This is a genomic window from Streptomyces sp. NPDC057424, assembly GCF_042803315.1.
Taxonomy (GTDB): domain Bacteria; phylum Actinomycetota; class Actinomycetes; order Streptomycetales; family Streptomycetaceae; genus Streptomyces.
In genome coordinates this window covers 1-54,663 of sequence record NZ_JBHVCP010000028.1, presented here as the reverse complement: position 1 = coordinate 54,663, position 54,663 = coordinate 1, and the positions used below count along the sequence as shown (strand labels likewise).

The following is a 54,663-nucleotide window of genomic DNA, read 5'->3' as shown; positions in this document are numbered from 1 at the left end:
CGCGACCGTGCCGTGCCCGCACGGCCGGCGGAGGCTGAGCGTGGGCTCGACGGCCCTCCGGCCCCCTGTTCGCCGGGCTGAGGCGCAGCCGTCGTGCCGCGCGCCGCTGACGGAGGAGAAACCGACATGACCACCGCCCTCTCACGGAACTGGGAGCACGCCGTCGTCACCGGCGGTGCCGGGTTCGTCGGCTCCCATCTGTGTGCCGCGCTGCTGGACGCGGGCGCGGCCGTCACCTGCGTGGACGACTTCAGCACCGGCCGGCCCGAGAACATAGCGCCGCTGCTCGAACAGCCCGGCTTCACGCTCGTCCAGGCCAACGTCGCCGAGGGCCTGCGGATCAAGCGGCCACCGGACCTCGTCCTGCACTTCGCCTCCCCGGCGTCCCCGGCGGACTACCTGCGCCTCCCGCTGCACACCATGGAGACCGGCAGCGTCGGCACCCGCAACGCCCTGGAGCTCGCGCACTCCTCCCGCGCCCGCTTCGTCCTCGCCTCGGCCTCCGGGGTCTACGGCGACCCGCAGCAGAACCCCCAGGACGAGCGCTACCGGGGCATCGTCAACCCCGTCGGCCCGCGCAGCGTCTACGAAGAGGCCAAACGTTTCGGCGAGGCACTGACCACCGCCCACGCCGACGCCCTGGGCACCGACACCTGCATCGTGCGGCTGTTCAACGCGTACGGCCCCCGGATGCGCGGCCACGACGGACGCGCGGTGCCGACCTTCGTACGGCAGGCTCTCGACGGCGAGCCCCTCACCGTGACCGGCGACGGCCGCCAGACCCGGTCGCTGTGCTACGTCGACGACACCGTGCGCGGCGTCCTCGCCGCCGCCGCCCACGGCATGCGCGGCCCCGTCAACATCGGCAGTCCGACCGAGATCACCATGCTCGACCTGGCGCGCCTGGTCGTCGAACTCGCCGAGTCCTCCTCTGAGATCCGCTACATCGAGCGCCCGGTGGACGACCCGGCCGTGCGCTGCCCGGACATCACGCTGGCCCGCGACAAGCTCGGCTGGGATCCGCAGGTGCGCGCCGAGGAGGGGCTGCGGCGCACGATCGCCTGGTTCCGCGGGGCCGGCGGCGAGGAGTGACCCGGTCCGGACACCCCGCACCGCCGCGTCCGGGGGCCCGGCCGCCGAAGGCACGCCTTCCCCTGCGCATCCTCGGAATCCACCGCCCTGTTCCACGATCCGGCCGCCACCCTGGTGATCGACGAACCGCCCGTCGCCGCCGCGGCTGCCTCCGGACATCGCCGCGACGGTCGCCCGCGCCCTGGCGGACAACGGGTTCGTCGTCTGGTTCCAGGGCCGCTCCGAGTACGGCCCCCGGCCACCGCTTGCTGGCCCCTCCCGGGCACGCGGGCACCCTGGAACGGCTCGTGAAGGGCAGGCCGTGAACAGTTCCGGCCCGTCGCCCCGACGCCCGCCGCGACCTGGCACCGGCTGCGCGGGCGCCTCCCGCACCGCAAGACCCGGCCGCACCACTCCGTTCGGAAGCGGTGCACCGGCTCCCGCGCCCCGCCCCGCCCCGCCCTGCGGTCCGGGAACGGCTGCGGTCGTGACACCGGCCCCTGGCGCCCGGCTGTTCCCCCGGCCGTCCTCGTCGGCCGCGACGGCACGCTCGTCGCCGACGTCCCCCGGGGGAACCGGCTCCCCCACACCTCGACCCGCTGTCCCGCCCCTCCCTGACGGTGTGCCGCGCAGGGGCATTGACGCCACAGGGGGGTGAACACGCGCACACGGGAGCGGGGCCCGTCGCCTCGGCGACGAGCCCCGCTCAGCGCGGTGACGGCCCTACTCGAACTTGCCGCGGCCGCTCAGCGTGTCACGCAGCCGGTCCACCATGCCGGTGCCCGGAGCCAGGAGCTTGTTCGCCGGAGGCGTGTCGGGGGCCGCCGGGTGGGGCCGGGTCGGGGCGGTCTTCTTCGCCTTCCGCACCTTGTCGCCCAGCTCGTTGAGCGTGTCCATCGGGCAGGCCTGCCGCAGCCGGGGGAAGAGATTGCCCTCCTCGTCGGCGATGTGCGAGCGGATCTCGCTCATCAGCATGCCCATCAGCCGGTCGAAGTCGGCGTCGCCCGCGTCACAGCCCTCCAGGTCCTTCATGATCTGCTCGGCCGTGGCGTGGTCCTTGAGCTCCTGGTCGGCGAGGGCGTCCCCGCCCGCCACGTGCTCGCGCACGGCCGGGTAGAGGTAGGCCTCCTCGGCCACCGAGTGCCGTACGAGCTCCATCGTGACCCGGTCGGCGTACACCTTGCGGTCCTGGTGACCGGACGGCAGTGCCTCGATCCTGCCGAACATCTCCTCGACCTCACGGTGATCGGTCACCAGCTCGTCGATGACGTTTCCTCCGTGTCCCATGTCCTTCACCTCCAGCGCTCGGGTCCCCCCGGCTTCAGGGCGTCAACGTGCGGTCACCGGTGCCGTGGCGGCGGCTCAGGCGGGGAGCTTGGCCCGGGCCCGGCCGGCCGCCGCGGCCGGCCGGGCGGTGGCGCGTACGGAGCGGCGCACCAGACCGGCGTCGCGCCGCAGACCGCGGGCGGCGTGGGTGCCCCGCCAGACCACCGAGGGGCGGGCGCCGGTGTCGTCGGCGGCGATCAGCAGCCCGCCTAGCATGGACATGTTCTTGAAGAAGTGGATGCGCTGCTGTGCCCGCTCCTCGGGGTCCTCCGCCTCCCAGAAGCGGTGTCCGGCCAGCGTGGTGGGCACCAGGGTGGCCGCGATGGCCAGTGCGGCCGGGCGCGGCATGCGCCCCGTGGCCAGCATCAGCCCCGCCGCGACCTGTACGGCACCGCTGAGCCGTACGACCTGCTCGGTGCGGTCCGGCAGGGCCGAGACGCGCTCGGTGACCGGTTGGACGACAGGCTCGGCGGCGTCGGCGACCTGCTCGGGGGCACGGACGGAGTTCATGCCGCCCGCGAGGAACATCGAGGCCAGCATGGGGCGGCCGAGCACACGCAACAGACTCATGGCCCTCTCCAGAGAGTCGGTGGGTACGGCGCTCGACGGGTTCCCCAGCCGGAGCCGAACCACTCACAAGGGGGGCCTGTGCCGTGGAAGACGGCCCGGAACTGCGTCTGCGCGCTCGAACGCTCAAGAGTGAGATGTTGACGAAGTTATTTAAGTGAATTCTGAGAAAGTTGGCATGCTTTGTCCGATTCCGGTGATCCGGAAGGTGAAGGTACTCGCTTCAGCTCAGGGAGATGGTGCTATGCCTTCCAAGGAAAAGGTCATCGAGGAACTGACCGGCGTTCCGAGCGTCGACATCGAGGCGGCACTCGACCCGGCCGAACTCGACGGGGTCTACCGCGACAGCCGTGAGTGCGCAGCACTGGCACTGGCCCAGTCCACCAGCAAGCTGCTGCTGTCGCCGCCCACCCCGCGCCCGAAGAAGGGTTAGCGATCGAACGGGAGTAGTCAATGGAGCAGTCTGGCACTTCGACCCTCTTGCAGGGCGCGGTGCAGGACCTCGCCTCCAGTGTGGTCTCCGCCCTCCGGGGCGGAGACCACACGCGAGCGGCCGCCCCCGGGCCGGTCGACATGGAGGAGGGAGGCCTCGCACTCGCGGCCGTCCGTGTGCTGGGAGCCGACGCGCTGCTGCCGGCCGTCCTGCTGCGCACACCGCCCGACCCCGACGAACTCGCGATGTTCCGCAAGTCCGTGGAGTCGTTCCCGCCCCGCGCCGACGCGGCACCCACCGTGCTGTGGAGCCACTGGGCGATGGCGTGCACGCTGCGCCGGCTCGACCCGCCGTCCGCCGCCGGTATCGCCGACGGCCCGGAACCCGGTGCCGAGTGGCTCGACGACGCGAGTTGGCAGGTCCTGACCCATCAACTGGCGGTGCTGGCCCCGCTCGCCCTGCCCGGCGAGGACTGCGCCGTGGCCCGCGTCGCGGAAGGCCGTCCCGTGGACGTCGCCCGTGGCTTCGTACGGGCGGTGCGTCGCAGGGACTGGCGCCAGGCCGCCGGAGCCGGCCGCTGGCTCACCCTCCTGCACGGGGTCCCGGACACCCTGGGACTCGAAACAGGGCTGGATTTCGTGGAACTGATGGGCGGCCAGGACCCGCTCGTCGAACTCCAGGTGCGGGCGGCCCGCCACCTGCGCGCCGGAGCGCCGGTGTGACGACGGCACCCGCCCCGCAGATCCGGCAGGTGGCGCGGACCGCGCTGGCCTGGGCGTCCGCGCACCGCGCGGACTTCGCCCTCGGCGAGGACGCGCTGGCCGCCGACGTGCAGGTCAACAGCAGCTGGAAGCCGCTCGGCGAACTGGCCCAGGTGTGCGCCAGCGTCACCCGGCACACGCCCCCCACTGACCCCCTGCACACCTGCGCGGCCGACCTGCTGGCCTTTGCCTGGCAGCAGACCGGCGACGGAGAACTGTTCCTGCGGCTGCAACGGCTGGAACCCTTCGCCACCTATCCGCTGGAGGTCTACGCCGCCCTGGCAGCGGCCGGATTCCGGCACCCCGCCTACGAAACGGCCGTCGCCACGCTGGCCCGCACCCGCGGCTGGCGGCTCACCGAGCAGGAACCGACCCGCCGCCTCGGCGTCCTCAAGGCCGAGGAACGCGGCGGCATCCACCGCGACGAGCCCGGACACCAGGTGCTGGGCCACACCTGGCTGGGCGGTCTGCCGGAGCCCTGGACGTTCGAGCGTTCCGCCGGATACGCCCTCACCCACGTGGTCTTCCACCTCACCGACTGGGGACGCTCTCCCCAGGAACTCCCCACCGACCTGACCGCCTACCTGGCCGACTGGCTGCCACCCTGGCTCGACACCTGCCTGGACGCACGGATGTGGGACCTCGGCTGCGAACTGCTCGCCGTGGCCGCGAGTGTGCCCGGCCTGCCGGACGGCGCCGTACCCGGCGATGCCTGGCAGCGGATCGCGGCGGCACAGGACCCGTCCGGCGCGCTCCCCGAGGAGGGCGACTCGGGCGACCCGGACGTCCACTTCGCGCAGCACTACCACTCCACCCTCATGGCGGCCTTCGCGGCGGCACTGACCGCCGGACAAGGAGCACCGGTATGACCGACACCCGCCTGATCCACACCGTCGGGGTGCGCGCCGTCGAATGGCTCTGGGCCCACCGGGACGGCTTCCGCCTGGAACCCGACGTGGACCCCGAAACAGGCTTCCTGGAACGCTTCAAGCCCGTCGGCGAACTGGCCCTGATCTGCAAGGTGCTGTTCCGTGAGGGAGTGGCCGGCTCACGCCAGGCCCAGCTGGCACGCCAACTGCTCGACCACGCCTGGCGCGAGACCCTCGACGGCGGAGCCATGCTGGTCCGCGGGCAGCGGACGGAGCCGATCTCACCCATCCCGTTCGAGGTCTATCTCCCCTTCAAGGAACTGGGTTACAGCCGGCCCGACGTGGAGCGGGCCGCCGTACTGAACCACCGGCTGGACAGCTGGGTGGCCTTCGAGTCCACCCCGACCCGCAGCCTCGGTCTCTCCGCGTTCCAGCGCCGGTTCGGCCTCACCCCCCGCCCGCCCGAGGCCGACCTCGTGGGCGCGACCTGGCTGGCCCGCACCCCGGAACCCTGGACCGTGGAGGGCCACATCGCCTACGACGTCACCCACACGGTGTTCCACCTCACCGACTGGGGCGAGGACCCCGGCGGCCTGCCGCCGGGCATCGCCGACTACCTCGCCATCTGGCTGCCGGTCTGGATCGACGACTGGCTGGACCTGGAGCGCTGGGACCTGCTGGGTGAACTCCTCGTGGTCGACGCCTGCCTGCCCCGCCCCACCCTGGACGAACGCGCCTGGCAGGCCTTCGCCGCCGCACAGCAGCCCGACGGAGCGATGCCCGCGATCCGCACGATGCCCGAGGGCACACCCGACGAGGTGTTCGACGTCGTCTACCACCCGACGCTGGTCGCCGCCTTCGCCTCGGTCCTGGCCACGTCCCGGGCGATGTCCGGTCTGGCGCACGCGTCGTGACGAGCCGTCGGCTGCCCCCGTGGCCGGGCGAACCCGAACCGTCCGGCGCCGAGAACCCGGGGCCGCGTGCGACGGCACCGGCGGTCGGGGCCCGGGCCCCGGGCGCCGTGACCGCGATCCGGGCCCCGCGCGTGCCGGCGCCCGAAGTTACGCCGGACGACCGGCTGCTCGCGGACGCCGTCACCGCGTCCGACGCCCCCGACGTGGTCTTCGCCCTCTCGCGCAACGGCCACCGGACCATCCTGAGCGGCGGTACCGCCCCGCCCCCACCGCTGCCCCGCGAGGACCTGCGCTATGAGACGGGCTCCGCCACCAAGACGTTCACCGGTCTGCTCCTGGCCCGGCTGATCCACTCCGGTGCGCTGTCCGGCGGCGAATCGGCCACCGCCCTCCTGGACGGCGGACCGCCCGGCGGCGCGACCCCGGTGACGCTCGCCCACCTGATCACCCACACCTCAGGACTGCCCGCCCTCCCGGCCGGCTTCTTCCTCCAGGGCCTGCCCGCCTGGCACACCAACCCCTACGCCCGCTTCCCGGCCTCCCGGGTCGTCGACGCCTACCTGCGCCACCGGCAGCGGCATCGCCCCGGCACCCGCTGGCGCTACTCCAACTACGGCGTCGCCGTCCTCGGCCACGCCCTGGCCGCCGCGACCGGCACCCCGTGGGAGGTTCTCCTCACCGACCGGGTGCTGCGCCCGCTCGGCCTCGACGGCACGACCCTGCGCGCGGACGACTCCGGGCTCGATGCCGTCGGGCGCGGCAGGGACGGCGGCACTCCCGTGCCGCCCTTCGACGCGGGCGGGTTCCAGGCGGCCGGCGCCGTACGGGCCACGCCGAACGACCTGCTCGCCTTCCTCGAGGCCCATCTGTACCCGGGCGACGCGCCACCGGACCTCGCCCCCGCCCTGCGCGCGGTGCGCCGCCCGGTGCTCCGCCGGGGCCTGACGCACCGGCACGTGCACACCATCGCCTGGTTCCGTCACCCCACCGACGGGGGGCCGATGTACTTCCACAGCGGCGCGACCCTGGGCCAGCAGGCGTTCCTGGGTTTCCGCCCCGACACCGGCACTGCGCTGGCGGCCGTCTGCACCCGCCGCTTCCGCGCCCGGGACCGGTTCGTCGCCACCGCGTACGCGCTGCTCGCGGAGGACCGGCCGGGCACGTCCGGCGCCGACGGCACGCGCCGCGCGGGCGCCGGACACCCCTGACCCTTCGTCACACCCGCTGCCACAGGGCAGGAGTCCGGGTGGGCGCCCAGGGGCCCTGGGCCTGGTGGGTCTGCAGGCACTGGTAGCGCACACCCGCGTGCGTCACCGTGACCCCGGCCTCGTAGACGCGGCCGGCGGCCCAGGTCTGGGCGACGCTGCCCTGCGGCGCCGGGGACTCGGCGTCGGCGGTCTTCAGGGTGAGGCCGAACTCGCTGAGCAGCGGGTTGACCGGCTGGTAGAACGTGGTGCCGCCGGTCTTGCAGTCGCCGGAGCCGCCGGACGTCACACCCTGCGCCTGGACGCCCGAGACGTACGGCCCGCCGGAGTCGCCCGGCTCGGCGCACACCGTCGTCCGGGTCAGCCCGTCCACCTTGCCCTCGGCGTAGCTGACACTCGTGTCGTGCTGCTCGACCTTGCCGCAGTGCCACCCCGTGGTGGAGCCCGAGCGGCAGACCGCCGCCCCGACCAGCGCCTGGACCGACCCGGTGATCTGCACCTTCTGCCCGCCCTCGCCCTGCACGTTCGGCGTGGCCGTCCACGGGGCGTCGACGGCCACCCACGACATGTCCTTGCCGGGGAACGTGGAGGCCTGGAAGGTGCCCTGGTCCGCTTTGTTGTGCCCGGTCGTCCTGGCGCCCTGCTTGCCGCAGTGGCCCGCCGAGGCGAAGCCCTCCTGCTCACCCTTGGTGACGGAGAAGCCGACGGAACAGCGGGCGGTGCCGTCGATGTAGTAGGCGTCGCCTCCGGTGACGTCCTCCATGAGCCGCGGCCGGTTCGCCGTGACCTTCACGCCCACGCTCCCGCCGTCGAGGCCGGCGGCCTTGACGAACGCGGCCGCCGCGGCCTTGCTCCCGGCCTCCACCACGACCCGGTTCGCCGGGATGTCGACGTACCACAGGGGCGTCTCGAGGGTGCTGCCCCGGGCGGCCGCCGCGTCCAGCTTCTGCTTGGTGGCCCGCAGGTCGCGCAGCGTCTTCTGCACGACGGTCGCCGTGGCGCCCTGCGCCTTGATGGCCGGCACGTCCGCGGCGTCCGTGGTCGCCACCATGAGCTCCTGCGACGTCGTGCCGCGCAGCCAGGCGCCCGCGAAGCGGTCGCCCAGGGCGTTGCGCAGCCGTCCCGCCCGGGTGCCCGCCTCCGCTTCGTTGACCAGCCGCCGGGACACCTGGGCCGGGGTCAGCCCGAGGTCGCGCTCCAGGGCGCGCAGCACCGGCGCCGACGGCCGGTCGGCGCCGAGGGTCTGGGCGGCCGAGGGCAGGGGGCCCGCCGCGGGCGTCGGCTCGGCCGCCACGGAGTCGGGGATCCCGGTGGCGACGAGCGCGCCCAGCGCGGTCAGCGCCACCCGGCGGCCGGTCACGGCATGTCTGTGGACCATGCGATGCGTCTCCTTCGATCACAGCGTTCGGTACGGGTGTCGATGCGGGTGCCGGTACAGGTGTCGATCATGGTGACCTCCCGCACAGGCCTTGCCGGAACGGCCCGGTGTGATGTCCCGGGCCGCCCCGCTTCGCGCTGTGGTGCGGGGAACGGCGCCATGTGCAGTACGGGCGGACGTTCAGGCGGACTTCAGGCCGGGCGAGCCCACCTCCGTCACGAAGGACGCGGTCGTCGAGATGCCGCCCCCGGGCGTCGTGATGGCCGAGACGGTCCGGAAGTCGACCTGGGCGTTCTCGCGGCCCATGTCGACGCGGACGTAACCGCGCCGGCCGTCGAAGTACTTCATGTGGGGATTGGCCTTCATGTACGTCTCCCAGTCACCCGGCTTCGCCGCCCCGTTGCCGCCGCTGGCGACGGAGGTGCAGGTCAACTCAGTCCCCACCGTCCTGGAGGCCGGATCGTCGAAGTCCTCCTTGATGTCGAAGGCGTAGCCGACGTGGACGTCACCGGTGAGGACCATCCAGTTGTCGATGCCGGCGGCCTTCGCGCCCGCCATGACGCGGCTGCGGGAGGCCCGGTAGCCGTCCCAGGCGTCCATGGAGACCCGGGCCTGCGCGGTCAGGTCGAACTTGCGCTGGGAGAAGCACACCTGCTGGGGCATCACGTGCCACAGCGCGCGGGAGTCCCGCCAGCCGTCCAGCAGCCAGCGCTCCTGAGCGGCGCCGGTGAGCGTGCGGGCCGGATCGTCCGACTCGGCGCCCGGCGCGTGCGGCCGGTCGTTGTAGGCCTGGTCGGAGCGGTACTGGCGGGTGTCGAGGATGTCGAACTGGGCGAGCGAACCCCAGGCCAGCCGGCGGTACAGCCGGGCGTCGGGCCCGTTCGGCAACTGCTCGGCGCGCAGCGGCTGGTTCTCCCAGTACGCCCGGTAGGCGGCGGCGCGCCGCACCAGGAACTGCTCCGGCGGGCCGCCCTTCTCGTCGTGGGCACCCGCGTAGTTGTTCTCCGTCTCGTGGTCGTCCCAGGTGACGACGAACGGGTGCTGGGCGTGCGCGGCCTGCAGGTCCGGGTCGCTCTTGTAGAGCGAGTAGCGCAGCCGGTAGTCCGCGAGCGTGGTCGTCTCACGGTTGAACACGTCGGGCAGCTTGCGGTCGGTGTAGCGGCGGGCCCCGCCGGCCGAGTCCACGGCGTACTCGTACAGGTAGTCGCCGAGGAAGAACACCACGTCGACATCCTCCTGCGCCAGATGCCGGTGGGCGGTGTAGTAGCCGTCCTGGTAGGCCTGGCAGGCGACGGCGGCCAGCCGCATGCTGTCGGTGTCACCGCCCTTGGCCGGTGCCGTACGGGTGCGGCCGACGGGGCTGATCCAGGCGCCCACCCGGAACCGGTAGTAGTAGTGGCTGTCCGGCATCAGGCCCTTGACGTCGACGTGCACACTGTGGCCGTACTCGGGGTGGGCGGTGGCGGCACCGCGCTGCTCGACGAAGGCGAACCACTCGTCCATGGCCACTTCCCAGGAGACGGGGACCCGCTGCCGGCCGAGGCCGCCGTCCTCCGAGAACGGCTCGGGCGCGAGCCGGGTCCAGATCAGCACCGAGTCGGGCAGCGGGTCCCCGGAAGCCACGCCGAGAGTGAACGGGTTGTCGGTGATCCGGGCCGTGTCGAGTTCGGGAGCGGCTGTGGCGCCGCGGGCCGGCCGGTTGGTGGTGAACGCGAGCATCGCGGCGGCCGCGGTGACGGTCAGGAAGCGACGGCGGGCGACGTGCGGCGCCGCGCTGCGCAGTACGGCGTCGTGCGGGGAGAAGGCATGCTCGGAGGGTGGCTTTTGACGGCCCGTCAGCGCCATCTGATGTCCTCTCGTACGGGGCACGTGCGCCCCGGGCGGACGCGTGGGGACATCGCCGACGTGCGGAGCGCGGAGCTCGCATGCTAAGCAGACAAAATGCCTGAAACGGGCACGACGTGCGGGGGGTTCACACCACAGGCGGTACCCGGGCGGTGCGGGGCTCCGGGTGGCAGGCACGGAAAACGCCGCCGGCGAACGCCGGCGGCGAAGGGGGAAAGGGCCCGCTCAGCGGGTCTGTTGTGTGGCTGCACCGGTCACGGCGGGCTCCCGGACCGGCAGGTGGTAGACGTGGAAGGCCCGCCCGATGACCGGCTGGGCCACGTTGCGCACCCGCACACCGCCGCTCGTCATTCCGTGCTCCGTGCCGGCGTGCGCGTGCCCGTGCACCGCGAGGTCGGCGCCGGCCGTGTCGATCGCCTCGGCCAGCAGATAACTTCCCAGGAAGGGGTAGATCTCCAGCGGCTCGCCCGCGAGGGTGTCCGCCACGGGGGAGTAGTGGGTCAGGGCGATCCGTGCGTCACAGCCCTCCCCGCCCAGATGCTCCAGGGCGGCCCGCAGTCCGTCGGCGCTCCGGCGCGAGTGCCGGACGAACTCCTTCATCACCGGCTCGCCGAACTCCCCGGCGCAACGGCCGACGAAGCCGCCGCCGAACCCCTTGGTCCCGGCGACGCCGATCCGCGCCCCGCCGCTCTCGACGACCGTGCCCTGCCCTTCCAGGACATGGGCGCCGACATCCCTGAGGATGGCCGTGACCTCGTCCGGGTGGTCGTCGTGGTGGTCGTGGTTGCCCAGTACGGCGACGACCGGAACGGCGAGGCCCTGGATCTCCCGGGCCACCACCCGCATCTCCTCGGGCGTGCCGTGCCGGGTGAGGTCCCCGGCCAGCAGCAGGAGATCGGCGCACTCGGGCAGGGTCTCGAACGCGGGGCGGAGCACGCCCTGGCTGTCGGGCCCCATGTGGATGTCCCCTACGGCTGCGATGCGGATCATGAGAGTTCCTCCGCGTGGTCGGGGGATGACGCCTCGGCGACCACGAGGTCGCTGTGCACGGGGAATCCGGCGAGTTCCTCGTGGACGGTGCGCAGGATCTCGTCGCGGCAGGGCGCCGAGGGCACGGTGCCGGTGAGCAGCACCGCGCTTCCGCGGGCCTCGACCCGTACGCCGAGTTCACCGAGTTCGCCGGAGGCGAGGCGGTCCTGGAGGTGGGCGATGCGGTAGTCCAGGTTCTCGGCCGGCGGCCCGCCGTCCGCGTCCTGTGAACCGTGGGTGCTCATGGGTGCTCCTTCAGATGACGTTCAGGCGCTCCAGGAGGAAGAAGAACGCCGCGGGCATGGGCTCGTCCCCGCACTCGCGCCGCACCCGCTGCCAGTCGACCTTCTCCCGCAGGGCACGCGCGATGGGCAGGGCGGCGCCGAAGTCGCAGTGGTGCTCGGAGAACGCGGCGGTCAGGCTCCACAGCAGATCGGTCGGGGCCAGCACGGGCATGCGCACCGAGTCGACCGACAACTCCTCGGCCCGCTCCAGCAGGTCCGCGCCGACCGGCCGGTGCGCCAGCTCGAAGATGATGTCGACCGGCTGCCCGAAGCACGTGGCCTTGATCAGCCAGTCCTCCGGCGGGGAGTAGACCGTCAGCCCGGCTTCCTGGAGCGTGGCCGCCACCGCATCCGCGTCCTCGGGGCGGATCGCGAAGTCGACGTCGTGCTGCATGTTCTTCTCGCCGCCGTGGGCGTACGCGGCCACGCTGCCGGCCAGCGCGAACAGGTGCCCCTTGCGCTTCAGCAGGGCACCCACCTGCTTGGCCGCCTCCAGGATGGCCTGGTTGCGGTCCAGGGGCAGTTCCTGCGGCGGCTGGTCCGCCTGCGGGTCCTGCGGCGGCACGGGCCCGGCTCCGTCCGGTGCCGTCCGGAGGTCGGGGATCCCCGGTCGCCGGACGAGCGTCGCGTCATCGCCGTTCTGCGTCATGACCACTCCTTCGCCGAACCGGACACTCCGCTCCCGTACGGTGTCCGGACCCGAGACGGCCTGCGTGCCTGCACTGGGTACCCGGCGCTCCCGACCCGACACGGACGGCTTCCGAAGGGCGTCACGCCCTGCTTCTCCCCGGCCAGGACCGGTGCGCCACCACGGCGGGTCCCCGGAGGTGTCCCGCAGGGCGTCCGGGGCGCGGCACACCACGCCGCCCGCCGGACGCGGCCGGACGCAGTGCCCCACCCGGTGCGCCCGCACCCCGCCGGCGGCCAGGGCCTCCGCGGCCTCCGGTCTGACCGGGTCCCGGCCACGCACCCCCGGCCCGCGCGGATCGGGGCGGCGTAGTCCGTACCGTCCGGGACATGCCGTTGGCCACGCCGGTGACCTCGCTGTTCCCGGCACCGGGGGCACGCACGATGTCGCCTCCCTCCAGGGCCAGTTCGGCACCGGCCCGCAGCTCCCGTCCCGTCAGCGCACCGCGCAGGGCCCGCAGCTCCTCGTCGCGCCGGACGAACAGGCGGATGTACGGCTCTGCGTCGCGCCCGCCGCCGCCCGCCCCGACGCGCTCCCCGCCGACCGCCGTCGGCGGCAGGTGCGGCGGCGCGAGATCCCCCCTGGCCCGCGCGCCCCGTCGGCCTCCTCGTCCGCGGCGTCGTGGCAGGCGGCCGGCCGCTCGTCGCCGCCGCGGCACGAGCGCCAGGGGTGTCGGGCATGACGGGTCTCGTCGGGGCGGATGACGGGGCCGGTGCGGGGGACGTCCGGGGTGGCGGCAGGCTCGCGGCCCGGCGACCAGGCGTCGCCGGTGGCGGCGTGATCGTCATCTCCGCCGCGGGTGACGGCTCGCAGTCGTACACCAAGCGCTGCGTGGGCGGAGTCCACGACGGCGAGACGCTCCTCCCGCACACCGGCCGAACAAGACAAGCGCATACCAGTCCAAAGACGGAATATGGGGCGAAGAGCTGGGAAACCCGGATGACGCCGGTGGACAACGCGCTTGTGGAGGTCGACATGAACCAGGAGACATCACGTTCGTCCGATCTTCCGCAGCCGTTGCGGGCCGTGGCCGCGGGCCTCAGGCACCTGCCGGGTGCGGAGCAGGTGGGCAAGGTGGCCACGGACGCACTGGACAGGATCGGCGCGGTCTCGCCGCGCGGCCGCCGGATGGCCGTCTACGCCGGCGCCGGAGTGCTCGGCGTGGCCGGACTGGTGGAGTGGCCGGTGGCGGTGACCGGCGCGGCCGTCGCCTGGCTGACCCAGCCCCGGCCCGAACGGCGGGACGACGGCGCGTCACCGAACGGCGGAACGCAGACCGGCGGGACCGGGGACCACCGCTCCGCCCAGGCCGCCCACGCCGGCCGGGACGACGAGGACACCTCCGCTCACGGCCCCGGAGGCAGACTCACCTCCTCCCACTACCGGCACGACCGGCCTGAACATCACGTCCACGAACAGCCCGCCAAGGTCGGAGACACCGCCACCGCCTCCGCGCTCAAGCAGGTCGCCGAGGCCACCGCGCACCACGGCGAGGAGCAGCCCGGGGGGCACGCACACGACAGCCGCCCCACCGGCTGAGTCGGGACAGCAGCAGATGCTCACACGCTTCGACGTCAGCCCGCTCGTCGGGGCCGTGGCCGGGGCCGCCGCAGGCGCCGCCCGCAGCACCGCCCAGTCGGTGACGTCCGTCTACGACACCACGCGCCGCGTCCGCAACGTCGCGCGCAACGCCCTGACCGGCGGACAGCACTGGAAAGCAGGGCAGCGCCTCCACCTCGCACTGCGGCACCCCGAAGGCGACGCCGAAGCGCTCGCTGACAAGGTCGCCGAGGAACTGGCCGGGCACCCCGACGTGCTCACGGCGTACTGGGACGGGGGACTGGCCCGCCTGGTGGTCACCGTGGCCGAGGACGCCGCCACCGACCGCGTCGCCGAGCGGGCCACCGCGCTCGCCACCCGCCTCGGCCTGGACGAAGGCGCAGACCCGAACATCCGGGACACCAGCCACCCCGGCGACCCTGCCGAGGTGCGGGTCACCGCGGCGGCGATGCTGCTGGACGCGGCCGGCGCGGCCGGCGCCCTGGCCGGCCGGTCCCTGCGCCTGCCGCCCACCTCGCGCGTCGTCACCGCCACCGTCACTCTGCTGCGCGAGAACCCCCGCTTCCGCGCCCTGCTCCGCCGGCGGTTCGGCACGTCCGGCATGGAACTCGTCCTCGCCGCCGCCAACGCCGCAGCCCACGGCATCGGTCAGACCCCGCTGGCGCTCGTACTCGACGGCATCCTGCGCAGCAACCAGCTCACGGAGGCGGTGGCCCGGGCCGCGGCCTTCGAGGCGCTGCACGACGACATCTGCCACCACAGGCGCATCAGCCTGCCCTGCCCCGTGGACACCCGGCCGCCCCTCAAGGTGACCCCCGCCGCCGAGTACGCCTCCCACGCCAGCACCGGCAGCCTCGCCGGCGCCGCCGCCACCCTCCTCGTCACCCACAGCGTGAGGGACGCGGCCGAAGCGGTCCTCGCCGGCTCCCCCAAGGCGGCCCGGTACGGCCCGGCCGCCTTCGGCGCGACCCTCGGCGCCTTCCTGGCCCACGACGGAATCCTCCTGCGCAACGGGGAGCGCCTGCGGCAACTGGAGATCGCCGACGCCCTCGTCCTGCACGCCGACGCCCTGCGCAGCCTGCGGCAGGACGACGCCGACGACGGGCTGCCCGACGACCCGGTCCACCCCTTCGCGGAGGCCGTCCTGGACGCCGCCCGCCGGGCAGGACTGCACGTCGTGATCGCGGGCGGCTCCGACCTGAAGGACATCACCCGGCTCGCCGACGAGGTCGCCCCCGGCATCAAGCCGTTCGGAGACGTCGTACGGGCCCTGCAGGACGAGGGGCGCGTGGTCGTGACCGTCGCCCGCCCGGACGAGTCCGGCGACGGGCACGTCACCGCCGGGCTGCCCGCCGGTGACGTGGCCATCGCCCTCGCCGACGGACGGGCGGCCGTCTCCTGGGGCGTCGACGTGCTGGCCCCGGGCGGTCTCGCCGACGTGTGGCGGCTGCTCACGGCGATCCCCGCGGCCCGGCGCGTCGGCCGCCGGTCGCAGACCCTGGCCCGCGCCGGCGCGGCCCTCTCCGGACTCCTGGTCGCCCGCGGCGGGCAGCCCCCGGGCCGGCAGTTCCTGTGGCCCCTCACCCGGCACGCGCCCGTCAACATCGCAGCCGCCAACGCCCTGGTCACCGGCTGGCTCGAAGCCGTCCGGATCGCCCGGGCCACCCCGCCCCAGCCCCGCCTGCACATCCCCTGGCACGCCCTGGAACCCCACGAGGCGCGCGACCGGCTGAGGCGCGCCGACCACGACGGCGAGCCCCGCGGGTTCGCCCTGCTCGCCGACCGCTCGCGGCAGCAGGCCGCTCGGCTGACCCGGCACCCGGCCGTCGCGCCCGCCCGCTGGACGTGGCAGGCGGCCGGTGCCGTACGACGCGAACTCGACGACCCGCTGACCCCCGTCCTGGCCACCGGCGCCGTCGCCTCGGCGCTGCTCGGCTCGGTCGTCGACGCGCTGCTCGTCGTCGGCGCCATGGACCTCAACGCCGTGACCGGGGGACTCCAGCGGCTGCGCGCCGAACAGGCCCTGGCCCGGCTCGCCGCCCGGCAGCAGCCCAAGGCCCGCAAGCAGGACAGCCGCAGACGCACGGTCACCGTCGACGCGGCCCGGCTGCGGCCCGGCGACGAGATCAGCCTCGGCGCCGGCGACGTCGTGCCCGCCGACGCACGGCTGCTGGACGTCGACGGCCTGGAGGTCGACGAGTCGGCGCTCACCGGCGAGTCCCTGCCGGTGACCAAGGGCATCGACGCCACACCGGGTCTGCCGGTGGCGCAGCGCACCTGCATGGTCTTCGAGGGCACCACCGTCGTGGCCGGACGGGCCACCGCCCTCGTCGTGGACACCGGCGACCGGACCGAGGCGGGCCGCGCCGTCACCCTCGCCGCCCGCACCCCGCCGCCCGCCGGTGTCCAGGCCCGGCTCCAGGAACTGACCCGCAAGGCCCTGCCGGTGACCTTCACCGGCGGCGCGGCCGTGACCGGGCTGTCCCTGCTGCGCGGCAGCCCCGTCCGCCGCGCCGTCAGCGGGGGTGTCGCGGTCGCCGTCGCCGCCGTCCCCGAAGGGCTTCCGCTCGTCGCCACCGTCGCGCAGATGGCGGCGGCCCGCCGGCTGTCCCGGCGCGGCGTCCTGGTCCGCACCCCGCGCACCCTGGAGGCGCTCGGCCGGGTCGACACCGTCTGCTTCGACAAGACCGGCACCCTCACCGAGAACAAGCTGCGCCTGGTCCGCGTCGCCACCTCCGACGGCACCGTCCTCGCCACGGACGACGAACAGGCCGCCCCGATCGTGCGCCTGGCCGCGCGCGCCTGCCCGCAGGAGGAAACGGGGCAGGGCCGCCGTATCGCGCACGCCACCGACGAGGCCGTCCTCGACGTCGCTCCGCCCGACGCGGGCTGGGCACCCACCGGCGAACTGTCCTTCGAGACCCGCCGGGGCTACGCCGCCGCGATCGGCCGGGACGGGGACCCGGACATGGGTGGACTCCTCGTCGTCAAGGGCGCCCCCGAGACGATCCTGCCGGCCTGCCGGGACCTCCCCGACCACGCCTGGGACACCGCCCACGAACTGGCCGGGCAAGGACTGCGCGTCCTCGCCGTCGCCCGCCGCGACTGCCGCGCCGACGATGCTGAGGCCGAACTCGACGCGCCGCTGGCGGACCTGGAGTTCAGCGGCTTCGTCGCCCTCGCCGACGTCCCGCGCGACACCTCGCACGCCCTGCTCGCGGAACTGCGCCGCTCCGGCATCCTCCCCGTCATGCTCACCGGCGACCACCCGGAGACCGCCCGCGCCATCGCCCTGCAACTGGGCTGGCCCGAGGAGACCGAGGCGGTGACCGGCGACGAACTCGTCGCCATGGGACGCCGCGAACGCGTCCGGGTCCTGCGCGGCGCGGGTGTCATCGCCCGGGTCGCACCCGAGCAGAAGCTGCACGTCGTGGAGGCCCTGCAACAGGCCGGGCGGGTCGTGGCGATGGCCGGCGACGGCGCCAACGACGCCGCCGCCATCCGTGCCGCCGACGTCGGGGTCGGCGTCGAGTCCCGCGGCTCCGCGGCCGCCCGCAACGCCGCCGACCTCGTGCTCACCACCGGCGACCTGTCCGTCCTCGTGGACGCGGTCGCCGAAGGCCGTGCCCTGTGGCGCAGCGTCGCGGACGCGGTGAGCATCCTCATCGGAGGCAACGCCGGCGAGGTCGGCTTCAGCGTCCTCGGCACCCTGCTCGCCGGCGCCTCCCCCTTGTCGACCCGTCAACTGCTGCTGGTCAACCTGCTCACCGACATGTTCCCGGCCATGGCCGTCGCGGTCACCCCCAGCAACGACCCCTCGACCGCGGAACACGCCGCGACCGGTCCGATGGGCCTCGACGTCCTCGGCGCGCCCCTGCTGCGCTCCATCCGCCGCCGCGGCATCACCACCTGCTTCGGCGCGGTGGCGGCGTACCTCATCGGCCGTCTCACCCCCGGCACCGAACGCCGGTCCACCACGATGGCCCTGTGCGGCGTGGTCGGCGCCCAGCTCGTGCAGACCCTCTCCGGGCGCCGCCACAGCACACTGGTGTGGGTCACGGCCCTCGGCTCGGCCGCCGTCCTCGCCGCTCTCGTCCAGACCCCCGGCGTCAGCCACTTCTTCGGCTGCACCCCGCTCGGGCCCGTGGCCTGGGCCGGCGTGGCCCTGGCCATCGCCCTGTCGGCTCTGGCCCCCCGGCTGGAGCGCCTCCGGGCGGTCCACTCCCTCTACGACGCCGCGACACAACTCGCCCTGCGCCTCAACGACCTGAGCCGGCAGGTCCGGCAGCTGTTCCAGAGCGGGATCGCCGCCCCGGTGTCGTAGCGGGCGAGCACAGCAGGAGGCCGCCACCACGTGCAGTGGTGGCGGCCTCCTCGCACCCGGTCAGACCTCGCCGCGCCAGGCGCCCGTCTCCGCCCCACGGGTCTCCATGAACTCCTTGAACCGCTTCAGGTCACCGGAGACCTGCCGCTTCACGAAGCCGAGCTTGTCGCCCACGGTCTCGGCCACGCCACTGGGCTCGAAGTCCATCTGCAGCATGACCTTGGTCGTGTCGTCCTGGACGCGGTGGAAGGTCACCACACCGGCCTGTCGCGCCTCGCCGTCCACGGTGGTCCAGGCGACGCGCTCGTCCGGGACCTGCTCGGTGATCTCCGCGTCGAACTCCCGTGCCTGTCCGCCGACCTTCGTCACCCAGTGCGTGAGGGTGTCGGTGCGCTGCTCGATGCGCTCGACGCCGTCCATGAACTGGGGGAAGGACTCGAACTGCGTCCACTGGTTGTACGCGGTGTGCACCGGCACGCGGACCTCGATGGATTCCTCTACCTGCGACAAGGCGATGCCTCCCTTTCTGGTACGTGAGCGACGGACGGGTACCAGATCTCGCGCCGCTCACTCATCGTCGTCGGAAGTCGTCCGACCAGGTGTCTTTTCCGTCTTCGCTGGTACCCGGCCGATAACTACGGACCCGGAGGTGATCGCCATGGCGGACACGCACCGCACGGCCCCCGCCGCTCCCCGCGCGGGGAGCGCGCCGGCGGCCGGGGAAGAGCCGGTGGGCGAGCTGGTGCAACGGGCCACCGAGCAACTGACCGACCTGGTGCGCGGCGAGATGCGCCTCGCCCAGGCGGAGATGGCCGAGAAGGGCAAACGCTTCGGGAAAGGCGGCGGACTGTTCGGCGGAGCCGGCGTACTCGGTTTCGTCACCCTGCAGGCCTTGGTCGCCACGGCGATCGCCGCCCTGGCCGTACCGCTGCCGGTATGGGCGGCGGCGCTGATCGTCACAGGCGTACTGGCCGTCGCCACGGGCCTGACGGCGCTGGCCGGCCGCAAGCAGGTACGCAGCGCCACCCCGCCCGCCCCGCAGCAGACCATCGACAGCGTGAAGGCCGACGTGGCCGAGATCAAGGAGAGTGCACAGCGATGACCCAGCCCCCGCACGACGAGCCGACCGCCCGCAGCCAGGAGGAACTGCGCGCGCAGGTCGAGCAGACCCGCCACGAACTCGGCGACACCGTCCAGGCACTGGCGGACCGGACCGACGTCAAGACCCGCGCCCGTGAGAAGGCCGTCGCGGTCAGGGAGCAGGCCGGAGCCAAGGCCCAGGCGTGGAACGGGCAGGCCAGGGCCAAGGCCGCGCACGTCGCCCACACCGTGGAGGAGAAGCTGCCCGAGCCGGTGAAGCAGAAGGGCGCCGCCGCCGCTCAGGGCGCGAAGGAGAAGGCCGCACAGGCCGAGCAGGTCTGGCAGGACAAGGCTCCGCAGCAGGTGCGCGACCACCGGGCCGCCCTGCTGGCGGGCGCCGGTGCCGTCCTCGTGGCCTGCCTGCTGATCCGCCGTCGCGGCAAGCGCTGAGCGACAGGCGACACCCGGCCCCCGTCGCCGCTTGCGGTGGCGGGGGCTCAGGCGGCAAGGTCAGGGCTGTGGCCACCTTGCTGATCGTCCATCACACGCCCTCGCCCCACTGCCAGGCGATGTTCGAAGCCGTCGTCTCCGGGGCGACGGACCCCGAGATCGAGGACGTCCGGGTCGTCCGCGTGCCCGCGCTGTCCGCCACCGCCTCCGACGTCCTCGCCGCCGACGGCTTCCTCCTCGGCACCCCCGCGAACCTCGGCTACATGTCCGGGGCCCTCAAGCACTTCTTCGACCAGGTCTACTACCCGTGCCTGGACGCCACCCGCGGTCGCCCCTTCGGCTACTGGGTGCACGGGGGCAACGACGTCACCGGCGCGGTGCGCGGGATCGAGTCGGTGACGACGGGCCTCGGCTGGCGCCGTACCGCCGAGGCCGTGACCGTGACCGGCGAGCCGGACAAGGGCGACCTCGAGCGGTGCTGGGAACTGGGTGCGACGGTCGCCGCCGGTCTGGTGGGCTGAACCGCCCGGGCGGTCAGGTCCCTTCCATCCGCCGCCGGTCCTGCTCGTCCCACGCCCGGGTGTCACGCGGCTGGGTGTACGGCTCGGCCTCGGGCGGATGCCCACCGGCGATGGCCCGCTGCCGCACCGTTTCCGCGTCGAACTCCAGACCCAGCAGGATCGCCAGGTTGGTGATCCACAGCCACACCAGGAAGACGATGACACCGGCCATCGTGCCGTAGGTCTTGTTGTACGAGGCGAAGTTGGCCACGTAGAAGGCGAAACCGGCGGACGCCACCAGCCAGATCAGCAGGGCCAGCAGACTGCCCGGGGTGAGCCAGCGGAACCCCTTGACCTTGGCGTTCGGAGTCGCCCAGTACAGGATCGCGATCATGATCGTGACCAGCAGCACCAGAACGGGCCACTTCGCGATCGACCACACGGTCAGCGCGGTGTCGCCGATCCCCAGGGCCGTCCCGACCTGCTGGGCCAGCGGGCCCGTGAAGACCACGATCAGCGCGCTGATCACGGCCAGCACCATCAGCACGACCGTCACGGCCACCCGCACCGGCAGCAGCTTCCACACCGGCCGGCCCTCGGGCATGTCGTAGACGGCGTTGGCCGAGCGGATGAACGCTCCCACGTAGCCGGACGCCGACCACACGGCCAGGACCAGGCCGACGATCGCCATCAGCGAGCCGATGCCGGCGTTCCCCTGCAACTGCTCGACGGCCCGGGTGATGATGTCGCGGGCCGAGCCGGGGGCCAGCTGCTGGACGTTCTCGAGCACCTTGTCCGTGGTCGACTTGCCGGTGAGACCCAGCATCGAGACCAGCACCAGCAGCGCGGGGAACAGCGCCAGCACGCCGTAGTAGGTCAGCGCGGCCGCCCGGTCGGTCAGCTCGTCGTCCTTGAACTCCCGCAGGCTGCCCTTCAGCACCGCGCCCCACGACTTCCGGGGCAGCTGGGACGGCGTGTCCGGCGCCGCACGCTCCACCTCGGGGCCCGGACCCGGCTCCTCGGAAGCGGGGCCGGGAGCCTCACGGCGCTCCGGCTCGGACCCTGGACGTGGGTCCTCGGGAGCAGGAGCCTCGGTCTCGCGGTGTTCTTTTCGTCCGGGAATATGCAGCTTCACCATGTGAGCCGGGTAACCCCTGGCCGTGGCCTTAAGCCACGCTCGCCGGGGGAGCCGCGGAACGGCTCACTCCCGCAGGCCGGGCCCCGCTCCCGGAGAGCCTCCGGCAGCACCCGCGCGGCCTTCCGCCCGGCCCCGTGCAGCGCCAGGAGCTCCGCCGCGGAGCGCTCGGCCATCTGCTCCAGCGTCCTCAGGCCGGTGCCGTGCAGAGCCCGGACGGCGGGCTTGCCGAGCCCGGCGGGCAGCTCCCCGCCGGGCTCGCCGACCGCTGCCTCCGCCGTGCCGAGCGACGCGGCGGGGCGCTTCGGTGCGCGCCTGAACCAGGACGCCCGCACCAAGGCGTTCAGCTTCTCCGCGAGCGGGACACGGCACCCGGCCGGGGCCCCTCCGCGCACCAGACGCTCGCCGGGGGGATGTGCGGACAGGGCCGCCGCCGTCTCCTTCGACGGCAGGAACAACTGCGTCAGGCCGTCCTTCGTCACCTCGGCGAAGGCTTGCCCCGCACGGAGAAGGCGACCGTCGCGGAGCGGCTGCCCTCCTCGGTGTCCGGCAGGGCGAGTGCGCCCGTGCGCAGCCGTTTCACGGTGGTCATGGGCGGAGCGTCGCACAACGTCGCAGGGGGGTTGAGGGAGCGCTTCCACTGTGTGCACGATGCCGACATGACCACGTCGCCGGCCATCCGCCCGTACCGCCCCGAGGACCGTCCCGCCCTCGACGACATCTGTATCCGCACCGCGTACCACGGCGAGGACAGCCGCCCGCACTTCGCGGACCCGGGCATCTTCCCGGCGACCTTCGCGGCGCCGTACGTCCATCTGGAACCGGAACTGGCCTTCGTGCTGGACGACGGGCGGGGGCAGGCGGCCGGCTACATCCTCGGCGTGGCCGACACCCCGCGCTTCGCCGAGGCCTTCCGCACCACGTGGCTCCCCCTGGTCGCCGGCCGCCACCCGGAACCGCCCCGGCCGCCGCGCACCCCGGACGAGGCGATAGCGGCCCTGCTGCACCACCCCGAGCGGATGGTGCTGCCCGAACTGGCCGCCCACCCCGCGCATCTGCACATCGACCTGCTGCCCGCATGGCAGGGCCGCGGCCACGGACGCCGCCTGATGCGGACGCTCCTGCAGGCCCTCCAGGGCAGGGGAGTACCGGCCGTCCACCTGGCCATGGCGACCGCCAACACCCGAGCCAGGGTCTTCTACGACCGCATGGGCTTCGAGGAGATCGAGGTGTCCGAGCCGGGTGCGACCACCTACCTCGGACGCACCACGGAGGAACTCGACCGGCTCTGACGGCCCGGCCGTCGAACGCATCGAACGCGCCAGGAGGCGAGGAAGTGGCGCAATCACGCGTTGCCGACGCGTGTCATCGGGCGCAGCCTGTGCGGTGCGGGAGCGCTCCCACACGCACCCGAACTCCCCACCGGCAAACACCGAAACCTGATCGAAAGCAGAGCCGCAGGCACGACAACCCCCACACCGAAAGAAGGAGATCATGAATTGTCATGGTCATGATCGAGCAGTCCGCGGCCTCAGGTACCGCCTGACGCTCGCCCTGAGCATGCTGGTCGCCGCGCTGCTCAGCCTGATCCCGTGGAGCGGCACCGCCGTCGCCCACGGCTCGGTCGTCGACCCGGCCTCCCGCAACTACGGCTGCTGGCTGCGCTGGGGGAGCGACTTCCAGAACCCGGAGATGGCCCGTCTCGACCCCATGTGCTGGCAGTCGTGGCAGGACAACCCCAACGCCATGTGGAACTGGAACGGCCTGTACCGCAACGGCTCCGGAGGTAACTTCCAGGCCGTCGTCCCCGACGGCCAGCTGTGCAGCGGCGGCCGGACCGAGGGCGGCCGGTACAACTCCCTCGACACGGTCGGCGCCTGGAGGACGACGGACATCACCGGCACCTTCACGGTGAAACTCCACGACCAGGCCAGTCACGGCGCCGACTACTTCCTCGTGTACGTCACGCGGCAGGGCTTCGACCCCACCACCCAACCGCTGACCTGGAACGACCTCCAGCTCGTCACGCGCACCGGCAGGTACGCGCCCAGCCAGAACTACGAGATTCCCGTGAGCACTTCGGGACTGAGCGGCCGGCACGTCGTGTACACGATCTGGCAGGCCTCGCACATGGACCAGACCTACTTCCTGTGCAGTGACGTGAACTTCCGCTGACCTGCGCCTCCCCGCCGGACGCCGTGTCCGGCGGGGCCCGGGCCGGCCCGGGCTTCATGAGAGTTCTCCGAAAGTTTTCGAGGTGAGTGAACACGCCGGTGCTCCCGTACGTATGGGGCGAGGGGATTTTCATGCCCGGCACGCCACAAGCGCAGGAGAGCACCCTTGGGACGCAACACGCGAAGACGCCCTACAGGCCCACGACGCGCGACCTTCGCCGCATTCGCACTGATCCTGGGCGGAGGCGGCCTGATGGCCGCGAACGTCTACGCCTCCGCCACGGACGGCGGTTCGGGCGGTGACTCCGCCCAGACGCGGTCCGGCACGGGGGTCCGGACCGCGGGCGCAACGATCGACTGCCCGGACGCCGGCAGCGAACTGACCTCGGTCCCCGAGCAGGCGCGAGGGGAGGTCGACAAGGAACTCGCCCTCCTGGACCAGCAGATCGCCAAGGCCTATCAGCAGCTGAGCGAATCGGCACAGCAGATGCAGCAGGACCCCGGCTTCGCCGGCAACGCGATCGTGAACCCCCTGAAGGAGAAGCGGGCCGCGACCCTCGAACGCATCGCGATCGCCATCGACCGCGTGGGAGAACGCCCCGAAGGGCTGGAGGCCCTCGCCGCCTGCACCGTGGAGGACGGCAACCAGGCCCCGGCGCAGGGCGACGGCCAGGACGGCGGCGCCGAGCAGCCCGGTCAGGAGCAGGGCCAGGACGGCCAGGAGCAGGGGAACGGCCAGGGGCAGGGCGCCAATGGCGGACAGGCGGGCAACGGCCCCGTCGCCGCCGACTTCGCGGACATCAAGAGCGTCCAGCCGAACGTGAACAGCCCCCGCCAGGAGGGCAACGCCTCCCGCGGCTCCTTCGCCACCAGTTGCGGCGTGAACGAGAACGGCCTGTTCAACTCCGACAACATCATCGTCGCCCCTGGCGTCACCAACGGGGCCCACCACTTCCACGACTACGTCGGCAACCAGGCCAACGACGCCTTCGCCAGCGACCAGGACCTCGCCAAGGCCGGGACCAGCTGCGACGACCAGGGCGACAAGTCCTCCTACTACTGGCCCGTGCTGCGCCTGCAGAACGGCACCGAGGAGCAGGACGCCAAGTCGCCCGGCGGCGGCATCGAGGGCAACGCCGGCGAGATCGTGACGCCGAAGCAGGTCACGCTGAACTTCGTGGGCAACCCGCGCGAGAAGGTCACGGCCATGCCGCGGCTGCTGCGCATCATCACCGGCGACGCCAAGTCGTTCGTCAACGGTCCCGCCAACGCCAACGCCTCCTGGAGTTGCACGGGCTTCGAGGACCGGCAGCTGAAGGACAAGTACCCCCTGTGCCCGCAGGGCAGCGACGTCGTACGGACCTTCAAGTTCCAGAGCTGCTGGGACGGCCGCAACATCGACAGCGCCAACCACCGCACCCATGTGTCGTTCGCGGACGCCGCCGGCACCTGCCCGTCCGGTTTCCGCCCCATCCCGCAGCTGGTCCAGCGCATCGTCTACGACATCGACGCGCCCAGCCTTGAGGACGGCGGCCGGACGACACCGCTGTTCGCGGTCGACTCCTTCCCGGAGCAGCTGCACAAGCCGGTCACGGACCACGGCGACTTCATCAACATCTTCGACGAGGATCTGATGGGCGAGATGGTCGACTGCATCAACGACGGCCGCACGTGCGGCGCCGGAGCGGACGGCGGGCAGGACCCGGCACCGGGCGAGGAGCCCCAGGAGGAGCCGACCAGGACGCCGGAGGCCCCGCAGGAGGAGCCGACGCAAACCCCGGAGGCCCCGCAGGAGGAGCCGACCAAGACGCCCGGCACCCCGCAGAGTGGGAACACCGGGGGCAAGCCCGGTGACAAGGGCGACGGCGGTGACGACGGCAAGGGCGAGGCTTCGAAGCCCCCGGCGGACAAGCCGGCACCCGAACAGGAGCCCGGAGCCGCGTCCACGGCTCCCGGCAACGCCCGGCCCGAGGTGAAGGCGACGGCCTCAGCCGACGGCGGCAACGCCGCTGAGCAGGGCGGCGGTTCGCAGAACGGCAACGACGAGGACACGGACGGCCTCGGCGGGTCCCAGGCCGTCGGCACGTCGACCAGTGCCGCGCCGACCCCGTCGGTCCCGTCCCGGACCGAGCCGCAGGCGGTCGGTGAGGGCGGCCTGGCCGACACCGGCGCCCAGCTCTGGCCGGCCGCGGCCGGCGCAGTCCTGGTCATCGCGGGCTTTGTCGTCCTGCGCCGGGTGAGGCGCGGCTAGAAGTCAGGCCCGGATGTGAGCTGCGAACGGCGGCGGGATCCCACCGGATCCGGCCGCCGTTCCGCATGTCCGGCCGAGGACGTACCCCGCCACCCTTCGACGACGGCCGAAGTACCCACCCTCTAGCGTGACCCCATGAACCTCACCTGGAACGGCACACACGGCGGAGCGGCAGCGTGACCCCGTGGGACATGGCCGCCGTGCTCGCCGCCGGCACAGGTGCCGGGGCCGTCAACGCCGTCGTCGGCTCGGGGACACTGATCACCTTTCCGGTACTGCTGGCGACCGGGCTGCCCCCGGTCACCGCCACGGTGTCGAACGGGCTGGGCCTGGTCCCCGGTTCCATCACCGCGGCCGTCGGCTACCGCGAGGAACTGCGCGGCCAGAGCCGGCGCGTCCTGCTGCTCGGCATCGGTGCCGTGCTGGGCGGCCTCGCGGGGGCCGTGCTGCTGCTGACCCTGCCCGCGTCGGCGTTCGAACGGATCGTGCCGGTCCTGGTGGGTCTCGCCCTCGTCCTGGTCGCCTGCCAGCCCTGGATCGCGAAGAGAGTGCGCCGCCGTCGCGAGGCGGGCAGCAGCCCCGTCCGCCGTGACGGCGGCCCGCTGCTGTTCGCCGGGCTGACGCTGGCCAGCGTCTACGGCGGCTACTTCTCCGCCGCGCAGGGGATCATCTACGTCTCCCTGATGGGCATGTTGCTCGACGAGACGCTCCAGCGGCTCAACGCCGTGAAGAACGTGCTGGCGGCCGTCGTCAACACCGTCGCCGCCCTGCTGTTCCTGTTCTTCGCCCACTTCGACTGGACGGCCGTCGTGCTCATCGCCGCCGGATCAGCGCTCGGCGGCCTGATCGGAGCCAGAACGGGCCGCCGCTTCAGCCCCGCCGTCCTGCGGGCCCTGATCGTGTCGGTCGGCGCCGTCGCCCTCGTCCACCTGGTGCTCAACTGATCCGGCCACCCTTCGGCGACGGAGGGCTGGTTCGTCCCGGCGGGTACGCGGGGCGCCCGGGAGGAGGGCCGCCGGTCCTCCCGTCCCGGGCTGCCGGTGGAGATCAACGGCGGCGCCGCTGGTCCCCCTGCTCGTCGGTTCCCTCGGTTTCGATGCGTTCCTTGCGGACCTCGCCGCTGACGGTCTCCTCCTCCGTGACCTCTTCCGTGGTCAGGCGGACCCGCTCCTTGGGGACTGCCCTGGTCTCCACCACGGCCTCTTCCTCGTAGAGGGTGACGTCGTGCTCCGCCTCGCTGATGTCCGGGCCGGCCATCGCCTTGTCCCGGTTGGTGTCGCTGATCGGCTCGCGCTCGACGCGGACCTCTTCATGGCGTACGGGGACGGTGTGCTGCTCCTCTTCGGTCACGACGTACTTGCGCAACCGCGCCCGGCCGGCCTCGCGGCGTGCGACACCGACGTGCATCTCCTCCTCGGACCGCGTCATCGCGTCGTCGGTGGTGCCTGTGGTGCCTGTGGTGCCTGTGGTGCCTGTGGCCTGGCCGGTGCCGGCGGAAGCGCCCTGCCAGGCGGCGTCCCAGTTGATGCCGTAGTACTGGTACAGGCGCTCCTCCTCCTGCTCGGACAGGTGGCCGCCGGCGTCTATGTCGACGTTGGGCGCGTCCTTGACCTGGTCCTTGGCGTACGGCACCTCGAGGTGGTCCTCGACGAGGGCCGCGTCATGGATGGGCACGAAGGACTCGCTGGTGCCGAACAGGCCGGTCCGTACACTGACCCACTCGGGCTCGCCGGTGACGTCGTCGAAGAAGATGTGCCTGGCATCGCCGATCTTGTCGCCCCTGGCGTCATGGACCGGGTGGTCCAGCACGGTGGGAATCTGCTCTCGAGTGATCATTGTGTAACTCCCAGAATTCTTGATGAGGAACCGGACCGCCCGCGGCGACGGCATACGCCGTCCACCACCGTGCTCGGCGCGGCCGACCGGGTGCCGGGGGCTCGCCGCCGGTACCTCGTGCTCCGGCGTCCGCCCCTGCGCACTCTCCTCGATTAACCACACTTACCAGGTCAAAACAGTACGAATAGGAATTTTCGGACTGGGGATTCGGGGTGAGGTGCGGAGCCGTCGCAAACAGCCGAGGCCGCGCGGGAGTTGGGGGCAGACCTCAGGAAGACGCCGAACGCGCCCCCGCCTGTGCTCCCTCCGCGTCGATGTGTGGCAGCACCCGGTCCAGCCACCGCGGCATCCACCAGGCGTGCCGCCCGAGCAGCGTCATGACGGCCGGCACCATGAGCAGCCGTACGACGGTCGCGTCGATGAGCACGCTGACGGCCAGCCCCAGTCCGAGCATCTTGACCACGATGTTGTCGCTGACGATGAATGCCGCGAAGACGCTCACCATGATCAGCGCGGCACAGGTGATGACCCGGGCGGTGATCTCCAGGGCGTGGGCCACGGAGGCCTTTGCGTCCCCGGTGCGCAGCCACGCCTCGTGGACGCGGGAGAGAAGGAAGATCTCGTAGTCCATGCTGAGGCCGAAGATGATGGCGAACATCATCATCGGCACATAGCTCTCGATCGGCACCGTGCCGTTGACGCCGAGCGCGGGACCGCCCCAGCCCCACTGGAACACCGCGACGACCACCCCGTACGAGGCGGCGATCGACAGGACGTTCAGGACGGCCGCCTTGACGGCGACGAGCAGCCCCCGGAACACGGCCAGGATGATCAGGAACGCCAGGCCGACCACGACGAGGATGATCACGGCCAGCCGGGAGGCGACGATGTCGCGGAAGTCGACCTGGGCCGCCGTCGTACCGGTGACATAGCCCTTGGCGTCCGTGCCCTCGACCGCGTCCGGCAGCGTGTCGTCGACCAGACGGTTGCTCAGGTCCGTGGTCGTGGCGCTCTGCGGCGACTGGGTCGAGTACACGGTGCCGATCAGGACGTCGCCGTCCTGCGTGGGCGTCAGGGGGGTGACGACGGCCGCCCCCTGGACCGAGCCGAGCGTCTGCTGGGCCTTCGAGGCCAGATCGGCACGCTGCGAGCCGGGCACGTTCGTCTGGTCGATGACGACGGTGAGCGGTCCGTTGGACCCGGGCCCGAACGCGTCGGTCATCAGGTCGTAGGCCCGTCGGTCGGTGAAGGACGTCGGATCGGCCCCGTCGCCGATGTGCCCGAGCTGGAGGGAGAACACGGGGATCGCGAGCACCGCGACCACGGCGACACCCGCCGACAGGAACCACAGCGGTTTGCGCTCCACCCGCTGCGCGTACCGGTGCCAGGTGCCCTGCGGCGTCCCGCCCGCCTCGATGTCGGTCTCCGCGACGGGGTGGCGCACCCGGTAGCGGTCGATGTGCCGGCCGACGAGCCCGAGCAGTGCCGGGACCAGGGTGAGCGCGCCGACGACGGCCGAGACGACGGTGACCGCGGCGGCGACCCCGAGCAGGCTGATGAAGCCGACCCCGGAGGCCGACAGGCCCGCCAGCGCGATGATCACCGTGCAGCCGGAGACGAGGACGGCGTGACCGCTGGTGGCCGCGGCCTGCCCGGCGGCCCGCACGGGGTCCGCCCCGTCGATGAGGTTCTGCCGGTGCCGGGTGATCATGAACAGGGCGTAGTCGATCCCGACACCGAGCCCGATCATGGTGGCCAGGGTCGGGGAGACCGTCGCGAAGGTGAACGCGACGGCCAGCAGCCCGAGAATCGCGAGGCCGCCGACGACGCTGATCAGCGCGGTGAGCAGCGGGACGACGGCGGCGATGACACTCCCGAACCCGATCAGCAGCACGATGACGGCCACGCCGAACCCGATCAGCTCGCTCACCCGGTCGTCGGCGCCCGGCCGGGCGAGCTCGCCGAGCGGCCCGCCGTACTCGACCTCCGCGCCGGCCGACCGCAGCGACTGCACGGCGCTGTCGACCCCGTTGAGATAGTCGTCGCCCAGCGTCGAGGGCTGCTGGTCGAAACGGACGGTGATGTACGCCGTCTTCTGGTCGTCGGACAGCGGCCCGACGTTCTGCTGCTGCGACTGCCCCGAGGACGACCCCTGCGCGGACAGCGGGTTCTGGGCCGACAGGACGTGCGGCAGCTTCTCCAGGTCGGCGACCGCGGTCGAGATCTGGGAACTCAGCCCGGTCAGGGGCTGCCGGCCGTCGTGCAGCACGATCTGGCTGCTGTAGCCGCCGGCCTGCGGATCGTGCGCCTTCAGCACGTCCAGGCCCTTCTGGGACTGTGCCTGGGGCAGGGAGAAGTTGTCGGAGTACTCCCCGCCGAACGCCCGGCTGACGACCTGCAGCGCCACCAGCGCCACCAGCCAGGCGACGATGACGATCACGAAATGGCGTGCGCACCACTCGCCCAGCCGCCGCAGCACACTCCCGCGCGCGGCCTTCTGATCCCCTTCACCGGTGCGGCTGTGCGGCATGGACGTCGTCTCCTGGGTCGCCGGCAGGTTCGGTGGCGTCCATTAGATGTGCGCGGGATCACTCCGGCATTTCAGGCACGCGGACTCCGCGGGACTCCGGGCGCCCGTTCCCTCGAAAGGCCCGCCCGTGAGCGCCGCTAGCGCCGCACGCGCCTCAGTGCTCCCGATCCAAGGGCCACACCGAGTCCCACCAGCGCGCTGCCCGCCGCCTGCGAGAGTCCGTAGGAGCCCGTGCCGACGAGCGGCGCGGTGCAGGCGCCGCTACCGGGATGAGGCCGGAGAAGAGGGTGGCGCGTTCCGCGCCGATCCGCTGCATGCCCATGTACCAGCACACGAAGCCGACCACCGTGACCACCACCGCCTGCCACAGCAGCGCGGCCGTCTCGACGGTGTCCGGTCGCCGCAGCCACGCGCCCCCGTCGACCAGCAGCCCGACCGCGGCCGACTCCAGCACGGCGATCGCGCACACCGTGGCGGACAGCAGCCGGGGACCGAGCGGCCGCGGCACGGGGACGGCGAGTACGGCGAATCCGACCTCGCCGGCCAGGGCGCAGACGGAGTAGGCGACGCCCGTACTGTCCGCGCGCCCCCAGCCCTGGACCGTGAAGGCGCCGACGGCCACGAGCAACGCCCCGTACAGCACTGCCCGTTGGGGCCTGCGCCCGTCCAGGAGGGGCACGAGGCGACGGCCACCGGCGCGCAGCCCACGAACACGCCGGGCACCGCCGGTTCCGCCGTGCGCTCGGTGGCGATGACGGCCAGGTCGAAACCGACCATGCCGATCGCCGCGAGCAGGGCGAGGTGGCCCCACTGGCGGGGTGCCAGGTCCGCACCCGGCCGGCAGCGCCGTTCCCCGCCGCCGGGGCCAGCAGCAGGCAGGCCAGCCCGTAGCGCAGGAACTGGCCGCCCGCGTACGGGTAGTCGCCCAGGACGCTGTTTGCGGTGAAGGACCCTTTGGCGAGGATGCAGGCGAGCGCGGCGAGCAGGGCCCCGCGCGTGGTGGTGGCGTTCATGCCGGCGACGCCAGGCAGCCGGACGGCCCGGGAGGAGGTCCACTTTCACGCGCGCTTCACGGACCAATCCCTCCCGGGCCGGTGGCGGTCAGCCGAGGTGACAGCTGTCGCCGTCCAGGAAGGCGTCGAGATGCGTCACCTCGTCACCGCCCTGCGCCGGCTGCCTCGCCCTCCGCAGGGCCCTCCTGCGGATGTTGCGGAAGCTCGTGGCGCCGCCGCCGTCGCCGTGCATGACGATGGCGTCGTGGGCGGCGAACCGGCCCAGCACGCGCAGCCCGTCGTCACGCGCGGCCAGTCGCCGGGAAAGCCGGGGTCGAGCCCGTCGTGCGAGTCGGAGCCACCCCGGGACGCAAGGGGCCGCGACGTCGAGCGCGACATCGCCCTGAGCGATGTCCGGACGCTCGCGGACGACCGGCTGGCTCCCTCGCCGATACCGGTGGCGGCGCGAACTCCACGGTTGATCGACGCGATGGGAACCATGAGCCCCTCTCACACGTCCACTCTTTGCCCACCAAGGGCCGAACGGTCGGGCCGACCAGCCGGAGAGGGGAATCGCCGTGGACGAGGCGACGTCGCAGCAGGGGAGCGAGGCGGAGGGCGCCGCCCGCCGGGCCCGCTTCGGGGCACTGCCGGAGCCGGTACGCGTGGAGGACATGGTCGAGGAGCGGGCGGCCAGCGTGCCCGACCCGGCGCGCACCGCCTACAACCAGGACGAATGGCTGGTGCGCTACTGCCTGTGAGGCGTCCCGCCGGGCAGGGACGCCAGGAGGCGCTCGTCGCGCCCTGGTCGCGCAGCCACCGCACGATGTCGTCGGCGTCCTGGGCGCGGGCGATGTCGAGCGGGGCCGAGCCGTCGTGGCCGCACCGGTCGGGGTCGGCGCTGCGCGGTGGAGGTACTGCACGGTGGGCAGGTCCCGCCGTGGCAGGCGCCCCAGAACGCGCTGGTGATCTCGTCCGGTGACGGCGTCTCGTCCGCTTCGACGAAGCCCCGGAACCCGTCGGGCAGGCCCGGCGCGGCGTCGTCCTGGAACGTGACGCGGGCGCCGTCCCCGACGAGCCGGTGCGCGGCGCGCCACTGCCCGACTACCCGGGGGTCGGTGAGCGGGGTACCACCGCCGATCACCGCCCCGGGCGCCTCGATGTCCGCCCCGGCCGCGAGGAGGGCGTCCAGGACGCGCGCATCGTCGCCGCCGGCGGCCCGGTGCAGTGGCGTCGCCGGGTGCGCACCGTCGAAGCGGGCCCGGGGATCGGTCCCGGCGGCGACGAGGGCGGCGACCACCGGCGTCCCCGACCGTCCGCACGACACGGCCGGACCGCCGTCCGGGGCAGCCCTGCGGCCACGCCCGCGGGGCCGCACGTTCAGTGTCAGAACGGGCACCCGTCCGAACGACATGCCCGCACGCTCCACCAGGCGTAGCGTCCGGGTAGGAGCGGGAGGACACCATGCCCGTGAGCGACGAGCACTCCGGCGGCGCCGGATCGCCGGACAACGCCCTGGGGACGGCCCTGGCCGACACCGTGCGCGGTACCGGCGCATCGATCGGCGGCCTCTACCTCATCGAGGAGGCGGAGCCGGTGCTGCGCCTGGTGGCCCTGTGCGGTCTGCCGGTGGCCTTCGCCGCCCCCTGGCAGCGGCTGCCCCTGACCGCACCGGTCCCGGTCGCCGACGCGATCCACGACGACGCGCTGGTCAGCGTCGCCTGCCAGGACGAGATGGCCCGGCGCTACCCCCGCGCAGCCGCCGTCCTGCCGTACCCGTTCGCCCTGGCCGCCGTCCCGCTGACCGGCGTACGGCGCGCCTGGGGCGGCCTCGTGCTGATGTGGCCCGCGAGCCGGCCGCGCCGGCTCACGCCCCGCGAACGCGGCCACCTCATCTCCAGCGCCCGCCGGATGGCCCGCCTCCTCGACGACGCCGCCCGGCCGCCGTCCCTGCCCGACCTGCCGCGCGTCGTCCCCGTCGACGCCACACGTCACCCCGCGCAGACCGGCCTGGCCGCCGCCGACTACCTCGAACGCCTCCCCGACGGCGCCCTGGCCCTCGACCTGGAGGGCCGCGTCACCTTCGTCACCGCCACCGCGGCCCGCCTGCTCGGCCGCGGCGCCGACCGGCTGCTGGGCACCCGGCCCTGGCAGTCCCTGCCCTGGCTCGACGACCCCGCCTACGAGGACCACTACCGCACGGCGCTCGTCAGCCGCGCCCCCGTCTCCTTCACCGCGCGCCGCCCACCGGACCAGCCGCTGACCTTCCAGCTCTACCCCGACACCAGCGGCATCAGCGTCCGCGTCCTGCCGAGCGGGGAGCAGGCCGAGGACCCGCCGCCCGCCGGCGCGCGGCCACCCGTCGCGGAACCGACGGGACGCCTCTACCAGCTCGTGCACCTGGCCGCCGCGCTCACCGAGGCGGTGACCGTGCGCGACCTCGTCACGCTGATCGCCCACCAGATCCTGCCCGCCTTCGGCGCCCAGGGCCTGGTGCTGTCCGGCGTCGATGCCGGACGGCTGAAGATCACCGGCTACCACGGTTACCCGGCCGACGTCATGGAGCAGCTCGACGCCCTGTCGCTGGACACCGACCTCACCCCCGCCGGCCAGGTCCTCGCCAGCGGTACCCCCGCCTTCTTCGCCGACCCCGCCGAACTGGCCGCCAGCTACCCCAGAGCACCCCGGATCAGCGGCAAACAGGCCTGGGCGTTCCTCCCCCTGATCATCTCCGGACGGCCCGTCGGCTGCTGCATCCTGTCCTACACCCAGCCGCACACCTTCACGGCCGACGAACGCGCCGTCCTCACCTCACTGTCCGGCCTGATCGCCCAGGCCCTCGACCGCGCCCGGCTCTACGACACCAAGCACCGGCTCGTGCACGAACTGCAGCGCGCCCTGCTGCCCCGGGCCCTGCCGCGACTGCCCGGCCTCGACGTCGCCGCCCGCTACCTGCCCGCCGGCCACGGCACCGAGGTCGGCGGAGACTTCTTCGACGTCCTGCGCCTGAACGACACGACGGCGGCCGCCGTCATCGGCGACGTGGAAGGCCACAGCGTCGCCGCCGCCGCACTGATGGGCCAGGTCCGCACCGCCATCCACGCCCACGCCACCGCCGGCGCCGCACCCGGCGAGGTCCTCGCGCGCACCAACCGGCTCCTGGCCGACCTCGACTCCGAACTGCTCGTCTCCTGCCTCTACGTCCACCTCGACCTGAGCCGCCGCCAGGCGTCCCTCGCCAGCGCGGGACATGTTCCGCCGCTCCTGCGCCACGCCCGGCACCCCGCCGGGGTCCTCGACGTCGAGCCGGGCCCGCTGCTGGGCATCGACACCGGCGCCCACTACCCGGTCACCACCGTGCCCCTGCTTCCCGGCACGACCCTCGCCCTCTACACCGACGGCCTGGTCGAACTCCCCGGCACCGACGTCACCCGCACCACGAGCGACCTCGCCGGGCAGCTGGACACCGCCGACGGGCACGACCTGGAACGGCTCATCGACCGGCTCGTCCGCCACACCACACCCACCGGACAGCACACCGACGACATCGCGGTGCTCCTCCTGCGCGCCACGCGCCCTCCGGACGGTCAGACCTGACCGGACGGCTCGGCCCGGACCCGCCGGGCCACGTCGCTCAGCTTGAGGTTGTGGTCCTGGGAGATGCGCCGCAGCACACCGAAGGCCTCGTCCTCGCCCAGCTGATGGCGCTCCATCAGGATCCCCATGGCCTCACCGATGGCGTGCCGCGTCTCCAGGGCGTGCTCGAGCTGGTCGACGGTACGGGCCGTGGACAGGGCGACGGCGGCGTGCGAGGCGAGCAGCCAGCCCGCCGACTCGACGTCCTTGCCGAACGCCCCGGCACGGCGCGAGTAGAGATTCAGCGCGCCGAAGTCCTCCTCGTCGGTGTAGAGCAGTACGCCGGTCATGCTGCCGATGCCGAGGTCGCGAGCCGCCTGGCTGTACCGCGGCCAGGACGGCTGCGGCCGGGTCATGTCGGCGATCCGGAACAGCCGCTCACCGTCCACCCGGCGCGCGGCGTCGAAGCACGGCCCCTCGCCGAGCTCGCCCTGCAGCCGGTCCGACTCCGCGACGATGTCGCCGCACACGGCCAGCGTCACGGCCCGGCCCTTCGAGACCGTCAGGATCCCCGCCGCGTCACACCCCTCGACCAGCTTCACCGCGGACTCCGCGATCGCGTCCAGCGTCGCCTGGACCGAGTCCTGCGCGACCAGATCCCGGGCCAGCAGCGCCATCTGCTCGGCGTACCGCTGCCACTCCACCGCCACCACCGCCTCGCTCGCCGGTCCCGCCCACGGTACTCCGCGCCGCTTCGCACGGCCGTTCGCCCGATCAGCCGGCCGTCCGGGCAGGATGCCCTGAGCCGAGCGCCGCGCTCACCGGTACGCCGTCAGCAGCAGCGCCACGTCGTCCGGCCGCTCCCGGGCCCGCCGGGCCGTCCTCACCAGCCGGTCGGCGAGATACTCCACCGAGTCCGCCGGGGTCTCGGACAGCCGGTGGCGGACCGCGTCGATGCCCGTCTCGATGTCGCTGCCGGGCCGCTCCACCAACCCGTCGGTGTACAGGGCGAGAACGCTGCCGGGAGCCAGGGTGAGGGCGGTGACGGGGTACACCGAGGCGGGCTGCACGCCCAGCATGACGCCGCCCACGAGATCCAGCGTCTCGGCCCGCCCGTCGGGGTGGCGCAGCAGCGGCGGGGGATGGCCGGCCCGTACGGCGAGGGCCCGTCCCGTACCCGGGTCGAGTTCGATGTAGCAGCAGGTGGCGCAGACGTCCGACTCCAGCTCGGTCAGCAGCCGGTTGGTGTGCGTGATGACCTCCTGCGGCGGTCGCTCGCTCGCGGCGAAGGCGTGCACCGCACTGCGCAGCTGTCCCATCACCGCGGCGGCGCCGACACTGTGCCCCTCGACGTCCCCGATGACCAGGGCCACCCCACGCCCCGTGGTGATCACGTCGTACCAGTCGCCGCCGATCGCCATGCCCTGCGTACCGGGCAGGTAGCGGCCGGTCGTGCGCAGGCCCTCGACGGCGGGCAGCCGGTGCGGCAGCAGCCCTTCCTGGAGGCCACGGGCGACGGCGGACTCCGAGTCGTAGAGCCGTGCCCGCTCCATGGCCTGGGCGGTCAGGCCGCTCAGCGCGGTGAGGGCCGAGCGCTCGTCGGGTGTGAACCGGTGCGGGGCCTCCCAGCCGAGGATGCAGGAGCCGACGGAGCGGCCGGAGGCGATCAGCGGCAGGAACGACCAGGCGTTCATGCGGTCCAGGGTGATGCCCGGATAGGCGAGGGAGAGGTCCTCGGGCGACTCGAAGAACAGGGGGAGCCGCGTGGTCAGCGCGTGGACGCCGGGCAGTTGCGTGTCGAGGGTGACGCCCTCGAAGGGTGTGAGGAAGCCCTCCGGGTATCCCGACTCCCACAGCAGGTACATCCGGCCCTCGCGGACGGTGTACAGCGCCAGCTCCCGGGCGCCGAAGGCGGGCAGCAACTGCTCGGACACCGCCCGGCAGACGTCCTGGACGGTGACCGCCTCGGTGAGCACGCTCGCCATCTGCACCACGTGGTACAGCGCCCCGGCCCGCGCGGCGGCGACCGGCCCCGGCGGAGGTGCGACGGCCGTGTGGCCGGGCTCGTCGGCGGAACCGGCCTCCGTCCCCGCCTCGGTCCCGGTGGGCGGCCCGGTCGGAGAGACCCGGCCGGTCAGCCCGTGCACGTCCGGGTACAGCACGAAGCTCAGCCAGTTCCCGTCGGGATGCCGGACGAGGAAGGACACCTGCTCCTGCGACAGCATCGCCGCCCGGTAGCGGTCCTCGTACGCGGGATCCCGGAGCCAGGTGATCACCTCCCACGGATAGCGGCCGAAGAGCTCTTCCCGCCCGGAGCCCAGCAGTTCCTCGCAGCGGCGGTTGGCATACGTCAGGCGGCCGTCCTGGTCCAGGGAGAAGATCCCGTCGGGCAGCCGCTCGGCCGCTTCGGCCGCGGTGAGTCCGCCGGCCGCGTCGACGAGGGCGCCCACCAGGATCCGTCCGGAGCCGGCGCCGCCGTGCACGACATGACCCCACAGTTCGGCCGGCCGGTAGCTGGTCCTCCCCTCGCCCAGAGACTCGTCCCGCACCCGGAAGTGCCGGGACCTGACCCGGCCGTCGGCCAGCGCGTCGTGCCGGCTTTCCCGCAGTTCGTGCAGGTCGTCGGGGCTGACACGGGCTTCGATGTCCGTGATGGTGCCGCCGAAGTCCGCCCGGTCGATGCCCAGGAGCGCGAGGGCCTCGTCGTCCGCCGTGCACCGGTCGCTGTCCAGGTCCCAGTCGATGAGCCCGACCCGGACCGGACGGGCGGCGGAGGTGGGCAGCCGCACGCTGATCGGCTCGCCGTCGTACTCGACCCGGCGGGCGGCGGAGCCCGCCCCGGACCGGCCCGGGTCGAGATGCTCTTCCATGGCCCGCTCGGCCGGACGCAGAGCGACATCCACCACCTCCGCGTCCATCGGCGCCCGCGTCGCCGAGCGCAGCACGACGAGGACGCCCACGGCCTCGCCGCCGGCCCGGACGGGCTGGTAGGCCGAGCCGAAGGAGTAGGGCAGCCCGGCGGTGAAGTGAGGGAAGCGCACCATGGTGGCGCGCTCGTCCGGCAGCCACAGCGTCGCGTCGCGCCGGTAGGCCTCCGCCATGGGCAGGGCACCGCCCACCGGCACCCGCCACCAGCTCTTGAGCAGGGAGCGGGGCACTCCGGCGACCATCGCGAGCACCAGCGAGCGCCGGTCGCGGGAGCGCAGGTAGACCAGTCCGCCGTAGCCGTCGAGGTCCCGTACCGCCTCCACCAGCGGGGCCGTCAGGGCATCCTCGATCCGGTCCCCGCTCGGGACCGGGCCGTCAGCCCCGTCCCGGCTCCGGCCGGCGGCTGACCGCGGCCCGTCCGGTACGGCGGCTGCCTCATCCATGTCGCGTCCTCCCGGTACGGACGCACCGGACACCAATCGCTCCCCACCAGGATGTGCCATCGTCGGCGGTCCGGCGCGGCAAGTGCAACCTTTCGGCCGGGCCGGCCGTCTCACCCGACATCAGCCACATGCAAGCCTCGGGGGCAGCAATGGTACGAATCAGAAGAGCATGCGCGACTCTCGCACTCGTGGGCGCCACGGTGGGTGTGGCGGCGGTCCCGGCCGGCGCCGCACCGGCCGCCACTCCGCGGTCCACCACACAGGCCACGACGTGTCCGACGGGCTGGGGAAGCCTCGCCGAGACCGACGCCGGCGCCACGGTCGCACCGATGACGAACGTCAGGACCGGCCGGCACACCTGCTTCGACCGGATGGTCATCGACATACCCGGTGCCGGCAGCGGCGTCGGCTACACGGTCCGGTACGTCGACCGGCTCCACCAGGACGGCTCCGGCCGCCACATCCCCGTGGCCGGCGGCGCCGTCCTCGAGGTGCGGGTGGCCGCGCCCGCGTACGACCCCGAGACCGGCGCGGCCACGTACCCCGGACGGGTGGCACGCCCGTTGCCGGGCGTGGACCTCACCGGCTACCGCACCTTCCGGGACACCCGGTTCGCCGGCAGCTTCGAGGGCGAGACCCAGATCGGTCTCGGCGTCCGTGCCCGGCTGCCCTTCCGGGTGCAGCAGCTGGACGACCGCGTCGTCGTGGACGTCGCCCACAGCTGGACCGCCACGGGCTGAACGGTCGGCGCCCGGCTCTCCGTGGCCGGGCGCCCGGGGCACGGTCCGTGAGGCCGGGGCCGGGTGGCCCGGCCTCAGCTGCCGCGCAGCCGGCCCACTTCCTCCAGTGCCCGTGCCGCCGCCCCGGCCAGACGGGGCCGGTTGCGGACGAAGCGACGGGCCGCCCGGGCGGGCTCCCGGCCCAGCCGGTGAGCGGCTCCCCCCGGTACCGCCCGTACCACCGCTCCTTCGTACACCCTGAGGTCACGCGTCTTGAGCGACTCCTTGTAGCGGGCCGGACCGCTTCCCAGATCGAGGGTCTCGATGCCGTCGGCCGCCGCGGCCTCCAGCATCTTCAACTGCAGCACGACACCGGGGGAGTACTTGGCGTACGCACGGTCGTACGCCGGGAACCACCAGGACAGCACCGTGCGCGAGCACAGCCCGAAGTGCGCGGCGACGGGCCGGTCGGCGGCGTACAGCACGGACAGCACCCCGCGGCACTCCGGCTCCTCGCTCGCCCCGAGCAGCCCCACCAGCCGGGTGATCCACTCCTGAGTGAACCGGTCCCGCCTGCCGGTCCGCCGGTACTGTGCCGACTTCCACTCCATCAGCGCCCGCAGCGCTCCGGGATCCCGGGCGTCGTGCACGAAGCGCACCTCGCCGACCTGCCGGACCAGCTTGCGCTCCTTGGCCAGGGTCTGTCTGAGGAAACCCGGTGACTGCGCCCGCAGCCGCCGGGTGTACGCCTCGAATCCCTCGCCGATGTCGACGACCGGGGAGGCGAGCTCCTCGGCCGCGTGCGGTACGAACACCCCTTGGCCGGCTTCGAGGTTGTCGAACTCCCAGGACGACAGCCCGCAGGCCCGTAACAACCGGCGGGCGTCCAGCCGGATCCCGGGACGCAACACGGCCCCCTGACTGTCCGACACCCCCAGCCCGATGGCCCGGCCCCGCCCCAGCACCCCGGCCTCGTACGGGAAGTACCCCACCGGGGAACCGTCGTCCTGCAGCACCGCCACCCTGGCCCCCGGCCTGACCCGCCCCACCGCCACGGTGAACGCCGGGTCGAGAAAGGGATTCGGCGGGGCGCCGGACTCCGTCCGGATCTCCCGCCACATCTTCCGGTCGTCCGGGCCGAGTTCGTCCGGCCTCAGAACGAGAACGCGCTTTCCAGGCAACTCTGCCTCCTGTGCCATCGACATGGGACACACGAAGGCCTGCACATCACCGCGTACCGGCACCGGACAGTTCCCGGGCCGCACGGCGCAGGCCCTTGGCGGTACTGCCGTCGCTCAGCAGCGGAACGTCTGCAACCGGGCGGCGCTCGGGGTGGATCCGGCCGCCCCCGGACATGGGCCCGCTCCCGCCGCACGCAGGTCCGCAGCACTCACGCCCGCCACGGCCGCCCCGGTCACCACCGGGCTCAAACCGGCAGCCCCGGCGGCCCGGGGTGTCCGCGCCGCGAGTTGCCGGACCGAGGGCTCCCCCTCGCACGGACACGGCTCTTCGGCCCGCGCGCTCGAAGCGGCGCCTGGCTCCATCGCGTCCACCGCCTCGGTGACCGCCACTGCCGAACGAGCGTCTCCCGCGAGCCCCGGAACGACGAGTTGCAGCAGCAGGCAGGCCACCAGGCCGCCCACCGCCGCTGCCCAACGTCGCCGCACCATCAGACCCCTGACCTGCGTTCCGGCGGGGGAGTACGGACTGGACTCGACCCCAGGGCCGGCACCGGACCAGACCCCCGACACGGCCGGCTGCGCCTTCCAGTAGGCCGAGCCCAGCTCCGCCCCGTCAAGCCCTGGTGTGACGATTCGTCCGACTCGGCCGGTTGCCGCCGGAATTCCAACGGAAAGCGCTGCCGTCCAGCGGGTGCTCAGCCGCCGACGCTCAGCACCTCACCCGGCTTCGGCGCCCGGACGTTCAGCGGTTCGTCGAAACCGCTGAACGACGTGGTGGTGCGCTGCGTGCCCACAGTTCCTGCTCGCCGGTGACGCCCGGCTTGTTCTTCCACTTCTGCAGGTAGGCCCGGTCCGGGCGGACGTAGTCGGTCGTGCCCGGACGGATCGGCTCCAGGGTGCCGCCACCGGACCAGATGGTTCTGGACCTGCACCGGCCGTCCAGCTCGGTCACGAGGTGGCTGGTGACCGAGCCGCTGCTCTTGGCGCGGTGGGTGATGCCGACGGTGACGGTGTCCAGCTTCCGCATCGTCGCGTCGGCCTCGTCGAGGATGTCGCCTGCGGATCCGTCCTCGCCGGTGCCGCCGGTACCGCACCCGGCCAGGACCGCGCTCGCCGGCAGGCACAGCGCGGTCGTCGTCACGGTAGCCATGGCCCGCACGGAGCCCTCCTGTTGTTCGTGACGGCCGATGATCAGCAGGGGAGCCCACCGGCTTGCCCCGGTATCAGATCTCGTGGACCAGCTCGATCGCCCTGCCGAGCGTGTCGAGCCGGTCGCCGAGGGCTTCTCCGGCCGGGTAGAGGCGGACCGTGTCCACCCCGGCGTCGCGCCAGACGCGCAGGCGCCGCCGCACCATCTCCTCCGTGCCGATGAGCGTGGTGGCCAGCACCATCTCGTCGGTGACGAGACCGGCCGCACCGTCCCGGTCGCCTGCCTGCCAGCGCTGACGGACCTCCGCCGCGATCTCGGCCCAGCCCTGCCGGCTGTAGGCCCGGTTGTAGAAGTTCGTCGACGCGGAACCCATGCCGCCCAGGCTGAAGGCGAGTTCCTTCTTCCGGCCCGCGACCATGGCGGCCAGTGCCTCCTCGTCCCGGGCGAACGCGACCTCGGCGCCCTGGCAGACGTCGAACCCGGCACGCCCACGGCCGGCGGCGGCCAGCCCCTCGTCCAGCGGAGCGAAGTAGGCCTCCGCCGCACCCTCGGGGACGAAGCTGGTGCCCAGCCAGCCGTCCGCGACCCGGCCCGTCAGCCGCAGCATGGCGGGCGACAGCGCGGCCAGGTAGACGGGGACGGGGTGCTCGGCGCGCAGGGACAGACGCATCGGCACCGACTCCCCGCCCGGCAGCGGAATGCCGAACTCCGAGCCCGAGTAGGAGATCTTGCCGCCCGCGACCACCTGCCGCACGATCTCCACCGTCTCGCGGACCCGCGCCAGGGGGCGGGCGAACGGCACCCCGTGCAAGCCCTCCATCACCTGCGGTCCGGACGGGCCGAGCCCCAGCAGGAACCGTCCTCCGGACAGGTTGGACAGGGTGATCGCCGTCTGCGCGAGGGCGACCGGAGTGCGCGTGCCGACCTGCATGACCCCGGAGCCGAGCAGCATCCGCTCCGTACGGGCCGCGTAGAAGCCCAGGGCGGACGGGGCGTCGGAGCCCCAGGCCTCGGCCACCCAGCAGACGTCGAGCCCCAGTTTCTCGGCCTCCACGACGAAGTCGGCCTGCCGGGGCCAGGAGCCCAGAGCCGCCGCCTCGACGGTCGTCGCCGCGCGCATCACGCCTCCGCCCGCTGCCTGATGTGTTCCAGCGTGGCGGTCATGCCCCGCTCGAACTCCCGCAGCCTCACGAACACGATCTTCTGCTCCTTCTCCGGCATGGCGTCGATCGCGAGCGACAGCCCCGAGCGCCCGGGCCCCATCCGCATCCACTGCGACAACCGGGTCCCGCCGTCCCTCGGCTCGAGCCCGAACCGCCAGAGGGCACTGGGCTCCGCCGGATCACCGACCGCCCAGGCGAACAGCCGCTCCGGATCGCACGCGACGACGGTCGAGGTCGTCTCCCACTCGCCGAACTGCTCATGCCTGCTCCGGCCGACGAACCGGGCCCCGACGGCCGGCCCGGCCGCACCCTCGGCCCACCGCGCCGACTGCAGTTCCTCGCTCATCTCCGGCATCCGCGTCACATCCGACACCAGCGCCCACACCCTCCCCGGCGGGGCGGCGACCCATGTCGTCACCTCGACCGTCGGCCGGTCCGCGTACCGCGCGCCCGTCCACTCCATCGCGTGCCGGCCTCCTCGTCGACAGGAACTGTGACCAATAGGGTTGCGTAATAAGACTCACCAGGTCAAGAGGGAGATGGTTCGGAGGAGAGGAGGGGGCGTGCCGAGGTGCCCCGGTGCGCGGAACCGCGCCCACGAGGCCGCGTACGCTACCGATGGCTCCGCCCCCAGGGCTCTTCACGTCTGACGTGCCCGGCGGCGGGGGAGCCATCCAGGATGGCGGTGGCAGGGCCGACGCGTCGGCGGGCACCATGGTCACGGCCGGGCGCGGTCGCGGGAGTCCGCCCGCGACGGCCTTCGAGCGGAGGACGAGATGAGATCGGCGATGGACGAGCGGGCTCACCGCCGGCAGAGATGGGCGGCCAGGGGCGCCCTGGCCGCGGCCGCCCTGGCGGCCTTGCTGCCGCTCGTCTCCGGCGGTCTGCGAGGGCTGCTCCTGCTCGTGGCGGGCCTCGCGGGACTCGCCCTGACCGCTGCCGCGCTCTGGTGGGTCCTGTCCCGGCGGGGAGCGGTCCGCATCGCGTCGGCCGCGCTGGCCGTCGTGGCGCCCGTCGGCCTCATCACCCTCTTCGCCGCCGCGAATCTGCTCTGGGTGGTCTTCCTGTCCCTGCTCCTGTGGTGCGCGGCGGTCTGGAGCGGCCGCTACGCCCTGCGCAGCACGGGCCTTCGGTCCGTACGGGTCAAGGAGTACCGCACACCGCCGCCACTGCGCCCCTTCCTGCTGCTCAACCCGCGTTCCGGCGGCGGCAAGGTCGAAAAGTTCAACCTGCAGGAGAAGGCCGAGTCGCTGGGCGCCCGGGTCCTTCTGCTCGACCCGGACCAGCACCAGGACGTCACCGCCCTGGCCAAGGCCGCGGTGGCCGACGGAGCCGACCTCCTGGGCGTCGCGGGCGGTGACGGCACCCAGGCCCTGGTCGCGGCGGTCGCCGCGGACCACGGCCTGCCGTTCCTCGTCATCGCCGCCGGCACGCGCAACCACTTCGCCATGGACCTGGGCCTGGACCGGGACGACCCCGCCACCTGCCTCGACGCCCTCACCGACGGCGTGGAACTCCGCGTCGACCTCGGGTTCGCCGACGGCCGCCCGTTCGTGAACAACGCCTCGTTCGGCGTGTACGGGGCCGTCGTCCAGAGCCCCGGCTACCGCGAGGACAAGGTGGGCGCCGCCCTGGACCGCCTGCCCGACCTGCTCACCCGGCAGAGCGGCCCGCGTCTGACGGTCACCGCCGACGGCACCACCGTCGCCGACCCGCAGGCGATACTGGTCAGCAACAACGCCTACCGCATGGACGACCCCTTCGGCTTCGGACGGCGCGAGCGGCTCAACTCCGGGCGGCTGGGCGTGCTCGCCGTCCGCGTGGACAGTGCCGTGGAAGCGGCCGAACTCCTGCTGTCCCCGCGCCCGGAGGGGCTCACCGTACTCACCGCCCAGCATGTCGTCGTCGACGCCGACGAACCGCAGCTGGAGGTCGGCCTCGACGGCGAAGCGCTCAGCATGCCCGCCCCCGTCCACTGCCGCATCGCGCGCCGCGCCCTGCGGGTCCGGGTGCCCCGCAACCGCCCAGGAGTCCCCGAGGCGCCCCCGCGTCTCGACTGGCGCCGGCTGCGCAAGCTGGCGGCCGCGGTCGGCCGCACCGCCGCGCCCACCCGTTCCCGGCGCACCTGAGTGCCGTCACGGCCGTCACGGACGAGGTCCCCCCTGCGATCTGGCAGGGGGGACCTCGTCCGTTGCGCCGTAGGTCACGCCTCCTTCGGACCGGCCTGCTGCACCACCTCGAAGGACCACAGTGTCGAGCCGCTCGCGGCGGGCTTCGGCCGTTCGCCGCCCTCGCCGCCGCCCTGGTGCGCGGACTTCATCGGCCCCTCCATCCAGGCCTGGAACGACTCCTCGTCACGCCACCGGGTGTAGACGAGGTAGGTGTCGGTGCCCTCCACCGGGCGGAGCAGCTCGAACCACTCGAACCCGTCGGAGTTCTCCACGGCGTGCGCACGGGAGGCGAACCGCTTCTCCAGCGTCTCCCGCTGCTCGGCGGGCACGGTCAGCACGTTGATCTTGACTACGCTCATGGGCCCCATCTTGCCCGATGGCGCATCTGCGGAGATGGGGACCCGCACGCCCCCTGGTTTTGAACGTGTTCAAATATGGGCTACGGTCGCTCTCACACGTCGAGGGGGAGACCTTCATGAAGTTCGTGATACCCGGCGGCACCGGGCAGGTCGGCACCGTTCTGAAGCGCGCGCTGAGCGCGGCGGGGCATGACGTCGCGGTGCTCAGCCGGCACCCCGCAGGGCCCGGCGAAGTGCACTGGGACGGCGCGACCCTGGGGCCCTGGGCGGCAGAGATCGACGGCAGTGATGTCGTGGTCAACCTGGCCGGCCGGAGCGTCAACTGCCGCTACACGCCCGCCAACCTCCGCCAGATGTGGGACTCGCGGATCCACTCCGCCCGGGTCGTGGGCGAGGCGATCGCGGCAGCCGGCCGCCCGCCCGGGGTCTGGCTGCAGATGAGTACCGCGACCGTGTACGCCCACCGCTTCGACGCGGCCAACGACGAGGCCACCGGAGTGATCGGCGGTACCGAACCCGACGTCCCCGGCTACTGGGGGTACAGCGTCGACATCGCCAGGGCCTGGGAGCGTGAACAGGAGACGGCCGACACCCCGCACACCCGCAAGGTGGCCCTGCGCACCGCGATGGTGATGAGTCCGGACCGTGGCGGCGTCTTCGACGCCCTGCTGCGGCTGGCCCGGCTCGGGCTCGGCGGCCCCGTCGGCGGCGGCGCCCAGTACGTGTCCTGGATCCACGACCGGGACTTCGCCCGGGCGATCGAGTTCCTCGTAGCCCGGGACGACATCGAGGGCCCGGTCAATCTCGCCGCGCCCGGGCCCGTGCCGCAGCGCGACTTCATGCGCGCCCTGCGGGTCGCGTGGGGCGTCCCGGTGGGCCTGCCCGCGACGCGCTGGATGGCCGAGGCCGGAGCGTTCGTCCTGCGCTCGGACACCGAACTGCTGCTGAAGAGCCGCCGCGTCGTCCCCGGCCGTCTGCTCGGGGCGGGCTTCGCCTTCGAGCGTCCCGAGTGGCCGCAGGCCGCGGATGACCTCGTACGACGCCTCCGCGGGTCTGCGGTGGGGTGACCGTGGGTCAGCTCTGGCGCTTGCCCTGCTCCAGGGCCTTGCCGGTCATGTCGGTGACCTGCCCGGCCGGCGGCTCCTCCGCCTCCACCTCGATGCCGAAGTCGGTGAAGTCCATGACCGTGCGCACCGTGACCTTCTCAGTCGCGGACGAGGCATCGGCGGAGGACCGCTGCGTCGCCTCCGGAGCCCTGACGGTCATGTCGATCTGCTGACGGCGCATCCGGCCCTCGTCGTCCAGCCACACGTCCATCGGCAGGGTGGGACCGACCTGCTTGCGCAGGGTGTCGCCGTTGGGCAGCTCGGCGACGTCGACGGAGACGCGGTAGTGCGTGGTCTTCACGCCGTTGACCGTGGCCGTGCCCTTCTCGGTCACGTCCTTGTCGGTGATCGCCTTGGCATAGGCGGCGGACTGCGCCGGATCGCTCATGGACCGGTCGCCGGTTCCCTGCTGAGCCGTGACCTTCCCCAGGTCGATCTTGATCCAGGGCTTGCCGCCCGGCGCCTGGCCCTTGGGCATCTTCTGGTAGAGGACCTGATCGATCACCCGCTGCTCGATCCGCTGCCCCTGCACCGTGAGGGTCATGACGCTGTCGCCGTCGTCCAGATCCACCGCACCCTGCCCGTTCGCGGTCTGCGACGCGCCCTGGGCCGAGGTCTGCACCCGCAGCTTCACTTTGGCGGTGTCCTCCTCGGCCGTCCTGTCGTAGGCCGATCGCACCGCCTGCGTGCCCTGCTCCTGGGCGCCGGCGCTCGACTTCGCCGAGGTGCCCCGTGCGCCGTCGCCCGAGGCGCCGTCGTCGCCGCAGCCGACCAGCACCGTCCCCGCCAGGACCCCGGCGACGCCTAAGGCACAGACCCGCCTGCCGTCTCCCGCCCTGCCCATCGGACCAGCTCCTCTCAGGTGTGTGGAGCGACCCAAGTGCCCAAGTCGGGCATGAACACACCTGTGTGTCCAAGGAGTTGGAAACCGGGAGAAACGGCCGGCCCGGTCAGCGGCGACCCCTGAGCTTGCCGAGCAGACGCTGGGCCTGGGCCCGCTTGCGGGGGTCGGCCGCGGCCCGCCGCGCCTGATCCACGGCCCGCCGCCCCTGCGGGCTCCGGGCGAACTGCTTGATGCGATCCAGCATTCCGGCCATGACGCACCTTCCTTCCTGTCGTGATGCCGCTTGCGTGCAGTGCGCCTACCCCTCCGGCGCGGTGCTCAGGCACACCCCTGCCCGATCGGTGGGCGACCGAATGTGTTTGCCGCCGGAGTCAGAGGCAAGTCGGTGTCCATGACTGAAGAGAACAAGCGCACGAATCAGAAGCCGACCTCCGTACAGACCGCCGAGTCCAAGGCCCGCCGCACGGCGGACAAGGCCACCGAGCCGGCGTCCCAGGCGGCGAAGGGTGCCGCGGGCAAGGCCGGTGAGGCGGCGTCAGCGGCCAAGTCCGGCGCGGAGCGCTCCGCCGAGACGGCGAAGACGGCCGCACAGACCGCGGCCAAGGGCGTCGAGGCGGGCCGCCAGGCGGTCGTCACGGCCTCCGGCCACGTCGCCACCACGGCGAAGACGGCCTGGACGGTCATCGCCCACCGCAAGTTTGTGGCCGCCGGCGTCGGAGCGGGCCTGACCGCCCTGACCGCGGCGTCCTACGCCGTCGGACGCCGCGCGGAACGCGGTGCGCACGGCCCCCTCACCCGGCTCACCGGCGGGCGGATCTGAGCACGGCCGGCGCGATGGGCGTGCCGGCACGAGGGGAGCAGGCGGCGCGGCGCGCCACCGGGTGTCCCGGGGGCCCGTAGCGCCGCCTCCTCGTGCTCCGTGCCGCTGTCTTCCGCGTGGCATGGCGCACATCCGTCCTCCACCGGGGTGCCCCCTCGCGCGTCACCGCTGTGACGAGGAAGGATGAGACCCGCAAGCGAAGGAACACCCCATGCGGAGGAGCGGGCCCATGCAGCACGAGCGAGCGGGAAGTCCGGCCGGACCCGAAGATCTCGTCGATGTCGCTCGGCTGGTCACCGCGTACTACGCGCGCCGTCCCGACCTGGACGATCCGGGCCAGCGCGTCACGTTCGGGACCTCCGGACACCGCGGCTCGTCACTGGCGAGCGCGTTCAACGACGACCACATCGCCGCGACCAGCCAGGCCATCTGCGAATACCGCGCCGGCCAGGGCATCGACGGCCCCCTCTTCCTCGGCGCGGACACCCACGCCCTGTCGGAGCCCGCGCGCGTCACCGCCCTGGAGGTGTTCGCCGCCAACGAGGTCACCGTGCTGATCGACGAGGCGGACGGCTACACACCGACCCCGGCCGTCTCGCACGCCATCCTCACCCACAACCGCGGCCGCGCGACCGGCCGCGCGGACGGCGTCGTCGTCACGCCTTCCCACAACCCGCCCGCAGACGGCGGATTCAAGTACAACCCGCCCAGCGGCGGCCCCGCCGCCTCCGACGCGACGTCCTGGATCCAGGACCGGGCGAACGAGATCATCCGGGGCGGCCTGAAGGATGTTCGGCGCGTCTCCTACGCCCGCGCTCTCGCCGCACCCACCACCGGCCGCTACGACTTCCTCGGCACCTACGTCGCCGACCTGCCCGGCGTGCTCGACCTGGACGCCGTCCGCGCGGCCGGTGTCCGCATCGGAGCCGACCCGCTCGGCGGGGCGTCGGTCGCCTACTGGGGCCGCATCGCCGAACAGCACGGCCTGGACCTGACGGTGGTCAACCCGTACACCGACCCCACCTGGCGGTTCATGACGCTGGACTGGGACGGGAAGATCCGCATGGACTGCTCGTCGCCGTACGCGATGGCCTCGCTCATCGAGCAGCGCGACCGTTTCCAGATCTCCACCGGCAACGACGCCGACGCCGACCGGCACGGCATCGTCACCCCGGACGCCGGCCTGATGAACCCCAACCACTACCTGGCCGTCGCCATCTCCTACCTGTACGCCCACCGCGAGGGCTGGCCCGCCACCACCGGCATCGGCAAGACCCTGGTCTCCTCCGCCATGATCGACCGGGTCGCCGCCGACCTGGGCCGTGAGCTCGTCGAGGTGCCCGTCGGCTTCAAGTGGTTCGTGGACGGACTGGCCGGCGGCACCATCGGCTTCGGCGGAGAGGAGTCGGCCGGGGCGTCCTTCCTGCGCCGGGACGGCTCCGTATGGACCACCGACAAGGACGGCATCCTTCTTGCCCTGCTCGCCTCCGAGATCACGGCGGTCACGGGGAAGACCCCCTCCGAGCACTACGCGGCGCTGACCGCCCGCTTCGGCGAACCGGCCTATGCGCGCATCGACGCCCCCGCGACCCGCGAGGAGAAGGCCCTGCTCGCCAAGCTCTCCCCGGCCCAGGTCAGCGCCGACACCCTGGCCGGGGACGCGGTCACGGCGGTGCTCACCGAGGCCCCAGGGAACGGCGCGTCCATCGGCGGCATCAAGGTGACCACGGACAACGCCTGGTTCGCGGCCCGCCCCTCGGGCACGGAGGACGTCTACAAGATCTACGCCGAGTCGTTCCTCGGCCCGGACCACCTCGGCCGGGTCCAGGAGGAGGCCAAGTCCGTGGTGCTGGCGGCCCTGTCCGGCTGACCCCGGGAACGCCGCAGCCCGGGCCACCCACACGTGGCCCGGGCTGTACGCGCTTCAGCCGCGCAGGCTGCGGGCGGGCAGGACGACATGCGCCGCGGAGGCCATGGCGTCCTCGTCGGAGGTGAAGGCGGCGAGCGTCTCGACGTCACCGGGCTCGGCGCCCTGCGGCCACGGCCGGGTGGTGAAGATGAGGTAGGCGTAGCCGAGTTCACCCACAGCCTCCAGCCAGGTCTCCGGTGGGACGAACTGGGACTTGAGGTGCTGCACGGTAAGCACGGCAGAGCCGGGCACCACGAGCAGGCTCACCGGCAGGCTGGGCCGCTGGGCCGCGTGGACGAGTCCCTCGCCCAGGGGGAGCCCGGCGCTCAGCAGCAGCTCCTCGATGGCCTTCGAGGTGCCCTCCGGACCGTTCGCACCGTCTCCGAGGGAGCAGGCCAGGAGGTAGGGGACGTCCCCGTCGGGGGTCGTGCCCCGCCAGGACTGGACGACGAGGGAACCCAGGTCGTCGGTGGGCACGGACTGCGTTTCTGGTGAGATCGAGGTCACCGCGGAACCGTATCGGCGTACCGGTGGCCACCCGCCCCGCCGTCACCCGACTGGACCAGCGCCCGCCGGGCTCTCCACACGAACGAGGGGCCCGTGCCCCCGGGCATGCCCGGGATACAGGACACTGGGTGAAGATCCGACCGGGAAGGACCGACACGTGATCATCTTCGGCACCAAGGGATACCTGTACCAGCTGGCGATACTGACGCTCGTGTGCGGCCAGTGCAAGAACCCAGCCGCCCACACGCTCAGGAAGCGCGTCACGAAGTTCACTTTGTTCTTCGTACCGCTGTTCCCGATCTCGACGAAGTACCTGACGCAGTGCACCTTCTGCGGCGCGGAAGAGAAGGTGACCAAGGAGCAGGCGGAGCAGCTGCAGACCCAGAGCACGAACGGCCCGAGCGGCCAGCCGCACGGGCAGCCGCAGCAGCACGACCGGTTCTGATTCCGGCGGTCGGACCGCTTCGGGACCCGCCTCGACGCCGTCACCGGCCCCTGCCCGCGGCGACGCTTCGGCACGCCCGTGGTCCTGCTGACCAACGAGAACGCCGATGGCACCTTCAACCTCGCCCCGATCTCCTCCGCGTGAGCCCGGGGCAGGACCTCGTCCTGAGTCTGGACGGTGAGAGCCAGGCCGTGCGCAATCTCGCGGAACGACCGCAACTCGTGGTCGACGTCGCCTCGCCGGAGTTGGGGGAACACACGGAACGCCTCGCCCCGCTCACCGGAGCCAGTTCCCCGGAGGCCGAGTAGCCCGTCCGCCGGCACGAGCGGGACAAGTTCGCCGCGTCGGGCTCACCCCGGCCCTCGCCGGCCTCGTGAAGCCGCCGCGAGTCGCCGAGTGTGCCTCGCAGTTGGGGGCCCGGGCCCGCGCGCTGTCACCGGGCGGAGCGGGTCTGGCCCCGAGCTGGGTCACCGCTTCCGCTCGGAGACGGCGAGGACCACTGTCCCCGCGGCCTGAGTCGTGCCGGGCCGGCGTTGATCGCAACCGATGTGGCAAACGGAGCATCCCGGGTACTCGGCCCACACAGGCCCGGACCTGTGTGGGCCGATGGGCCTCCTGCAGTCGATCAGTGAATACGGAGGCATTCAGATGAGCACCATCAAGGAAACCGTGGAAGTCGACGTCCCCGTCCACACCGCCTACAACCAGTGGACGCAGTTCGAGGAGTTCCCGAACTTCATGGAGGGCGTCGAGGAGGTCAGGCAGCTGGACGACCGCCACAACCACTGGACCACCAAGATCGCCGGGGTGCGGCGCGAATTCGACACCGAGATCGTCGACCAGCTGGCCGACGAGCGGGTCACCTGGCGCACGACCAGCGGAGACACCCACCAGAGGGGCTCCGTCCACTTCGAGCGCCTGGACGACACCCACACCAGGGTGGAGCTCGTGCTGGAAGTCGAGCCCAGTGGGGCAGTGGAGAAGGCCGCGGACATGATGGGCACGATCGACCGCCGGGTGAAGGGCGACATGAAGCGCTTCAAGCAGTACATCGAGGAGCGCGGAATCGAATCCGGCGCCTGGCGCGGCCGGGTCCAGCCGGGCGGCCCCAGCGGCCCCGGCCCCATCCTCTGACACCAGCCGCACACTCTGCGAACCCGGCCTCGCGGTGAGGCCGGGTTCTTCTGTGCCCGCGCGTCCGGCCCCCTGCGGAGAGCACGTGGACTTTCAGCCAACGTCATGACATGCACCTGTCCATCTCGGCCTCCTGGTGGCACGCTGCCCCCTGACCGTCCGCAGTGACACCCCTGCCTGACCGGGTGGACGGGCCTCCCGCCACCCGGCCCCCACAGCAGAAGGAGACCGCGTGATAGGCCGACCCCGCAGCACTCGCCCGTCCGGCGGCAGCACCCGAGTCCACCGCTCCGTACTCGGCGCGCTCGCCGGCGTCGCCGCGCTCCTGGCGACCGGCGTCACCGCCGCACCGGCGAGCGCCGCACCGGATCCCGGTGTGATGACCCCCTCGGCGCAGGAACGCGCCCTGGCCTTCTGGACCCCGGAGCGGATGCGCGAGGCCACCCCGCTCGACCTCCTCGGTGTCGACCGCACCGACGTACGGGCACCGGCACCGCGCAAGGGCAAGGCAACGGTCGTGGCCCCCAGCGCGCCCGCCTCCGCCGTGGGCCCCCTGGCCTTCCCACACGGCGGCGGACCCTGGTCCGGCGGGGGAGCGGTGGCCAAGACCGCGGGACGGGTGTTCTTCAGCTACCAGGGCCGCACCGCGTCCTGTTCCGGCAACGCCGTCACCAGCGCGAACAAGAGCACCGTGATCACCGCGGGCCACTGCGTGAAGATGGAGGGCGCCTGGCACACCAACTGGGTCTTCGTACCCGGCTACCACGACGGTCAGCGCCCGTACGGCACTTGGACCGCGTCCAAGACCCTGTCCACGCCTCAGTGGACGGCCAGTGAGGACATCAACTACGACATCGGCGCGGCCGTGGTCGCCCCGCTGGACGGGAGGAGGCTGACCGATGTCGTCGGCGGCCAGGGCCTGGCCTTCAACACCGGCTACAACAAGGCCATGTACTCCTTCGGCTTCCCGGCCGCCGCGCCCTACGACGGCGAGAAGTTCATCTACTGCAGCGGCACCACCACCCGCGACTTCCTGTTCTCCAACGACCACGGCCTGACCTGCAACATGACCGGCGGCTCCAGCGGAGGCCCCTGGTTCACCCAGTTCAGCGAGGCCACCGGGACAGGCCTGCAGTCCTCGGTGAACAGCTTCAAGTACAACTTCCTGCCGAACGCGATGTACGGCCCGTACTTCGGCGCGGACGCCCAGAACCTGTACCAGAGCGCCCAGTCGTCCTGATCTCCCCCACGGGGAGCGGGTGCTCCGCCACACCGTGGCGGAGCACCCGGCTTGCGTCCGTGGGGCGAGAAGGGAGTGAAACCGGCCATCCTCGGTCGTCGGCGCCGGGCGGAGGCCACCGCCTCACCGCCCCCGGACGGCGAGCAGGCCCGCAGCCTGCCGACCGCCCTCACCACCTCACGACAATGCCAGGCCGCGCCCATGGCTCCTCGGCACACCGGCAACCGGCCCGCCATGGGCAGATCCGGCCGCACGACACCCGCACCGGCGATTTTCGTCCACGTGCGGTCATGCACCGCGTGTCCACCGCCCGGCCGGTCCACACTGGAACCATGCGTGTGGTGATCATGACGGCTGGATCACGCGGCGATGTCGCGCCGTACACCGGGCTCGGCGCAGGGCTGGCGCGGAGCGGGCACGAGGTCACGCTGGCCACGCACGGACTCTTCGAACCCCTGGCCGCCGGCTCGGGAGTGCGCTTCCATCCGACCCCGGTCGACCCGCACGCCGTGTCCCACTCCGAGCGCGGCCGCGACCTGCACGCCAGCACCACAGGCCTCGGCAAACTGCTGCGCGCGGCGTCGATGGCCCGGTCCGCCGCCGAGGAGATGACCGACGCCCTGGTCCAGGGGGCCCGCGGCGCGGACGTCGTCCTGGCCGCCGGAGCCGTGGCACCGCTGGGTCGCGCCATCGCCGAGGGGCTGAGCCTGCCCAGCATGGGCCTGTTCCTCCAACCCCAGCATCCGACACGCGAGTTCGGCGCGCCCATGCTCGGCGGACGCTCGCTCGGCACGGTGGGCAACCACCTGGGCGGACGGGCCGTCATCTCCGCCGTCGACCGCGTCTTCACGCAGGCCACGCACCGACTGCGCACCCGGCACGGCATGACGCCGCGCGGCCCTTCCGCGAGTCGCCGGGCCCACGAGCGAGCGCACTGGCCCGTGCTGCACGGATTCAGCGGACGGGTCGTGTCCCGTCCGAAGGACTGGCGCCCCGGGCTGGAGATCGCCGGGTACTGGTGGCCGCACGACACGCGCACGCTGCCCGGTGAACTGGAGGACTTCCTGGCCGCCGGGCCCCCGCCGGTGTTCGTCGGACTGGGCAGCGCGACGGTGCCGGACCCCGGGCACCTCAGCGCCGAGATCGTGCGCGCGCTGCGGACTGCGGGACTGCGCGGCATCATCCAGCAGGGCTGGGCGAACCTCACCGCCCGCAGCGATGACGACGACGTGATCACCGTGGGCGACGTGCCGCACGCCTTGCTGTTCCCCCGCACGGCCGCCGTGGTCCACCATGCCGGAGCCGGCACCACCGCCGCCGTCCTGCGCGCGGGCGTCCCCACGATCCCGGTGCCGGTGCAGTTCGACGGCTTCTTCTGGGCGGCGCGCCTGGTCGCCCTGGGGACGGCCCCGTGCTCCGTCCCCCTGCGCCGACTCACCGCCGGCACACTGGCCTGCGCCCTGCACAGCGCCACGGGCGACCCTCACCGCCGCGACCGTGCCCGGGAGTTGGCCCGCGGCCTGGACGAAGAGGACGGCGTGACCCCGGTCCTTGCCGCCCTGGACCGGCTCACGGCCTGACTGCGCTGCCCTGTGCGGACGGCTTCACGCGGCAGACCGGTCGTGCAGCCGGATCGCTACGGGAGCCGCGGTGAACTCCGGGGAACACGTCCCGACGGCAAGTGCCGCGGCAGGCAACGTTTGCCCGTCGGGGAGCGGCGTCCGGTGCGTGCTCTCGGCGTGCCGGCCGGAAGTCCTCGTACTGGT

Annotated in this window: 51 protein-coding genes and 2 pseudogenes; 27 read left to right on the top strand and 26 right to left on the bottom strand. The window is 72.8% G+C overall.

From position 1 onward, the window contains the following. Window positions 1–126 precede the first annotated feature (126 nt). Complete coding sequence (locus ACFU3E_RS22320; protein WP_384160829.1) at window positions 127–1,092, top strand: NAD-dependent epimerase/dehydratase family protein; 966 nt, start codon at window positions 127–129, stop codon at window positions 1,090–1,092. 702 nt (window positions 1,093–1,794) lie between these two features. Here ACFU3E_RS22320 and ACFU3E_RS22315 read toward each other — a convergent pair. Continuing rightward, entirely contained in the window at window positions 1,795–2,358 is a 564-nt protein-coding gene (locus tag ACFU3E_RS22315; RefSeq protein WP_384160826.1) for a hemerythrin domain-containing protein, read from the bottom strand. A 75-nt stretch (window positions 2,359–2,433) separates the two neighbouring features. Continuing rightward, window positions 2,434–2,967 carry a DoxX family protein gene (locus ACFU3E_RS22310; protein ID WP_384160823.1) on the bottom strand — a complete coding sequence of 178 codons (534 nt, stop codon included), beginning with the start codon at window positions 2,965–2,967 and terminating at the stop codon, window positions 2,434–2,436. A gap of 241 nt (window positions 2,968–3,208) precedes the next feature. Between ACFU3E_RS22310 and ACFU3E_RS22305 the strand changes: the two genes are divergently transcribed. The 5 genes from ACFU3E_RS22305 to ACFU3E_RS22285 are packed head-to-tail and all read left to right on the top strand — an operon-like array spanning window position 3,209 to window position 7,149. After that, window positions 3,209–3,397: a hypothetical protein gene (locus ACFU3E_RS22305; RefSeq protein WP_384160820.1), complete on the top strand. Its 189-nt coding sequence runs from the start codon at window positions 3,209–3,211 to the stop codon at window positions 3,395–3,397. A gap of 20 nt (window positions 3,398–3,417) precedes the next feature. Further along, window positions 3,418–4,119, top strand: coding sequence for a hypothetical protein (locus tag ACFU3E_RS22300; RefSeq protein WP_384160817.1), 702 nt, complete (start codon window positions 3,418–3,420; stop codon window positions 4,117–4,119). Then, on the top strand, window positions 4,116–5,027 hold the full coding sequence (locus ACFU3E_RS22295; protein ID WP_384160814.1) for a DUF6895 family protein: 912 nt from the start codon (window positions 4,116–4,118) through the stop codon (window positions 5,025–5,027). The genes ACFU3E_RS22300 and ACFU3E_RS22295 overlap by 4 nt, the downstream gene beginning before the upstream one ends. Then, on the top strand, window positions 5,024–5,941 hold the full coding sequence (locus ACFU3E_RS22290; protein WP_384160811.1) for a DUF6895 family protein: 918 nt from the start codon (window positions 5,024–5,026) through the stop codon (window positions 5,939–5,941). Before ACFU3E_RS22295 ends, ACFU3E_RS22290 begins: the two co-directional genes overlap by 4 nt. Next, window positions 5,938–7,149: a serine hydrolase domain-containing protein gene (locus ACFU3E_RS22285; protein ID WP_384160808.1), complete on the top strand. Its 1,212-nt coding sequence runs from the start codon at window positions 5,938–5,940 to the stop codon at window positions 7,147–7,149. Before ACFU3E_RS22290 ends, ACFU3E_RS22285 begins: the two co-directional genes overlap by 4 nt. 7 nt (window positions 7,150–7,156) lie before the next feature. On the opposite strand, the gene ACFU3E_RS22280 is transcribed toward ACFU3E_RS22285, so the two are convergent. From ACFU3E_RS22280 to ACFU3E_RS22260, 5 genes are all read right to left on the bottom strand, one after another. Beyond that, window positions 7,157–8,524, bottom strand: a complete 1,368-nt coding sequence (locus ACFU3E_RS22280) for an alpha-lytic protease prodomain-containing protein (protein WP_384160805.1) — start codon at window positions 8,522–8,524, stop codon at window positions 7,157–7,159. Window positions 8,525–8,704: 180 nt separating this feature from the next. Beyond that, window positions 8,705–10,369 (bottom strand): alkaline phosphatase D family protein, encoded by a 1,665-nt coding sequence (locus ACFU3E_RS22275; protein WP_384160802.1) that lies wholly within the window; start codon window positions 10,367–10,369, stop codon window positions 8,705–8,707. A gap of 225 nt (window positions 10,370–10,594) precedes the next feature. Next, the gene (locus ACFU3E_RS22270) at window positions 10,595–11,359 is read right to left on the bottom strand and encodes a metallophosphoesterase (protein ID WP_384160799.1); all 765 of its coding nucleotides are present in this window, start codon (window positions 11,357–11,359) and stop codon (window positions 10,595–10,597) included. Beyond that, window positions 11,356–11,643, bottom strand: coding sequence for a hypothetical protein (locus ACFU3E_RS22265; RefSeq protein WP_384160796.1), 288 nt, complete (start codon window positions 11,641–11,643; stop codon window positions 11,356–11,358). The genes ACFU3E_RS22270 and ACFU3E_RS22265 overlap by 4 nt, the downstream gene beginning before the upstream one ends. A 10-nt stretch (window positions 11,644–11,653) precedes the next feature. Beyond that, window positions 11,654–12,331, bottom strand: coding sequence for a nucleotidyltransferase family protein (locus ACFU3E_RS22260; RefSeq protein ID WP_384160793.1), 678 nt, complete (start codon window positions 12,329–12,331; stop codon window positions 11,654–11,656). A gap of 717 nt (window positions 12,332–13,048) precedes the next feature. On the opposite strand from ACFU3E_RS22260, the gene ACFU3E_RS22255 reads away from it, so the two are divergent. Then, window positions 13,049–13,909, top strand: a complete 861-nt coding sequence (locus ACFU3E_RS22255) for a hypothetical protein (RefSeq protein WP_384160790.1) — start codon at window positions 13,049–13,051, stop codon at window positions 13,907–13,909. A gap of 16 nt (window positions 13,910–13,925) precedes the next feature. After that, window positions 13,926–18,254: an HAD-IC family P-type ATPase gene (locus ACFU3E_RS22250; protein ID WP_384160787.1), complete on the top strand. Its 4,329-nt coding sequence runs from the start codon at window positions 13,926–13,928 to the stop codon at window positions 18,252–18,254. A 60-nt stretch (window positions 18,255–18,314) separates the two neighbouring features. On the opposite strand, the gene ACFU3E_RS22245 is transcribed toward ACFU3E_RS22250, so the two are convergent. Continuing rightward, window positions 18,315–18,764 carry an SRPBCC family protein gene (locus tag ACFU3E_RS22245; protein WP_384160784.1) on the bottom strand — a complete coding sequence of 150 codons (450 nt, stop codon included), beginning with the start codon at window positions 18,762–18,764 and terminating at the stop codon, window positions 18,315–18,317. A 148-nt stretch (window positions 18,765–18,912) separates the two neighbouring features. Here ACFU3E_RS22245 and ACFU3E_RS22240 point away from each other — a divergent pair, with 148 nt between their 5' ends. The 3 genes from ACFU3E_RS22240 to ACFU3E_RS22230 all read left to right on the top strand — a co-directional run bounded on the left by ACFU3E_RS22240 (window position 18,913) and on the right by ACFU3E_RS22230 (window position 20,305). Continuing rightward, window positions 18,913–19,356, top strand: coding sequence for a phage holin family protein (locus ACFU3E_RS22240; protein ID WP_384160781.1), 444 nt, complete (start codon window positions 18,913–18,915; stop codon window positions 19,354–19,356). Continuing rightward, window positions 19,353–19,784, top strand: coding sequence for a DUF3618 domain-containing protein (locus tag ACFU3E_RS22235; protein ID WP_384160778.1), 432 nt, complete (start codon window positions 19,353–19,355; stop codon window positions 19,782–19,784). The genes ACFU3E_RS22240 and ACFU3E_RS22235 overlap by 4 nt, the downstream gene beginning before the upstream one ends. A 68-nt stretch (window positions 19,785–19,852) precedes the next feature. Further along, window positions 19,853–20,305: a flavodoxin family protein gene (locus ACFU3E_RS22230; RefSeq protein WP_384160775.1), complete on the top strand. Its 453-nt coding sequence runs from the start codon at window positions 19,853–19,855 to the stop codon at window positions 20,303–20,305. 13 nt (window positions 20,306–20,318) lie between these two features. Here the strand turns inward: ACFU3E_RS22230 and ACFU3E_RS22225 are convergent, their stop codons facing one another. Continuing rightward, window positions 20,319–21,419, bottom strand: coding sequence for a YihY/virulence factor BrkB family protein (locus ACFU3E_RS22225; RefSeq protein WP_384160950.1), 1,101 nt, complete (start codon window positions 21,417–21,419; stop codon window positions 20,319–20,321). Next, window positions 21,416–21,901 (bottom strand): hypothetical protein, encoded by a 486-nt coding sequence (locus ACFU3E_RS22220; RefSeq protein WP_384160772.1) that lies wholly within the window; start codon window positions 21,899–21,901, stop codon window positions 21,416–21,418. The genes ACFU3E_RS22225 and ACFU3E_RS22220 overlap by 4 nt, the downstream gene beginning before the upstream one ends. A gap of 177 nt (window positions 21,902–22,078) precedes the next feature. Here ACFU3E_RS22220 and ACFU3E_RS22215 point away from each other — a divergent pair, with 177 nt between their 5' ends. From ACFU3E_RS22215 to ACFU3E_RS22200, 4 genes are all read left to right on the top strand, one after another. Beyond that, window positions 22,079–22,711, top strand: coding sequence for a GNAT family N-acetyltransferase (locus tag ACFU3E_RS22215; RefSeq protein ID WP_384160769.1), 633 nt, complete (start codon window positions 22,079–22,081; stop codon window positions 22,709–22,711). 202 nt (window positions 22,712–22,913) lie between these two features. Continuing rightward, on the top strand, window positions 22,914–23,594 hold the full coding sequence (locus ACFU3E_RS22210) for a lytic polysaccharide monooxygenase (RefSeq protein WP_384160766.1): 681 nt from the start codon (window positions 22,914–22,916) through the stop codon (window positions 23,592–23,594). Window positions 23,595–23,846: 252 nt separating this feature from the next. After that, complete coding sequence (locus tag ACFU3E_RS22205; protein ID WP_384160763.1) at window positions 23,847–25,844, top strand: DUF1996 domain-containing protein; 1,998 nt, start codon at window positions 23,847–23,849, stop codon at window positions 25,842–25,844. 191 nt (window positions 25,845–26,035) lie between these two features. After that, the gene (locus ACFU3E_RS22200; protein ID WP_384160947.1) at window positions 26,036–26,788 is read left to right on the top strand and encodes a sulfite exporter TauE/SafE family protein; all 753 of its coding nucleotides are present in this window, start codon (window positions 26,036–26,038) and stop codon (window positions 26,786–26,788) included. Between the two features lie 103 nt (window positions 26,789–26,891). Here ACFU3E_RS22200 and ACFU3E_RS22195 read toward each other — a convergent pair whose 3' ends face one another. From ACFU3E_RS22195 to ACFU3E_RS22180, 4 genes and pseudogenes are all read right to left on the bottom strand, one after another. Next, window positions 26,892–27,680, bottom strand: a complete 789-nt coding sequence (locus ACFU3E_RS22195) for a YsnF/AvaK domain-containing protein (protein ID WP_384160760.1) — start codon at window positions 27,678–27,680, stop codon at window positions 26,892–26,894. Window positions 27,681–27,948: 268 nt separating this feature from the next. Continuing rightward, window positions 27,949–30,210: an MMPL family transporter gene (locus ACFU3E_RS22190; protein ID WP_384160757.1), complete on the bottom strand. Its 2,262-nt coding sequence runs from the start codon at window positions 30,208–30,210 to the stop codon at window positions 27,949–27,951. Between the two features lie 140 nt (window positions 30,211–30,350). Continuing rightward, window positions 30,351–31,223, bottom strand: a pseudogene (locus tag ACFU3E_RS22185) (DMT family transporter); the annotation flags it as partial. Window positions 31,224–31,335: 112 nt separating this feature from the next. Then, a pseudogene (locus tag ACFU3E_RS22180) lies at window positions 31,336–31,562 on the bottom strand (chitosanase); the annotation flags it as partial. 218 nt (window positions 31,563–31,780) lie between these two features. Here ACFU3E_RS22180 and ACFU3E_RS22175 point away from each other — a divergent pair. Beyond that, window positions 31,781–31,963 (top strand): hypothetical protein, encoded by a 183-nt coding sequence (locus ACFU3E_RS22175; protein ID WP_102912459.1) that lies wholly within the window; start codon window positions 31,781–31,783, stop codon window positions 31,961–31,963. On the opposite strand, the gene ACFU3E_RS22170 is transcribed toward ACFU3E_RS22175, so the two are convergent. After that, a complete protein-coding gene (locus tag ACFU3E_RS22170; protein ID WP_384160754.1) occupies window positions 31,951–32,616 on the bottom strand; it encodes a hypothetical protein in 666 nt (221 codons plus the stop codon). The two genes, ACFU3E_RS22175 and ACFU3E_RS22170, sit on opposite strands and share 13 nt — an antisense overlap. A 50-nt stretch (window positions 32,617–32,666) precedes the next feature. Here ACFU3E_RS22170 and ACFU3E_RS22165 point away from each other — a divergent pair, with 50 nt between their 5' ends. Continuing rightward, entirely contained in the window at window positions 32,667–34,799 is a 2,133-nt protein-coding gene (locus tag ACFU3E_RS22165) for a SpoIIE family protein phosphatase (RefSeq protein WP_384160751.1), read from the top strand. On the opposite strand, the gene ACFU3E_RS22160 is transcribed toward ACFU3E_RS22165, so the two are convergent. After that, window positions 34,790–35,455: an ANTAR domain-containing protein gene (locus tag ACFU3E_RS22160; protein WP_384160944.1), complete on the bottom strand. Its 666-nt coding sequence runs from the start codon at window positions 35,453–35,455 to the stop codon at window positions 34,790–34,792. The two genes, ACFU3E_RS22165 and ACFU3E_RS22160, sit on opposite strands and share 10 nt — an antisense overlap. 141 nt (window positions 35,456–35,596) lie before the next feature. Continuing rightward, a complete protein-coding gene (locus ACFU3E_RS22155) occupies window positions 35,597–38,149 on the bottom strand; it encodes a SpoIIE family protein phosphatase (RefSeq protein ID WP_384160747.1) in 2,553 nt (850 codons plus the stop codon). A 149-nt stretch (window positions 38,150–38,298) separates the two neighbouring features. Here ACFU3E_RS22155 and ACFU3E_RS22150 point away from each other — a divergent pair, with 149 nt between their 5' ends. After that, window positions 38,299–38,889: a hypothetical protein gene (locus ACFU3E_RS22150; protein WP_384160744.1), complete on the top strand. Its 591-nt coding sequence runs from the start codon at window positions 38,299–38,301 to the stop codon at window positions 38,887–38,889. A 74-nt stretch (window positions 38,890–38,963) separates the two neighbouring features. Here the strand turns inward: ACFU3E_RS22150 and ACFU3E_RS22145 are convergent, their stop codons facing one another. The 5 genes from ACFU3E_RS22145 to ACFU3E_RS22125 all read right to left on the bottom strand — a co-directional run bounded on the left by ACFU3E_RS22145 (window position 38,964) and on the right by ACFU3E_RS22125 (window position 42,825). Further along, window positions 38,964–40,067, bottom strand: coding sequence for a GNAT family N-acetyltransferase (locus ACFU3E_RS22145; protein ID WP_384160941.1), 1,104 nt, complete (start codon window positions 40,065–40,067; stop codon window positions 38,964–38,966). 28 nt (window positions 40,068–40,095) lie between these two features. Beyond that, complete coding sequence (locus tag ACFU3E_RS22140; protein WP_384160741.1) at window positions 40,096–40,224, bottom strand: hypothetical protein; 129 nt, start codon at window positions 40,222–40,224, stop codon at window positions 40,096–40,098. A 567-nt stretch (window positions 40,225–40,791) separates the two neighbouring features. Continuing rightward, window positions 40,792–41,199: a hypothetical protein gene (locus ACFU3E_RS22135; protein ID WP_384160738.1), complete on the bottom strand. Its 408-nt coding sequence runs from the start codon at window positions 41,197–41,199 to the stop codon at window positions 40,792–40,794. Window positions 41,200–41,272: 73 nt separating this feature from the next. Further along, window positions 41,273–42,319: an LLM class flavin-dependent oxidoreductase gene (locus ACFU3E_RS22130; protein WP_384160735.1), complete on the bottom strand. Its 1,047-nt coding sequence runs from the start codon at window positions 42,317–42,319 to the stop codon at window positions 41,273–41,275. Further along, on the bottom strand, window positions 42,319–42,825 hold the full coding sequence (locus ACFU3E_RS22125) for an SRPBCC family protein (RefSeq protein WP_384160732.1): 507 nt from the start codon (window positions 42,823–42,825) through the stop codon (window positions 42,319–42,321). The genes ACFU3E_RS22130 and ACFU3E_RS22125 overlap by 1 nt, the downstream gene beginning before the upstream one ends. A gap of 325 nt (window positions 42,826–43,150) precedes the next feature. On the opposite strand from ACFU3E_RS22125, the gene ACFU3E_RS22120 reads away from it, so the two are divergent. Then, the gene (locus ACFU3E_RS22120; protein ID WP_384160729.1) at window positions 43,151–44,491 is read left to right on the top strand and encodes a diacylglycerol/lipid kinase family protein; all 1,341 of its coding nucleotides are present in this window, start codon (window positions 43,151–43,153) and stop codon (window positions 44,489–44,491) included. 74 nt (window positions 44,492–44,565) lie between these two features. Here ACFU3E_RS22120 and ACFU3E_RS22115 read toward each other — a convergent pair whose 3' ends face one another. After that, window positions 44,566–44,892 (bottom strand): antibiotic biosynthesis monooxygenase, encoded by a 327-nt coding sequence (locus ACFU3E_RS22115; protein WP_031113632.1) that lies wholly within the window; start codon window positions 44,890–44,892, stop codon window positions 44,566–44,568. A 116-nt stretch (window positions 44,893–45,008) separates the two neighbouring features. Between ACFU3E_RS22115 and ACFU3E_RS22110 the strand changes: the two genes are divergently transcribed. Beyond that, the gene (locus tag ACFU3E_RS22110; protein WP_384160725.1) at window positions 45,009–45,959 is read left to right on the top strand and encodes a DUF1731 domain-containing protein; all 951 of its coding nucleotides are present in this window, start codon (window positions 45,009–45,011) and stop codon (window positions 45,957–45,959) included. Between the two features lie 7 nt (window positions 45,960–45,966). On the opposite strand, the gene ACFU3E_RS22105 is transcribed toward ACFU3E_RS22110, so the two are convergent. After that, the gene (locus ACFU3E_RS22105) at window positions 45,967–46,842 is read right to left on the bottom strand and encodes a hypothetical protein (protein ID WP_384160722.1); all 876 of its coding nucleotides are present in this window, start codon (window positions 46,840–46,842) and stop codon (window positions 45,967–45,969) included. Between the two features lie 106 nt (window positions 46,843–46,948). Next, the gene (locus ACFU3E_RS22100; protein WP_384160719.1) at window positions 46,949–47,095 is read right to left on the bottom strand and encodes a hypothetical protein; all 147 of its coding nucleotides are present in this window, start codon (window positions 47,093–47,095) and stop codon (window positions 46,949–46,951) included. A gap of 138 nt (window positions 47,096–47,233) precedes the next feature. Between ACFU3E_RS22100 and ACFU3E_RS22095 the strand changes: the two genes are divergently transcribed. Beyond that, complete coding sequence (locus ACFU3E_RS22095) at window positions 47,234–47,662, top strand: hypothetical protein (protein WP_384160716.1); 429 nt, start codon at window positions 47,234–47,236, stop codon at window positions 47,660–47,662. Window positions 47,663–47,891: 229 nt separating this feature from the next. Then, complete coding sequence (pgm, locus tag ACFU3E_RS22090) at window positions 47,892–49,532, top strand: phosphoglucomutase (alpha-D-glucose-1,6-bisphosphate-dependent) (protein ID WP_384160713.1); 1,641 nt, start codon at window positions 47,892–47,894, stop codon at window positions 49,530–49,532. 54 nt (window positions 49,533–49,586) lie between these two features. Here pgm and ACFU3E_RS22085 read toward each other — a convergent pair whose 3' ends face one another. Next, complete coding sequence (locus ACFU3E_RS22085; protein ID WP_384160710.1) at window positions 49,587–50,078, bottom strand: DUF5949 family protein; 492 nt, start codon at window positions 50,076–50,078, stop codon at window positions 49,587–49,589. A gap of 157 nt (window positions 50,079–50,235) precedes the next feature. On the opposite strand from ACFU3E_RS22085, the gene ACFU3E_RS22080 reads away from it, so the two are divergent. The 5 genes from ACFU3E_RS22080 to ACFU3E_RS22060 all read left to right on the top strand — a co-directional run bounded on the left by ACFU3E_RS22080 (window position 50,236) and on the right by ACFU3E_RS22060 (window position 54,477). Continuing rightward, entirely contained in the window at window positions 50,236–50,523 is a 288-nt protein-coding gene (locus ACFU3E_RS22080; RefSeq protein ID WP_384160707.1) for a zinc-ribbon domain-containing protein, read from the top strand. A 140-nt stretch (window positions 50,524–50,663) separates the two neighbouring features. Next, window positions 50,664–50,831, top strand: a complete 168-nt coding sequence (locus ACFU3E_RS22075; RefSeq protein ID WP_384160704.1) for a hypothetical protein — start codon at window positions 50,664–50,666, stop codon at window positions 50,829–50,831. Between the two features lie 340 nt (window positions 50,832–51,171). Continuing rightward, entirely contained in the window at window positions 51,172–51,657 is a 486-nt protein-coding gene (locus ACFU3E_RS22070; RefSeq protein ID WP_384160701.1) for an SRPBCC family protein, read from the top strand. A gap of 232 nt (window positions 51,658–51,889) precedes the next feature. Continuing rightward, complete coding sequence (locus ACFU3E_RS22065) at window positions 51,890–52,897, top strand: trypsin-like serine peptidase (protein WP_384160698.1); 1,008 nt, start codon at window positions 51,890–51,892, stop codon at window positions 52,895–52,897. Window positions 52,898–53,229: 332 nt separating this feature from the next. Then, window positions 53,230–54,477: a glycosyltransferase gene (locus ACFU3E_RS22060; RefSeq protein WP_384160695.1), complete on the top strand. Its 1,248-nt coding sequence runs from the start codon at window positions 53,230–53,232 to the stop codon at window positions 54,475–54,477. Window positions 54,478–54,663: the final 186 nt, after the last annotated feature.

Bases quoted from the DNA above. Each gene is read 5' to 3' on its own strand.
- ACFU3E_RS22135 (WP_384160738.1), bottom strand. From the start codon at position 41,199: ATGGCTACCGTGACGACGACCGCGCTGTGCCTGCCGGCGAGCGCGGTC.
- ACFU3E_RS22255 (WP_384160790.1), top strand. From the start codon at position 13,049: ATGACGGGTCTCGTCGGGGCGGATGACGGGGCCGGTGCGGGGGACGTC.
- ACFU3E_RS22155 (WP_384160747.1), bottom strand. From the start codon at position 38,149: ATGGATGAGGCAGCCGCCGTACCGGACGGGCCGCGGTCAGCCGCCGGC.
- ACFU3E_RS22305 (WP_384160820.1), top strand. From the start codon at position 3,209: ATGCCTTCCAAGGAAAAGGTCATCGAGGAACTGACCGGCGTTCCGAGC.
- ACFU3E_RS22310 (WP_384160823.1), bottom strand. From the start codon at position 2,967: ATGAGTCTGTTGCGTGTGCTCGGCCGCCCCATGCTGGCCTCGATGTTC.
- ACFU3E_RS22110 (WP_384160725.1), top strand. From the start codon at position 45,009: ATGAAGTTCGTGATACCCGGCGGCACCGGGCAGGTCGGCACCGTTCTG.
- ACFU3E_RS22190 (WP_384160757.1), bottom strand. From the start codon at position 30,210: ATGCCGCACAGCCGCACCGGTGAAGGGGATCAGAAGGCCGCGCGCGGG.
- ACFU3E_RS22210 (WP_384160766.1), top strand. From the start codon at position 22,914: ATGAATTGTCATGGTCATGATCGAGCAGTCCGCGGCCTCAGGTACCGC.
- ACFU3E_RS22070 (WP_384160701.1), top strand. From the start codon at position 51,172: ATGAGCACCATCAAGGAAACCGTGGAAGTCGACGTCCCCGTCCACACC.
- ACFU3E_RS22315 (WP_384160826.1), bottom strand. From the start codon at position 2,358: ATGGGACACGGAGGAAACGTCATCGACGAGCTGGTGACCGATCACCGT.
- ACFU3E_RS22160 (WP_384160944.1), bottom strand. From the start codon at position 35,455: ATGGCGCTGCTGGCCCGGGATCTGGTCGCGCAGGACTCGGTCCAGGCG.
- ACFU3E_RS22120 (WP_384160729.1), top strand. From the start codon at position 43,151: ATGGACGAGCGGGCTCACCGCCGGCAGAGATGGGCGGCCAGGGGCGCC.
- ACFU3E_RS22290 (WP_384160811.1), top strand. From the start codon at position 5,024: ATGACCGACACCCGCCTGATCCACACCGTCGGGGTGCGCGCCGTCGAA.
- ACFU3E_RS22235 (WP_384160778.1), top strand. From the start codon at position 19,353: ATGACCCAGCCCCCGCACGACGAGCCGACCGCCCGCAGCCAGGAGGAA.
- ACFU3E_RS22320 (WP_384160829.1), top strand. From the start codon at position 127: ATGACCACCGCCCTCTCACGGAACTGGGAGCACGCCGTCGTCACCGGC.
- ACFU3E_RS22145 (WP_384160941.1), bottom strand. From the start codon at position 40,067: ATGGCACAGGAGGCAGAGTTGCCTGGAAAGCGCGTTCTCGTTCTGAGG.
- ACFU3E_RS22240 (WP_384160781.1), top strand. From the start codon at position 18,913: ATGGCGGACACGCACCGCACGGCCCCCGCCGCTCCCCGCGCGGGGAGC.
- ACFU3E_RS22280 (WP_384160805.1), bottom strand. From the start codon at position 8,524: ATGGTCCACAGACATGCCGTGACCGGCCGCCGGGTGGCGCTGACCGCG.
- ACFU3E_RS22270 (WP_384160799.1), bottom strand. From the start codon at position 11,359: ATGATCCGCATCGCAGCCGTAGGGGACATCCACATGGGGCCCGACAGC.
- ACFU3E_RS22125 (WP_384160732.1), bottom strand. From the start codon at position 42,825: ATGGAGTGGACGGGCGCGCGGTACGCGGACCGGCCGACGGTCGAGGTG.
- ACFU3E_RS22200 (WP_384160947.1), top strand. From the start codon at position 26,036: ATGGCCGCCGTGCTCGCCGCCGGCACAGGTGCCGGGGCCGTCAACGCC.
- ACFU3E_RS22140 (WP_384160741.1), bottom strand. From the start codon at position 40,224: ATGTCCGGGGGCGGCCGGATCCACCCCGAGCGCCGCCCGGTTGCAGAC.
- ACFU3E_RS22250 (WP_384160787.1), top strand. From the start codon at position 13,926: ATGCTCACACGCTTCGACGTCAGCCCGCTCGTCGGGGCCGTGGCCGGG.
- ACFU3E_RS22265 (WP_384160796.1), bottom strand. From the start codon at position 11,643: ATGAGCACCCACGGTTCACAGGACGCGGACGGCGGGCCGCCGGCCGAG.
- ACFU3E_RS22260 (WP_384160793.1), bottom strand. From the start codon at position 12,331: ATGACGCAGAACGGCGATGACGCGACGCTCGTCCGGCGACCGGGGATC.
- ACFU3E_RS22105 (WP_384160722.1), bottom strand. From the start codon at position 46,842: ATGGGCAGGGCGGGAGACGGCAGGCGGGTCTGTGCCTTAGGCGTCGCC.
- ACFU3E_RS22195 (WP_384160760.1), bottom strand. From the start codon at position 27,680: ATGATCACTCGAGAGCAGATTCCCACCGTGCTGGACCACCCGGTCCAT.
- ACFU3E_RS22275 (WP_384160802.1), bottom strand. From the start codon at position 10,369: ATGGCGCTGACGGGCCGTCAAAAGCCACCCTCCGAGCATGCCTTCTCC.
- ACFU3E_RS22060 (WP_384160695.1), top strand. From the start codon at position 53,230: ATGCGTGTGGTGATCATGACGGCTGGATCACGCGGCGATGTCGCGCCG.
- ACFU3E_RS22300 (WP_384160817.1), top strand. From the start codon at position 3,418: ATGGAGCAGTCTGGCACTTCGACCCTCTTGCAGGGCGCGGTGCAGGAC.
- ACFU3E_RS22205 (WP_384160763.1), top strand. From the start codon at position 23,847: ATGGCCGCGAACGTCTACGCCTCCGCCACGGACGGCGGTTCGGGCGGT.
- pgm (WP_384160713.1), top strand. From the start codon at position 47,892: ATGCAGCACGAGCGAGCGGGAAGTCCGGCCGGACCCGAAGATCTCGTC.
- ACFU3E_RS22150 (WP_384160744.1), top strand. From the start codon at position 38,299: ATGGTACGAATCAGAAGAGCATGCGCGACTCTCGCACTCGTGGGCGCC.
- ACFU3E_RS22215 (WP_384160769.1), top strand. From the start codon at position 22,079: ATGACCACGTCGCCGGCCATCCGCCCGTACCGCCCCGAGGACCGTCCC.
- ACFU3E_RS22130 (WP_384160735.1), bottom strand. From the start codon at position 42,319: ATGCGCGCGGCGACGACCGTCGAGGCGGCGGCTCTGGGCTCCTGGCCC.
- ACFU3E_RS22100 (WP_384160719.1), bottom strand. From the start codon at position 47,095: ATGGCCGGAATGCTGGATCGCATCAAGCAGTTCGCCCGGAGCCCGCAG.
- ACFU3E_RS22170 (WP_384160754.1), bottom strand. From the start codon at position 32,616: ATGTCGTTCGGACGGGTGCCCGTTCTGACACTGAACGTGCGGCCCCGC.
- ACFU3E_RS22165 (WP_384160751.1), top strand. From the start codon at position 32,667: ATGCCCGTGAGCGACGAGCACTCCGGCGGCGCCGGATCGCCGGACAAC.
- ACFU3E_RS22115 (WP_031113632.1), bottom strand. From the start codon at position 44,892: ATGAGCGTAGTCAAGATCAACGTGCTGACCGTGCCCGCCGAGCAGCGG.
- ACFU3E_RS22095 (WP_384160716.1), top strand. From the start codon at position 47,234: ATGACTGAAGAGAACAAGCGCACGAATCAGAAGCCGACCTCCGTACAG.